Genomic DNA, 57,671 nt, shown 5'->3' with positions numbered 1-57,671 from the left:
CGACCAATTAGAATATGATGAAGATAAAGAAAACGAATAGTCGCTAAAACGTCGAAAATTGCCCTATTTTGTCACTCTTAATACCTTGACATTTATCCAGATTATGAGTAATATTTTTATTGGGCTTTACAATGAAATTAAACTTAGATGCGTTTCCCCTAGCAGATCGGGAAACGCATTTCTTTTTTTACAAGGATACTTTATAGAATTTATTGAATAGAAAATTGAAATAATAATTATGGAGAAAGAGGGTACAACATTGACAAAATATATTTTTGTAACTGGTGGAGTAGTGTCGTCATTAGGAAAAGGGATTACGGCTGCATCTTTAGGGAGACTATTAAAGAACAGAGGATTAACTGTAACATTACAAAAGTTTGATCCATACTTAAACGTTGATCCAGGTACGATGAGCCCATATCAACATGGAGAAGTTTTCGTCACAGAAGATGGCGCTGAAACAGATTTAGACTTAGGGCATTATGAACGTTTTATCGATATTAATTTAAATCGATACAGCAATATTACGACAGGAAAAGTGTACTCAAGCGTAATTGAAAAAGAACGTAGAGGAGATTATAAAGGTGCGACGGTTCAAGTTATTCCACATATTACGAATGTCATTAAAGACCAAGTGTATAAAGCTGGAGATATGACAAATTCGGATGTTGTTATTACAGAGATTGGTGGAACTGTTGGAGACATTGAATCATTACCGTTTTTAGAAGCGATTCGTCAAATTAAAAATGAAGTAGGACGCAAAAATGTTATGTATGTTCATTGTACGCTCGTGCCGTATATTCGAGCTGCTGGTGAATTGAAAACAAAGCCAACACAACATAGTGTGAAGGAATTACGTTCTTTAGGGATTCAACCAGATGCAATCGTCCTTCGTTCAGAACAAGAAATTAGCGAAGAAATGAAAGAGAAGATTGCGTTATTTTGTGACACAGATAAAAAAGCAGTTATTGAAATGTTAGACGCTGACACACTATATCATGTACCAATTGCATTACAACAGCAAAATTTCGATGATCTAGTTTGTGAACATTTAGAATTAGGTGAAGGCGAAGCAGATATGACAGAGTGGATTCAACTCGTAAATAAAGTGCGTAATTTATCTAAAACAATTCATATTGGCTTAGTTGGAAAATATGTCGAGTTACCAGACGCATACATCTCAGCTGTAGAGGCATTAAAACATGCAGGATTTACGTATGGTACAGATGTAGAGGTTCATTGGATTGATTCTGAAAATACATCAGAAGAAGTGATGAAAGAACAATTAAGTGCAGTGGATGGGATTGTTGTTCCGGGTGGATTCGGTACGAGAGGAATCGACGGAAAGATTATCGCTGTTCAATACGCACGTGAACAAGGTGTTCCTTATTTAGGAATTTGCTTAGGGTTACAATTAGCAGCAGTAGAATTTGCGCGAAATGTATTAAAATTAGAAGATGCTCATACGACAGAAGTGGATGAGCAAACAGCAAATCCGGTCGTAAAATTAATCGATGGACAAGATTTAAGTGAGGGAATTGGAAATTCATTACGATTAGGGGCACATGATGTCGTTTTAAAAGATGATACGAAGGCGAAAAAAGCATATGGGCAAGAAGAAATAAGCGAACGTCATCGCCATCGTTATGAAATTAATGACGCATTTATTGCACCATTAGAAGAAGCAGGTTTCATTGTCTCTGGATATGGTACAGATGGAAAATCTGTAAAAGTAATGGAGTTAAAAGATCATCCTTGGTTTGTTGCATGTCAATATCATCCAGAATTTAAATCTAGACCGACAAATGCACATCCGTTAATTGAAGGATTTGTTGATGCAGTTGTAAATAAAAAGTTTAACTAATATTTTTAAGAATAATTACAAAGAGACGACGTAAAACGAGCAGAACATGTTGCAAGCTAAACGTCGTCTTGGTATTCTATTGATAGTATGATTTTTTGAAAAATTATGTTAAGGAGCTGGACGAAATGCCATTAGTATCAATGAAGGAAATGTTAATTACAGCAAAAGAAAACAAATATGCGGTAGGACAGTTTAATATTAATAACTTAGAATATACGCAAGCAATTTTAGAAGCGGCGGAAGAGGAAAAATCTCCAGTTATTTTAGGTGTATCTGAAGGTGCTGCACGTTATATGGGTGGATATAAAGTGGCAGTGGCTATGACAAAGGCAATCATGGAAGAAAGTAATATTACTGTGCCAGTGGCAATCCACTTAGACCATGGTTCTAGTTTTGAAGCTTGTGCAAAAGCAATTCAGGCTGGATTTACTTCTGTTATGATTGACGCTTCAAGTAAACCGTTAGAGGAAAATATTGCAACGACAAGCAAAGTAGTAGAATTAGCACATTTCCACGATGTATCTGTCGAAGCGGAATTAGGAATTGTCGGCGGACAAGAAGATGACGTAATTGCAGATGGTGTTATTTACGCAGACCCAGCTGAATGTGTTCAATTAGTAAATGAAACAAATATTGACTGTTTAGCACCCGCATTAGGTTCTGTTCACGGACCGTATAAAGGCGAACCAAATTTAGGTTTTGAAGAAATGGAAGAGATTTCGAATAAAACAGATGTACCTTTAGTGTTACATGGTGGAACAGGAATTCCTTTAAAAGATATTCAACGTGCAATTTCTTTAGGAACAGCAAAAATTAACGTGAACACGGAAAACCAAATTCAACAAACGGCAAAAATTCGTGAAATTTTAAATAATGATACAGAAGTATATGACCCACGTAAATATATGGGACCTGGACGTGAAGCAATTAAGCAAACAGTCATTGAGAAAATGCGTGAATTCGGTTCATCCGGACAAGTAAAATAATAAAAATAGAGGAGCGATATTAGTGGAATTTTTTATTGATTCGGCAAACATTGACGAAATTCGTCAGGCGAAAGCTTTGGGAATTTTAGGGGGAGTGACAACAAATCCTTCATTAGTTGCAAAAGAGGGAGTGGACTTCCATGATCGCCTTCGTGAAATTACAACAGAAGTAACAGCTGAATCTGTTAGTGCAGAAGTCATCGCAGAAGATGCAGAAGGTATGATTGCGGAAGGAAAAGAACTTGCAGCCATCGCTCCAAACATTACGGTAAAAATCCCAATGACGATGGAAGGTTTAAAAGCAGTAAAAGCATTAAGTGACTTAAATATTACGACAAATGTGACGTTAATTTTTAATGCGAACCAAGCATTACTTGCAGCAAGAGCTGGTGCAACTTACGTATCGCCGTTTTTAGGGCGTTTAGATGATATTGGACATGATGGAATGGATTTAATCGCGACGATTTCAGCGATTTTTAATCAATTTGCGATTGATACGAAAATTATTGCAGCATCGATTCGTCATCCACTACATGTGACAGATGCAGCATTAAATGGGGCACATATTGCAACAGTTCCATTTAAAGTATTAAACGGCTTAGTACAACACCCTTTAACAGATAAAGGAATTGCACAGTTTTTAGCGGATTGGGCAGCAACACAAGAGCAGTAAATTCACAAGGAAAAGAAGTGAGGGACTAGGATGGAAAAGATTATGATCGAAGGCGGTCATCTGTTAGAAGGGAAAGTAAGGATCAATGGTGCAAAAAATAGTGCTGTTGCATTAATCCCGGCCGCCATTTTGGCAGATTCCACTGTAACACTTGATGGATTACCGAATATTTCTGATGTAGATACATTGCAATCGATTTTGGAAGATATTGGCGCAAAGGTAGTACAAGACTCGAAGCAAAAGATACATATAGATCCTTCGTCAGTCGTTTCCATTCCTCTTCCTAATGGAAAAGTACAAAAGCTACGTGCATCGTACTATTTAATGGGCGCTATGTTAGGGAAGTTTAAACGTGCGGCAATTGGTCTTCCAGGTGGATGCTATTTAGGCCCACGTCCGATTGACCAGCATATTAAAGGGTTTGAAGCACTCGGTGCAAAAGTGAAAAATGAAAAAGGCGCTCTTTATTTAGAAGCCGAAGAATTACGTGGTGCACGAATCTATTTAGACGTAGTGAGTGTAGGTGCGACAATTAATATTATGTTAGCAGCAGTGTTAGCGAAGGGGAAAACGACGATCGAAAACGCCGCTAAAGAACCGGAAATTATTGATGTTGCTACATTGTTGACGAATATGGGCGCTAAAATTAAAGGTGTAGGAACAGATATTATTCGTATTGAAGGTGTCGATCGCTTGCACGGCTGTAAACATACAATCATACCTGACAGAATAGAAGCGGGTACATATATTATTGCGGCAGCTGCACAAGGGAAAGAAGTAGTCATTGATAATGTGATTCCAGAACATTTAGAATCATTGTTAGCGAAATTGCGTGAAATGGGCGTAGCGATTGAGCAACATAATGATCAACTACTTATTAAACCTGGTGAAAAGTTGAAAAGTGTAGATATTAAAACATTGGTATACCCAGGATTTCCAACCGATTTACAACAACCTTTCACATCACTATTAACGAAGTCAAAAGGAACAAGTATCGTTACAGATACGATTTATACAGCTAGATTTAAACATATTGATGAATTGCGCCGTATGAATGCAAAAGTGAAGGTAGAAGGTAGTGCTGCCATTGTTACAGGTACGGAAAAGCTAGAAGGTGCCAAAGTAAAAGTAACAGATTTACGTGCGGGAGCAGCATTAGTCATTGCAGGATTAATGGCAGATGGCATTACGGAAATTACTGAAATTGATCATATAGATCGTGGATATGAAGATATTACTGAAAATTTACGTCGTTTAGGTGCGAAAATTTGGCGTGAAAAAGTGATGGAATCGAATGAAACGATTAGTATGAAAGGTTTATAACTCATAAAAAGGGGATTTTTAAACGATGGAAAGAAGTTTATCGATTGAATTAGTTCGCGTTACAGAGGCGGCAGCATTATCATCAGCAAGATGGATGGGTAGAGGCTTAAAAAACGAGGCGGACGATGCAGCAACAACCGCAATGCGTACAGTTTTTGATACGATTCCAATGCGTGGTACAGTTGTTATTGGAGAAGGAGAAATGGATGAAGCTCCAATGCTTTATATTGGCGAAAAACTTGGTACTGGAAGAGGACCTTTAGTAGATGTTGCTGTTGACCCACTTGAAGGAACGAGTATCGTTGCACGTGGTTCTTGGAACGCTTTATCTGTTATTGCTATTTCAGATGGTGGTAACTTATTACATGCTCCAGACATGTACATGCATAAAATTGCTGTCGGTCCAGAAGCGGTTGGAAAGATTGATATTAACGCATCAGTGGAAGAAAACTTACGTGCTGTAGCGGAAGCGAAAAACAAAGATATTGAAGATGTATTAGCTGTCGTATTAAACCGTGATCGCCATCAAGGGTTAATCGAAGAAATTCGTCAAACAGGTGCTAGAATTAAATTAATTCAAGACGGTGATGTTGCAGGGGCAATCAACACTTGTTTTGACCATACAGGAGTAGATATTTTATTCGGTATTGGTGGTGCACCAGAAGGCGTTATTTCAGCAGTTGCTTTAAAGTGTTTAGGCGGAGAAATCCAAGGGAAATTAGCACCATCCAATGAAGAAGAAATTGCCCGTTGTAAAAAAATGGGGATTGCAGACTTGAATAAAGTGTTTTACATGGACGATTTCTGTCCTGGGGATGATGCCATTTTTGCTGCGACAGGTGTGACGGACGGGGAATTACTAAAAGGTGTTCAATTTAAAGGACAAAGAGCGACAACACAATCTGTCGTAATGCGTGCGAAAAGTGGTACGATTCGTTTCATTGACGGTCAACATAGTTTAAAGAAAAAGCCAAATTTAGTATTAGATAATGATTAATATTTTCTTCTACAGATAGAGTTGAATATATGAAGAGAAAGTTGTATGATACAAATAGACAAGAGACGGTCTAGTTTTACAACGAACTCTTCATTCGGCTCCTCTTTTAAACAAGCATTCTTTTTAATCTCCTATATAAATAAACGTGTACATATGAACAACATATAACATGTTATCCTATCAAAAAGAGCAACCAAAATTACTTTAAAAGAGATACGAATAGAAATAAATGAATAGGTGTGATGATGTGTCTGAAATAACGATTTCTCATTTAGAAAGCTTGACGTTGAAAGACATTTATAAATTAGCGAAAGATTATAAAGTTTCCTATTATGCGAAACTAACAAAAAAGGAATTAATTTTTGCGATATTAAAAGCGCAAGCAGAAAAAGACGGGTATTTATTTATGGATGGGATTTTAGAAGTGATCCCTTCAGAAGGTTTTGGTTTTTTACGTCCAATTAACTATTCTCCAAGTGCGGAAGATATTTATATTTCTGCATCCCAAATTCGTCGTTTTGATTTAAGAAATGGGGATAAAGTATCTGGAAAGGTTCGACCACCGAAAGAGAATGAACGTTATTACGGTTTATTACACGTGGATGCTGTCAATGGCGATAATCCTGAAACAGCAAAAGAACGAGTCCATTTTCCAGCTTTAACTGCTTTATATCCTGATCGCTATATGACATTAGAAGATTCTCCACAAAATGTATCGACGAGAATTATAGACTTAATGACACCAGTTGGTTTTGGCCAAAGGGGATTAATCGTTGCTCCACCAAAAGCGGGTAAGACGATGCTTATTAAAGAAATTGCTAATAGTATTTCGAAAAACCACCCAGAGGCAAAACTAATCATTTTATTAGTCGATGAACGTCCAGAGGAAGTGACAGATATTGAACGTTCTGTTGCACCAGATGTTGATGTAGTTAGTTCTACATTTGATGAAGTACCAGAAAGTCATATTAAAGTATCTGAACTCGTATTAGAGCGTGCGATGCGCCTAGTAGAACATAAACGCGATGTTATCGTATTAATGGATAGTATTACACGTTTAGCACGTGCATATAACTTAGTAATTCCGCCAAGTGGACGTACATTATCCGGAGGGATTGATCCAGCAGCATTTCACCGTCCGAAGCGATTTTTTGGTGCGGCAAGAAATATCGAGGAAGGTGGAAGTTTAACGATTTTAGCAACTGCCTTAGTAGATACAGGATCACGGATGGATGATGTCATTTATGAAGAATTTAAAGGTACAGGTAATATGGAGTTACATTTAGACCGTAGCTTAGCGGAAAGAAGAATTTTCCCGGCAATCGATATTTTACGTTCAGGAACTCGAAAAGAAGAGTTACTCGTTTCGAAAGATCATTTAGAAAAAATGTGGATGATTCGAAAATCAATGCAAGATTCTCATGAGTTTACGGAGCGATTTTTAAAGCGTTTGAAAGCAACGAAAACAAACGAACAATTCTTGGATGATATCGGGGAAGAAATTAAAATGAAGCGAAATCAACGCTCATAAAAGTAAAAAAAGACTTGCATTACATACCTAATACTGTTATAATATCAAGATGTGAGGTTAGGTAGGTTTAACTTATAATTGTGAATAATCATTTTTTGTAAAAGAGGTGGAAAAACATGAAAAGCGGAATTCATCCAGAATACCAAAAAGTAATCTTTTTAGATACAAGTTCAGATTATAAATTTTTAAGTGGTTCTACAAGAACATCTGAAGAAACAATGGAATGGGAAGATGGTAACACTTACCCAGTCATTCGTGTTGAAATTAGTTCTGACACACACCCTTTCTACACTGGAAAGCAGAAAGCAGACAGAGCCGGTGGTCGTGTCGATCGATTCAAAAAGAAATACAACATGTAAAACAAATAAGAAACAAAAATACAATCGTAACCTATTACAATCAGGCAAATTTATGCCTGATTTTTATTTACAAAAAATCCGATTTTTGTATAGGAATGACATTCAATAAAGTTGAACCATTTTTACATACCTACTATAAATGAAACGTGAAAATAGTGTATACTAAGTATTGGAACTTGATTTTACGGAAGTATAAAAGAGGTGGAAACACATGTTAGATAAACTACAATCATTAGAGGATCGGTACAATAAATTAAACGAACTTTTAAGTGACCCAGAAGTAATTAGTGATTCGAATAAACTAAGAGAATATTCGAAAGAGCAATCCGATCTTGAACCTGCTGTTACGGCATATCGTAAATATAAAACGAGTGTGGAAGAATTAGACGACGCAAAAGAAATGTTAGCGAGTGAATCAGACAGTGATATGTTAGATATGATTAAAGCGGAGATTTCAGAGTTAACATCCGATATAGAAGCATCAGAGGAAGAGTTAAAGGTATTATTATTACCGAAAGATCCGAATGATGACAAAAACGTTATCGTTGAAATTAGAGCAGCAGCTGGTGGGGATGAAGCTGCATTATTTGCTGGTGATTTATATCGAATGTATGCGCGTTTTGCGGAAGCGAATCGTTGGAAAACAGAAGTTATTGAAGCGAACTCAACGGGAGTTGGTGGATATAAAGAAATTATTTTCATGATTCATGGTAAAGGTGCTTATTCTAAGCTAAAATTCGAAAACGGGGCACACCGTGTACAACGTGTACCTGAAACAGAAGCACAAGGACGTGTTCATACATCTACTGCGACAGTTGCGGTATTACCAGAGGCAGAAGATGTTGACGTAGAAGTTCGTAATGAAGACGTAAAAGTGGATACGTATCGTGCAAGTGGTGCAGGTGGACAGCACGTGAACATGACAGACTCGGCTGTTCGTTTAACCCATTTACCAACAGGGATTGTCGTATCGTGTCAAGATGAGAAATCCCAAATTAAAAACCGCGAAAAAGCTTTTAAAGTGTTGCGTGCCCGTTTATATGACAAATATCAACAAGAAGCTGAAGCGGAATATGCAGAATCAAGAAAATCTGCCGTCGGTACTGGAGATCGTTCGGAACGTATTCGTACGTACAATTATCCACAAAACCGTGTAACAGATCACCGTATCGGTTTAACGATTAAAAAATTAGATCAAATTGTCGAAGGAAAAATCGACGAAATTATTGATGCTTTATTAATTGAAGACCAAACGAGTCGTCTACAGGAAGTTAGTGAATAAAATGAATACGAGAAAAGTATATGAAGTCCTAACATGGGCTTCTTCTTTTTTAGAAAAACATGGACGCGACCCCCATATCGCAAAAATTTTAATCGAACATCATGTACAAGTAGATAGTGATACGTTTCATATGATTTTACGGGATGAAATGGAAGAGAAGCAGTATAGAGCCTTTATGTCCGATGTGAAGGAGCACGTGGATACGGGAATACCTGTGCAACATTTAGTAGGATATGAATATTTTTATGGAAGGCGATTTACTGTAAACGAGCATGTACTTATTCCACGCTTTGAAACAGAAGAATTAGTTTATCATCTTATCCAACTTATCGAATCGAAGTATAAAGACGAAACAGTAACGATTGTTGATATCGGCACTGGATCAGGTGTTATTGCAACGACATTAGCTTTGGAGCTATCGAATGCAGTAGTATATGCGACAGATATATCGGAGGCTGCCCTTCAAGTTGCAACACAAAATGCAACGAATTTGGGGGCGAATGTTACGTTTAGGCAAGGAAGTTTTTTAGAACCGGTAGTAGAAGCAAATATAAACCCGCAAATAATCGTTTCAAATCCTCCCTACATCGATAAGGCGGAAATAGAAGAATTAGAAGATACGGTGAAAAATTATGATCCGCATGTAGCACTTTTTGCGCCGAATAAAGGATTATATGCATATGAATCTATCATGGAACAATCTAAAAAAATTCCTTCTATTGAATGTATCTGTATGGAAATCGGATATGAGCAAGCAAAGGCTATAACAAATATAGTAGAAAAAACATATCCAACAGCACAAACCGAAACAATCGTTGATATTAATGGAAAAGATCGAATCATTTCAGCAACTTTACGTTAAAGAGGTATAACCTTTTTCTTATCTGTCCATAATGTTCCTAAAAGCAGTTGGGGGCAAAAACGATGAGAAAATTCGCATTATTATTTTTAACGATTTGTTTTTTAGGGATGTTTTATCCGATGACTGTACATGGGACAGATTATGCTGTAGAAATGATTCCGGAAGACGCAATCCGTTTACGTATTTTGGCGAATAGTAATGATATGAAAGATCAACAAATGAAATATACTGTTCGCGACGAAGTAAATGCCTATTTATCTACTGAAATATCTCAAGTGACATCGATTGATGAGGCACGCAAGCGAATGGAAGAAATATTACCAAAGGTAGAGGAAATTATTGCAAATACATTAGAGCAAGAAGGGGAACGTTTATCTTTTACGGTGCAGTTTAAAAAAGACGTACCATTTCCGACGAAAAAGTATGGAAAATATGTGTATCCTGCAGGTGATTATGAGGCGCTTCTTATTACGCTTGGCGAAGGAGAAGGGGACAACTGGTGGTGCGTGCTTTTTCCTTCTTTATGTTATTTAGATTTATCCAAAGAAGAAAAAGCTGAAATGGAGCAAGCGAATAAAGAAGAGGAAAAAACAGAGAAGAAAACAGTGAAAATCTTCCTTTTCGAATGGTTTGGGTTAACGTAATAAGCTAACATGGAAGAAATGGGGATGGAATAAAACCGAGTGAACTACAAAAGGGAATTTCAGTAAGTTAATTTGTACTGGAATTCCTTTTTCATTTTATTTGATCAACTTCTTCGCTCCATAAATCTACTTCGCATTCCACGAGCCGGTCTCAACCAATAAAGAAATTCACTTTCATTTTATTCGTTTTTCCTTTGTATCGTTTGTAGCGATGGTTTGTATATTATATTCTAGATTAATCTTTTGTGAAACATCGTTATATCGTCTAAAATATAAGGAGAAGTGAGGGAACGAAATGAAAACAAAAATATTCACAATGAACGGACAAAATGATGAAGCATATATAAAAGAGGCTGCAGCCTTATTACGAGCTGGGGAAGTTGTCGCATTTCCTACTGAAACAGTTTATGGTTTAGGTGCAGATGCAACAAACGAAACGGCTATCGCAAAAATTTTCCAAGCGAAAGGTCGACCGAGTGATAATCCGTTAATTGTTCATGTCGCAACTAAAGGGCAATTAAATGAACTTGTACAAGTTTATCCATCTTATGTAGACACATTAATTACGGCTTTTTCTCCTGGACCAATTACATACGTCTTAAAACGTAAAAACAATGTCGCAACAAATGTTACCGCAAAATTGGACACAGTAGGAATACGGATTCCGAATAATGATGTCGCTTTACGATTATTAAAAGAAGTAGACTTGCCGATTGCAGCGCCAAGTGCAAATATGTCGGGGAGACCAAGTCCAACAAAAGCGTCACATGTATATGATGATTTAAATGGAAAAATTGCAGCCATTGTCGATGCAATGGAAGCAGAGGTTGGCGTGGAATCAACAGTAATAGATTGTACGGGAGATGTTCCACTCATTCTCCGAGTCGGTGCGATTACGAAAGAAGCTATTGAAGCCGTTGTGGGAGAAGTACGTACATTGTCTAAAAAGGAAAAGACGGAAAAACCAAAATCTCCAGGGCTCAAATATAAACATTATGCACCTGAAGTGCCACTCATATTAGTAGAAAACAATGCTCTACTGCAGGAGATTGTTGACCGTTATGAAGCAGAAGGAAACAGAGTCGGTGTCATTGTGACGAAAAAGATGGCCGAGAATATAGAAGCAGCACATAAAATTGTGATTGGAAATAAGGACGTAGAGATAGCACAAATGTTGTATGATACTTTACGTTCGTTAAAGAAAGATCAACTCGATGTCGTCGTTTCGCAATCCTTTTCGGTAGAAGGGGTCGGTTTAGCGATCATGGATCGTTTAACGAGGGCAGCTACAGAAATAGTATACAAGTAAACTTCTAATCTATCCCTATTTTGCATACATTGTACAAGCAAATTAGGGAGGATTAACAATTTGGTATATGATCTTATTTCATGGATGCCTGTTGCACTTGCAATAAGTATGGATTGCTTTTCTGTCGCAATCGCCTTAGGGTTAGTTGAAAAAAGAATAAAACAAAAAGTATCTGTTAGTGTCATGCTCGGCATTTTTCATAGTGCTTTTCCTTTAGCGGGGTTGTTATTTGGTGTATATCTTTTCCCATTTATTCATCATTTAGCAGCCTTTTTAAATACAGTCATCTTTACGACGATTGGTTTGTTTACATTGTTTTCTATATTCGAGGAAAAAAAGCAGACGTTTTTCGCTGGTTGGAAACTGATTTTTGTTTGTATGTTTGTAAGTGTAGATAGTTTTCCAGTCGGTCTTACGTTTGGCTTGGCAGGCACGAAGCATATGTCGATGATATTTTTGTTTGGTGTAACAGCGATGGTTGTGTCATTTATTGGTTTGACCTTTGCACATTTATTACGGGGGAGGGTTGGCATATTTGGAGATGTTTTCAGTGGTATTTTATTTATCTATTTAGGATGGAAACATTTCATGGCTATATTTTAAGTTTAAAGACCTACGGAGTAAATTTAAATATAGTTCAAAAGTTTGTGTTGTTGTGGTATATTAATGAATAAGGAAAGATGAGGAATAAAGATGAATATTTTATTTGTTTGTACAGGTAATACATGTAGAAGTCCGATGGCAGAAGCGATGTTAAAGGAAAAACTGCCACAAATAGAAGTACAGTCTGTTGGAATATTTGCGAATGAAAACGAGACCGCCCATGAACACGCGATGCAAGTTTTAGAAGAAAAGGGTATTTCTTTTACGCACCGTTCAGAAGCAATTCGGTTGGATCATATGCATTCCGCCGATATTGTTTTAACGATGACAGAGGATCATAAACATGTGTTATTACGTCTATTTCCACAGTATAAAGAAAAGATTTTTACATTAATTGAATATGTTTCAACAGAAAAGATTCCGTTATTTCAAGGTGGATATAATATTCCTGACCCGTTTGGGGGAGATGTATTGATTTATCGTGAGACAGCGGAGACATTAGAAACATATATCGATCATCTAGTACGCAAGATTAATTAGTAGGGAAGGATCATGCAAATGAAAAAGGCATATCGATTTGGTTTGCAAAAAAAATTAGTACTATTTACAACGCTATTAGCTTTTATTACGTATACATGTAGTGCTATTTTTATTTATGTTATTTACGATTTCATATCTCCGTATGTACAATTGAAAGAAGAAATCTTTATTATGATGACATTTTTATTAGGGATTATTTGGACAGGTATATTAGCTTTTGTTGCGGCGAGGTTTATAACGAAACCATTGCAGCAATTAGAGGCTGCAGCAACAGAGGGAGCAAAGGGGAATTTAAAACAAGAAATTCATATACCGGAAGCAGATGATGAAATTCGTGCGTTAAGTATTGCGGTTGATATGATGTTTAAAAACATTCAAGGTATGGTACATAATATACATAGTAACTTTACAAACACAGATCGTGCTGTGGAAGAGATGAAACAAGTGGTCGATACAGCAACACAGCATTCAAGAGCGATTACAGATGCAACGAATGAAATATCTGCAGGGGCAGTTAATGCGGCGGAATCAACTCAACAAACCGTTGAGGCGATTGAGGAAGCGACTCTTTTAGCGGAAGAAGTACAACATAAAGCAGAAACATCTACAAATAAAGCGACAGAAATGTTAAGTGTGTTATCAGAGAGTAAACAAGTAGTTCATCAACTAGTTTATGGTATTCAACAGCTGGCAGAGGAACAAGCTTTATCGTTACAAGATGTGGAACATTTAAAAGAAAATGCTTTAGAAGTTGAATCTATTATTACGATGGTCGGCGAAATTGCAGAGCAAACAAATTTACTCGCCTTAAATGCGTCGATTGAAGCGGCAAGGGCAGGAGAGCATGGAAAAGGCTTTGCGGTGGTCGCAGATGAAATACGTATATTAGCAGATGAAAGTGCGAATGCAGTGCAACAAATTTCTACTTTAATTGGCTCGATACAAAACGATGTGACAAATGTAGTGAAAAAGATTAATGAACATGTCGTACATGCACAGGAAAAAGCGGAGGCAGGAGCGTTAACGAATACATCGATTGAACATATGTCTACATCTGTAACAGAAGTGGCAAATGAAGTGACGACTATCCGAGATTTAGTGAATCGTCAATTACAATTTATTCAAATGACAGTACAACAATCACAAGAAGTTGCAGCTATTTCAGAAGAAACATCCGCTGCGACAGAAGAGGTTAGTGCTGCAGTAGCAGATCAAGATAAAACGATTCAAGACGTGGAACAGTTAGCAAAAGCATTATCGGTTCAATCAGAGGAATTAAACAAACAAATTAGCCAATTTAATGTATAATAAGAAGAACAAAGCTTATTTTAGGAGGAGTTCTTTTTGAAAGTTATTATATCAGGCGACCATGCTGGAATGACTTTACGTAATGAAGTGAAAAGCGTATTAGAAGAATTAGGATATGAGTATGAAGATGTTGGAGCAGATTGTACTGCATCTGTTGATTATCCAGATTATGGTATTGGGCCAGCAGAACGAGTTGCTAACGGCGAGTTTGACCGTGGAATTTTAGTTTGTGGGACAGGTATTGGTATTTCCATTTCTGCTAACAAGGTAAAGGGCATTCGTTGTGCTCTCGTTCATGATGTTTTTTCAGCGAAAGCAACGAGGGAACATAATGATTCTAATATGTTAGCGATGGGGGAGCGAGTAATTGGGCCTGGATTAGCAAACGAAATCGTGAAAACATGGTTAACGACAGAATTCGAAGGTGGCCGCCACTTAAATCGAGTGAATAAAATTACAGCATATGAAGAACAATGTGAAGCTTAAATGCATATAAGGAGGTCATTTTATGAACTCTATATTAAATAATGTCCGAGAAGACATGGAAGCAGCTATGATGGATTGGTCCGCACTGCAAGCAATCCGTGCAGGTGAAATCTTCGTTGTCGGCTGTTCAACGAGCGAAGTGATTGGAGAAGCAATCGGAAGTGCGGGGAGTGAAGAGGTAGCAAGAGAAATCTTCACCCATGTACAACGATTTGCACAAAATGCACAAGTGTTTTTAGCTTTTCAATGTTGTGAACATTTAAATCGTGCCTTAGTCGTAGAGCGAAAAATATTAGAGAAGTATCCATTAGAAGAAGTGAGTGTAAAACCAGTTCGAGATGCTGGCGGATCGATGGCTACTTATGCATACGAGCATATGGATGAGCCTATTGTTGTGGAGGCAATTCAAGCACATGCAGGCATCGATATAGGGGACACATTCATTGGCATGCATTTAAAACATGTCGTAGTCCCAGTTCGTTTATCTGTTTCTTCTATAGGGAATGCACATATGACGATTGCCAAAACACGACCGAAGTTAATTGGTGGCGCGAGAGCGGTATATATATAGATGATAAAATCCGAACAGAAGCGGTGTATTAACCGTTAATGTTCGGATTTTCGTCATAAAACATAGAAAAAATGAAGTTTTATGCATTTATTATGTAAAAATGAATTATTTTTTGTTATGATATGTATATATTTCATTTCTAGGAGGAACGAAAAATAAATGGACCATTTAAAAGAATTTGACCGAGAACTATTTGATGCAATGGAAGACGAGAAGAAACGTCAACAAGATAATATTGAGCTAATTGCATCAGAAAACTTTGTATCTGAAGCAGTAATGGAAGCAGCAGGTTCTGTATTAACGAACAAATATGCTGAAGGATATCCAGGTAGACGTTATTACGGTGGATGTGAATATGTAGACGTTGCAGAAGATTTAGCGCGCGATCGTGCAAAAGAACTTTTTGGTGCAGAACATGTTAACGTTCAGCCCCACTCTGGTGCACAAGCGAACATGGCAGTTTATTTCAGTGTATTAGAACCGGGAGATACGGTTTTAGGAATGAATTTAAGCCATGGAGGTCATTTAACACACGGTAGCCCAGTGAACTTCAGTGGAAAGTTATTTAACTTTGTGGAGTATGGAGTAGATAAAGAAACTGAACAACTTGATTATGATGCGATTTTAGCGTTAGCGAAAGAAGTAAAGCCGAAAATGGTTGTTGCTGGTGCGAGTGCATATTCAAGAACCATCGACTTTAAAAAGTTCCGCGAAATTGCGGACGCAGTAGATGCATATTTATTTGTAGATATGGCACATATTGCTGGATTAGTTGCTGCTGGAGAACATCCGAATCCAGTACCTTACTGTGATTTTGTAACGACAACAACACATAAAACATTACGTGGCCCTCGTGGTGGAATGATTTTATGTAAAGAGGAATATGCGAAGGCAATTGATAAACAAGTATTTCCAGGAGTTCAAGGTGGTCCATTAATGCATATTATTGCTGCAAAAGCAGTATCGTTTAAAGAAGCTCTTTCAGATGATTTTAAACAGTATGCAAAACAAATTAGAGCGAACGCTAAAGTATTAGGTGAAACACTTGTGGAAGAAGGAGTTCGTATCGTTTCAGGTGGGACGGACAACCATTTAGTTTTATTAGACGTTTCTAAATTAGGTTTAACTGGAAAAGTTGCGGAGGAAACATTAGATACGATCGGTATTACGACGAACAAAAATACGATTCCTTTTGACCAAGAAGGAGCATTCATTACAAGTGGTGTACGTGTAGGAACTGCAGCAGTAACGACTCGTGGATTTAAAGAAGAAGATATGGTCCAAGTCGGGAAAATTATTGCAAAAACATTGAAAAACATTGATGACGAATCAGTGTTAAATGAGGCTCGTGCAGCAGTTGCGGCGTTAACAAAAAAACATCCATTATACGCATAATATATAGAAATTGATGGGAAATCAGTAAAATAGAAGAAGGCTTTCGGTAGATATTTTTACCGGAAGCCTTTTTTAGCTCCACAATATATGGTATTAGTGGAAAAATCCACTGGCACCTTTTTATGTACATAAATAGAAAACAAGTGAATGTACCTTTAGAATTAAAGTTGTCGAAAACGAGCATGTAAACAGCTATATAAAATGTGGGAAAAGTACGTAGACTCCTGCGTGAAAAGGCCTAGATAAGTCAAGTGAAGGCAAAGCCTGAGCTTGGCTTATTAGCCGCACGCGGAAAGCGGAGTACACTTCCAAGGTGACATATTCCCGCTATTCTTATTGGCTTAACACAATTAAATAGTAAATAACTTTAAGAGGATCACCAACACGACTCAATAAAGAGCCTTTTTTGTGAATGTAAGAAACTGATGACAGTATGTGAAAAAATCCATTTGCCATTTTCATTAATAGAGAAGAGGAAGCTATTTTCAAAATTTACACAAAAATAAATTAGTTTAAGAAATGCGTTTCATCGGTAGACAACCGTGGTAGAAAACTGTAAGATAGTAACGATATACAACAATGGAAAGGGTGGAAAACAATGGGACAAGTTCATATTTTAGATCATCCATTAATCCAGCATAAATTAACATATATTCGTGATAAAAACACAGGAACAAAACAATTTAGAGAATTAGTCGATGAAGTATCGATGTTAATGGGCTTTGAAATTACGCGTAATTTGCCAATGAAAGAGATTGAAGTTGAAACACCGGTAACGTCGAGTAAAGCACAAGTGTTAACAGGGAAAAAGATTGGGTTAATTCCGATTTTACGTGCAGGTTTAGGAATGGTGGACGGAATGCTTAACTTACTACCTGCAGCACGTGTTGGACATGTCGGTTTATATCGTGATCCAGAAACATTACAACCAGAAGAATATTTTATTAAATTACCGTCAGATATTTCAGAGCGTATTTTAATCGTTTTAGACCCAATGTTGGCAACGGGTGGCTCAGCAAATGACGCAATTGAATCATTGAAGAAACGTGGAGCAAAATCCATTAAACTAATGTGTTTAGTTGCAGCACCTGAAGGGGTGGAATTAATTAAACATAATCATCCAGACGTTGATATATATTTAGGGGCGATGGATGAGAAGTTAAACGAAGATGGATATATTGTACCGGGATTAGGAGATGCAGGAGACCGTTTATTTGGTACAAAATAATTGGAAAAGGGGATCATGATGTCAACGAAAATTAAAGTACTTTCTGTATTCGGTACGAGACCAGAAGCAATTAAAATGGCACCACTTGTTAAAGCATTGGAACGTCATGACGAAACGTTTGAATCGGTTGTTTGTGTAACTGCCCAACATCGTGAAATGTTAGATCAAGTGCTGGAAATTTTTGATATTCAACCAGATTATGATTTGAACATGATGAAACCGAACCAAACATTATCCCAGATAACGTCGAGAGCAATACTCGGTTTAGAGGATGTCATTAAAGAGGTGCAACCAAATATTGTGTTAGTACATGGGGATACGAGCACAACTTTTGCAGCATCACTTGCAGCTTTTTATCATCAAGTAGATATCGGTCATGTGGAAGCAGGCCTTCGCACATGGGACAAATATTCTCCATATCCAGAAGAAATGAATCGTCAATTAACTGGTGTGTTAGCTGATTTGCATTTTTCACCGACAGAAAAGGCCGCAAATCATTTGCGTGAAGAGGGGAAAAAGGAACATTCCATATTCGTTACCGGGAACACTGTAATTGATGCATTAGATACAACAGTTGTTGATCATTACAGTCATCCTTTGTTAGATCAATTAACAGATAAACGTATTGTATTGTTAACAGCGCATCGTCGAGAAAATTTAGGTGATAATTTACGTCATATGTTTCGAGCGATAAAACGTCTTGTAGAAACATACGATGATATTCATGTTATATATCCAGTTCATTTAAATCCAGTTGTGCAGCGCACTGCTGATGAAGTGTTAGGAGATGACGATCGTGTGTCACTCATTGAACCATTATCTGTATTAGATTTCCATAATTTTATGGGACGAGCACATCTCATTTTAACGGATTCTGGTGGAATACAAGAAGAAGCCCCGTCTCTAGGAAAACCAGTACTCGTTATGAGGGACACGACAGAACGTCCAGAAGGAATTGAAGCAGGGACATTAAAGTTAGCTGGAACAGATGAAGAGACGATATTTCGCCTAGCGAATGAATTATTATCGGATAAAACGCTTTATATGGAAATGGCGAAAGCCGCAAATCCATATGGGGATGGCAAAGCGTCTGAACGAATTGTTCAAATTATAAAAGAGTATTATACATCTAAATAAAATGGTCATCATTGCCATACATATGTCTCAGTTTATTGAAAACTGGGGCATATTTTTATTTACAGTGGAATTTTCTAAAGTTATAATCAAAAGAAAAGAGTTAAGAGGGGTAAATATGAAGCGAGTCATTTGTTTAGTCGTTATTTTTAGTATATTTGTCTTAACAAGTTGTCAACAGGAAGAGCAAAAAACTATTACCGTATTAGCTGCAGCAAGCTTAAAAGAACCATTAGAGGAAATGAAACAGCTTTACGAGGAAGCGAACAATGTTGACATACAATTACAATTTAGCAGTTCTGGAAAATTAGCCAAACAAATTGAGCAAGGTGCACATGCGGATGTTTTTATTTCGGCCGATGAAAAATGGATGACCCATTTACAAGAGGGAGAGCTTATTGAAAAAGAAACAGTCACACCTTTTTTATATAACTCCTTAGTTCTTATTCAAGGAAACGAAGCTACTATTGCATATGAAGATGTTCAAACATTAGAAGATGACTCCGTTGAGCAAATTGCAATCGGGCATCCGGAAACTGTTCCAGCAGGTACGTATGCACAGCAATTTTTCAAAGGGGTCGAATTATGGGATGACTTGCAAGACAAATTTGTCTATACGAATGATGTGCGACAAGCATTAACGTACGTAGAAACTGGGAATGTAGATGTTGGGGTTGTATATAAAACAGACGCCCTATTATCAGATGATGTGGAAATCATCGAAGAAATAGATGGAGCATTGCATGATGAAGTTGTTTATCCGATCGGTATGACGACGACTGTAGAAAATAAAGAAGCGATAGAGCAATTTATACAATGGTTATTAGATAAAGAGGCAAATGAAATAAAAAAAGCTTACGGATTTGAAGGGATATAAAAAGACATGTTGGAACAAATAAATTTATTCCCATTCTGGTTATCATTAAAAACAGCACTTATCTCGACGGTTTTCGTATTTATCATCGGGATGATGATCGCTTATTTAGTGGCAAAAAAGGACTTCTTCGGAAAAAGTGTCTTAGAAGCAATCATTATGCTACCTTTAGTATTGCCGCCAACAGTCGTTGGATTTGGTTTGTTATATTTATTTGGGAAAAATGGCTTTATCGGGAAGTGGCTCATTGCACAGTTCGATGTACAAATTGTTTTTACTTGGTATGGTGTGTTGCTTGCTGCCATCGTCGTTTCCTTTCCGCTTATGTATCAAAGTGCCGTTGCAGCCTTTCAACAGTATGATCGTAATTTAGAATATGTTGCATATACATTAGGAAAATCACGTTGGAATGTATTTTGGACGATTTCCTTTCCACTAGCGTGGCCGGGTTTGCTTTCTGGAGTTGTATTAGCATTTGCACGAGCGTTAGGTGAATTTGGTGCGACATTGATGATTGCTGGGTACATACCGAATGTAACGGATACCATTCCGATTGCTATTTATTTTGCGGTCGAGTCAGGAGAGATGGACGTTGCGAAGTTTTGGGTAGCGACGATTGTCATTATTGGTTTTATTGCGATTTATTGGTTGAACTGGTGGAGTAGGAAACATATGATGAAACATAAACAATAGGAGAAAATGTATGCTTACAATTGACGTGGAGAAAAGATTGCCTCACAAAACATTACAAATTACATGTACTATTGGCAATGAAATCATTGCTGTTATCGGTCCATCTGGTACTGGAAAAACAACTTTTTTAAATATGATTGCCGGAATTGTGACTCCAGATAATGGGTATATAAAATTTCGAGATCAAATTTTTACACAAGATGGTAAATCGTCTATTCCGACGCAACAAAGAAAAGTTGGCTACGTATTTCAGGATTATGCTTTATTTCCGCATAAAACAGTTTGGGAAAACATAGCATATAGTATGCAAAATGAAAACAGAACACAAGAATGGATTCGTGCATTGCATATGGAACATTTATTAGATAAATACCCACGTGAAATCTCGGGCGGGGAAAAACAGCGTACGGCATTATTACGTGCCTATGCAATGGAGCCACAAATTCTTTTATTAGATGAACCATTCTCTGCATTAGATGAACGAACGAAAGAGACGAGTTATACACAATTGCGTACTTTACACGAACAGTGGAAAATTCCCGTTATATTCGTGACACATAATCCACACGAAGTTAAAAAAATTGCCAATCGTGTATATCGTTTAGAAGACACAACCTTTGTAGAAGAACCGACATAATCGTCGTTTAGCAAAAGGATATGCAAAGTAAATCATGATGTTTTTCGGATAAATGTATAAAAATTGTGAAAAAGGCAACAAACATATTGACGAAAGATTGAAAACATTGTATGATTTTAATATTCATTCATTTACGATGTTTTTTTCTTCAAAGTAAATTTTCTGTTAATTCAGATATTTGTCTTTGAGGATAATTTATAGGGGTATATTATTTCTTATAGCAATTTCGAAATGTTTGAATATTTATGTTAGTTAATTTATAATAACGTATAACGAAATAAGTTATATTATTAACAATTGTAAGATAATTCATACAAATAAATCGATGACAGGAAAAAAGGATTAAGCCCATCGTGTTCCCAGAGATCTAGGGTTGCTGGAAGCCTAGAAACACTACTTATTCCGACATCATCCTTGAGTGTTATGCTGAACGATTATATTTATTAGGCATAGCCAGGTATATGATATATACCTGTTACCAACAATAGACTTTTTAAAAAAGTCTGTAAGATGGCTTTCGTGAGGAATGCTATGAATTTTTGGGTGGTACCGTGAAAAGATACTCTTTTCTCCCCATAATCTTTTAGGAGATTTGTGGAGAAAAGAGTTTTTTATTTTGAAGTGGAGGATGAGGGAGAAAAAGGAAAAAATGTATGACGATTGTTTCAATATAGACTTTGTTTTAAGGAAGATATTTTTAAGGAGGAAATGACATTGAAAGCAGAGGCAAAGCCAAAACAAACACTACCTTCAAAGACAACAAATGAAGTGAGAACAGGTGCAGATTTATTGATGGAGTTATTAGTTGAGGCGGAAGTGGACACAGTTTTCGGGTATCCGGGTGGTGCTGTATTACCAATTTATGACGCACTTTATCGTGCAAATGCATCGTTCAAACATATTTTAACAAGACATGAGCAGGGGGCAATTTTTGCTGCGGAAGGATATGCTCGTGTAACAGGAAAACCAGGAGTTGTAATTGCGACATCAGGTCCAGGGGCTACCAATTTAATTACAGGTATTACTGATGCGATGATGGATTCATTGCCTTTAGTTATATTTACAGGACAAGTAGCAAACCATGTTATTGGAACAGACGCATTCCAAGAGTCAGATGTGTTAGGGATTACGACGCCGATTACGAAGTATAATTATCAAGTGGACGATGTGACAGATTTACCACGTGTTGTAAAAGAAGCATTTCATATTGCGACAACAGGAAGACCGGGCCCAGTTGTTATTGATATTCCGAAAAACATTTCCGAAGCATTGCCGAGCGGAGAGTTTAACACAGATTTCTATTTACCTGGATATCAACCAACAACAAAGCCGAATCCTCTACAAATCGTCAAAGTAGCTGATGCAATTGAAAAGGCGAAGCGTCCAGTTTTATTAGCTGGTGCAGGTGTATTATTTGCGGATGCTGCAAAAGAATTAAAACAGTTTGCAGAAAAATACCGTTTACCGGTTGTAAATACATTATTAGGCTTGGGGAGTTTCCCGGGATCAAATGATCTATCATTAGGAATGGCAGGAATGCACGGTTCATATACAGCAAATATGGCTGTATATGAAAGTGATTTACTCATCAATATCGGTGCACGTTTTGATGACCGTTTAACAGGGAATTTACAACATTTTGCTCCGACGGCAAAAGTAGCACATATTGACATTGATCCAGCTGAAATCGGGAAAAACATTCCAACGGAAATTCCAGTTGTAGCAGATGCGAAATTAGCTTTAGAAGCTTTATTAAAGAAAGATATTAAACAACCGAACCATGAAGCTTGGATGGAAAAAATCGCACAAAACAAAAAAGATTATCCATTATGGCATGATTTATCTGATGAAGCAATCTCGCCACAAAGTTTATTACAGAAAATCCATAAAGCAACAAATGGAGAGGCGATTGTTACGACGGACGTTGGGCAACATCAAATGTGGGCAGCTCAATATTATACATTAGATAAACCACATAATTGGGCATCATCAGGTGGATTAGGATCGATGGGATTCGGATTTCCTGCAGCCATCGGTGCACAGTTTGGTCGACCAAATGAATTAGTCGTTTCCATTAACGGAGATGCAGGATTCCAAATGAATTTACAGGAATTATTACTATTAAAGCAATGGAACTTACCAGTAAAAGTAATAATCATGAATAACTCAGCATTAGGAATGGTTCGCCAATGGCAAGAAACATTTTATGATGAAAGATATTCAGAATCATTACTAGATATAAATCCAGATTTCGTTAAGTTAGCGGAAAGTTATGGATTAAAAGGAATGAAAGTTGAAAAAGAAGAAGATGTTGAAGCCGCATTAAAAGAAATGTTTGAATATGACGGACCAGTTGTAGCTGACTTCAGAATCATTCAGAAGGAAAAAGTTTATCCAATGATTGCTCCTGGAAAAGGAATTCAAGAAATGATAGGGGTGACGAAATGAAACGTATTATAACAGCTACGGTTCAAAATAGAAGTGGAGTACTAAACCGTGTAACAGGCATGTTGCAACGTAGACAGTTTAATATTTCAAGTATTTCTGTTGGAGAAACCGAAACACCAGGTATTTCAAAAATGACATTAGTCGTAGAAGTAAGTGACGATCAAAAAGCAGAACAGTTAACAAAACAATTAAATAAGCAAATTGATGTTATTAAAGTTTCGGATATAACAGATAAATCGATCGTTGCTCGAGAATTAGCACTTATTAAAGTGGCAAGTTCTCCGCAATTAAGTAATGAAATCCAAGGATTGATTACACCTTTCCGTGCAACGGTCATTGATATTAGTAAAGATAGTATTACGATTCAAGTGACAGGAAAACCGGAAAAAATTGATGCATTAATTGCATTATTGAAACCTTATGGTATTAAAGAGTTATCTAAAACAGGTGTGACAGCATTTTTGCGTGGACACCAACCACAGCCAGCTCATATTGCTGAAATTAACCAGTTTACAGTATAGCGAAAATTATTTTGGCGACGGCTTAAAAATCGCCAAAATAATTTTACATAAAAAATGATGATTATTATATGAAAAAGGAGATAGAAGTCATGTCAAAAGTTTTATACGAGAAAGATATTAACAAAGAGGTATTACAAGGGAAGACGGTTGCAGTAATTGGATATGGTTCACAAGGTCACGCACACGCGTTAAACTTACGAGATAGTGGTTTTGATGTTGTGATTGGAATTAGACCAGGAAAGTCACAACAAAAAGCGGAGGAAGACGGCTTTACTGTGAAAAATGTTGCAGAAGCGACAAAAGCAGCAGATGTTGTCATGATTTTATTACCAGATGAGTTACAAGCATCTGTGTATGAAAATGAAATTAAAGATAACTTAAAAGAAGGTGCAGCATTAGCATTTGCACATGGATTTAACGTTCATTATGGACAAGTTGTACCTCCAGCAAATGTAGACGTATTTTTAGTAGCACCAAAAGGACCTGGACATTTAGTTCGTCGTACATTTGAAGAAGGTGCAGGGGTTCCAGCACTATATGGTGTGTACCAAGACTTTACAGGAAAAGCACGTGAGGTTGCATTAGCTTATTCAGTAGGAGTAGGTGGCGCACGTGCAGGTGTTATCGAAACATCATTCCAAGAAGAAACAGAAACAGATTTATTCGGAGAGCAAGCAGTATTATGTGGTGGAGCGACTGCATTAATTAAAGCAGGTTTTGAAACATTAACAGAAGCAGGATACCAGCCTGAAGTTGCTTACTTCGAATGTTTACATGAGCTTAAATTAATCGTTGATTTACTGTACGAAGGTGGATTAGAAAACATGCGTTATTCTATTTCAGATACAGCACAGTGGGGTGATTTCGTATCTGGACCACGCGTGATTAACGAAGAAACAAAAGCACGTATGAAAGAAGTGCTTGATGACGTACAAAGTGGTGCATTTGCAAAAGGTTGGATTTTAGAAAACCAAGCAAACCGCCCGATGTTTAATGCAATTAATAATGCAGAAAACAACCACCCAATTGAAAAGGTTGGAAGAGAATTACGTGACTTAATGCCATTTGTTAAAAATCCATTAAAATAGGCGTAATCGATGGGAGAAAGAGGTAGGATATAATATCCTTCCTCTTTGCTTCTACTCTACTAGAAGTACCCTTCATCGAATGATACTTCGATATTCTCCGCAAGAAGCGTTTCGTCTAATGTGACATACATTACATGATGATAAATAAATGATCTTTACTAGGGAAATGAACATGAATCGTGTAGGAAGGATTGAATCAAATGGTGAAGAAAATAGTTGTACTCCCAGGAGATGGGGTTGGACATGAGGTAACAAGTGAAGCAGTAAAAGTGTTAGAAAAAATTGCTGAAAAACACGGCCATACATTTGAATTTGAACAACATGATATCGGTGGAACATCATATGATAAATATGGAGAACCATTAACAGAAGAAACAGTCAATGTATGTTTACAATCGGATGCTATTTTATTAGGTGCGATTGGTGGTCCTAAATGGGATAACTTGCCACCTGATGTACGACCTGAACAAGGTTTATTAAAAATTCGTAAAGCATTAAATTTATTTGCGAATATACGACCAATAAAAGGATTTGACCCTTTGTTACATGCGTCACCATTAAAAGAAGAGGTTATTAATGGTAGTGATATTTATATTGTTCGTGAACTAACAGGTGGATTATACTTCGGTACGCCACGTGAACGAAGAGAAAATGGAACAGTTGCGGTCGATACATTGCTTTACCGTCGTGATGAAATTGAAAGAATCGTAGAAAAAGGATTCGAAAGTGCGCAATTAAGGAAAAAACATCTTGTTTCAGTAGATAAAGCAAACGTCTTAGAATCTAGCCGTCTTTGGAGAGAGATAGTAGAGGAGAAAAAGAAAGATTATCCAGATGTTCATGTGGAACATATGTTAGTAGACTCTGCGGCAATGCGCCTAATTACAGAACCGACATATTTTGATGTCATCGTGACAGAAAATATGTTTGGAGACATTTTAAGTGATGAAGGGTCAGTTCTAACTGGATCTATTGGGATGTTACCTTCTGCTAGTTTATCAGAAACAATTGGGTTATATGAGCCTGTACACGGTTCTGCTCCCGATATTGCAGGTGAAGGTATCGTAAATCCACTTGGAACCATTTTATCTGCAGCGATGTTATTGCGTTATTCATTTGATATGGATAAAGAAGCGACAGATATCGAAACTGCTGTAGAAAAAGCATTAGAGGAAGGATACCACACGAAAGATTTACAAATCGAAGGTGGAAAAGTTGTTGGAACGAAAGAAATGACAGAAGCGGTTATTCGTCATTTATCATAAGGTGGAGGTGTTCTTATGGCGAAGCCTAAAACAATTATAGAAAAAGTTTGGGAACAAAAGATCGTCCATGAAGAAGAAGGAAAACCAGATTTAGTATATATTGATTTACATCTTATTCACGAAGTAACGTCTCCTCAAGCATTTGAAGGATTACGTTTAACGAATAGAAAGGTTCGTCGACCAGATTTAACATTTGCGACGATGGATCATAACGTACCGACATTAAATCGTGATGAAATTAGCGACCCAATTGCAAAATTACAAATTGATACTTTAGCAAAAAACTGTGAAGAGTTCGGAATTGAACTAGCAGATATGCATCACCCTGATCAAGGAATTGTACACGTCATTGGACCACAATTAGGATTAACACAACCAGGAAAAACTATTGTATGTGGAGATAGTCATACATCGACACATGGAGCGTTTGGAGCTATTGCATTCGGTATTGGAACGAGTGAAGTAGAACATGTTTTTGTGACACAAACATTATGGCAAAATAAGCCAAAAACACTTAACCTAAAAGTGGAAGGCAATCTTGGTCCAGGTGTAACTGCTAAAGACTTAATTTTAGCAATTATCGCAAAATACGGCGTGAAAATGGGAACTGGTTATATTGTAGAATATACAGGAGAAGCCATTCGTAATCTTTCTATGGAAGAGCGTATGACGATTTGTAATATGTCGATCGAAGCCGGAGCAAGAGCAGGATTAATTAGTCCAGATGAAAAAACAATCGAATTTTTACGAGGTCGTCGTCACGTTCCAAAAGGGGAAGCGTTTGATGAAGTGGCAAATGAATGGTTAGCACTAGCGACAGATGAAGGTGCAACATATGATAAAACATTAACAATCAATGCAGAGGAAGTAGAACCACAAGTAACATGGGGAACAAACCCTGGAATGGGTGTACCTGTAAGTGGTGCAACTCCAACCATTGATACTGCGCCAAATAAAGAAGAAGTACGATTAGCGCTGGAATATATGGGCTTAGAAGAAAACCAACCGATGACATCCATTGAAATTGATCACGTGTTTATTGGTTCATGTACGAATTCGCGTTTATCAGATTTAGAAAAGGCAGCCCAAATTGTTGCTGGCAAACGAGTAAAAGACGGTGTGAAAGCAATTGTTGTACCAGGGTCATTTTTAGTAAAAATGGAAGCAGAAGAAAAAGGCATCGATAAAGTATTTAGGGAAGCTGGATTTGAATGGCGTGATGCAGGATGTAGTATGTGTTTAGGAATGAACGAAGATATTGTTCCTTCTGGAGGACGTTGTGCATCTACATCAAACCGTAACTTTGAAGGTAGACAAGGAAATGGTGCTAGAACACATTTAGTAAGTCCAGAAATGGCAGCTGCAGCTGCGATTGAAGGTAAATTTGTCGATGTTCGCACGTATCAATAATTTACGGGAAGGAAAGGATGTTGTACAATGGAACCTATAAAAGAACATCACGGTCTCGTTTATCCATTAAATCGTACGAATGTCGATACTGACCAAATTATTCCGAAACAATTTTTAAAAAGAATTGAAAGAACAGGCTTTGGACAGTTTCTATTTTACCATTGGCGATTTGATGATGATGGTAATAAACGACCGGATTTTAATTTAAATGATGCAAAATATGATGATGCATCTATTTTGGTGACAGGAGAAAACTTCGGGTGTGGGTCATCTAGAGAGCATGCTCCATGGTCATTACTGGATTATGGCTTTAGAATTATCCTTGCTCCGAGTTTTGCAGATATTTTTTACAATAACTCATTTAAAAATGGACTCGTTCCAATTAAAGTAGAAGAAGAGCAAATTAATAAATGGTTAAAAGAAGCAGAAGAAGGTACATTAAAATTGTCTGTGAATCTTGAGAAGAAGGCAATAACAGATCAAGATGGAAATGAATTTGCATTTGATTTACCAGAATACCACCGTCAAAATTTATTGAACGGTTGGGATGAAATTGCTTTAACTTTGCAACTTGAGGATAAAATTTCTGCATATGAAAAGACTAGACTATAAAATAAAGTAAGTGGAACTAGGGAGTGTGTAACCATTGGGGATTTGTTAACGGGAGAAAAAATTTATAAAGCGTTAGAGCGTTTGAAGCCGATTGTACATTCGACGCCATTGATCACATCAGAGACGACGAATCAGATTGTCGGGAAAAAAGTGTATTTTAAAATGGAAAACCAACAGAAGACAGGTGCATTTAAATTTAGAGGTGCTACATTTAAATTGATGCAATTAACGAATGAACAACTTGATAAAGGGGTAATTACAGCGTCTGCTGGAAACCATGCACAAGGAGTTGCATATGCATCAAGAAAATTAGGAGTAAAAGCTACTATTTTTATGCCAGAAAAAACACCGCATAGTAAAGTGGAAGCAACACAAAATTATGGTGCGGAAGTAGTTTTAGTCGGAAGTTCTTTCCAAGAAGCATATGAAGCATCCATGATCCGTCAAAAAGAGACGGGGGCGACATATGTACATCCATTTGATGATTATGACATTATGGCCGGTCAAGGAACAATTGCGATGGAAGCGTTAAGGCAGGAAGATCGAATTGATACGTTTATCGTCCCTATCGGTGGTGGTGGACTTATTAGCGGTATGGCTGTTGCAGCGAAACATGTGAATAAAAACATTCGCATTGTCGGTGTACAGTCTGAAATGATCTGTCCAATGTACCATGACTTCCATCAAACGACACCAAACTCACCTTATCGTGCTGATACAATAGCAGAAGGAATTGCCGTTAAACAACCAGGTGAACTCACTTCTCCGCTTATTCATCAATATGTGGATGATATTGTAACAGTGACAGAAGAAGAAATTGCAAGCGCGATTTTATATATGTTAGAAAGAAACAAAACATTAATGGAAGGTGCTGGTGCAGTAGCTTTAGCAGCATTATTCGCACATAAAGACTATATAAAGTCGAGACATTGTGGAATTGTTGTAAGTGGTGGGAACTTTGATATTGATAAGATTCCACTCATCCAGCAACTGGCAAATCAGCATATCGCATAATAAAATACGAATGATTGGAAAGCACCCTTTAAGATAGCATGAAATCTAACTTAAGGGGTGCTTTTAAGGCTCAAAATATTTGGTGTCGGTGGAAAAAAATCCACTGGCACTTTTTATGCATATAAATAGAAAACAAGTGAATTTCTCTTTTGAATTAAAGTTGTCAAAAACGAGCATGTAAACAGCCATATGAAACGTAGGAAATGAACGTCGACTCCTACGTGAGGAAAAGCCTGAGTTTAGCATAGCAGCCGCACACGGGAAGCGGAGTATATTTCCGAAGTGACATATTCACGCTATTCTTATTGGTTCGACACAATTAAATATTGAATAGGGTCATCAACATGATTTAATAAAGGGCCAAAGTTAAAGGAGTTCCAGTAAAAATTAATTTACTGAAACTCCTTTTTCTGTTTCACTGGATATTATACCAGACTTATTCTTCATCTTCATCGGAATTTTTGTTTTCTGTTGTTTCTATGTCTGTATCTTCCTCTGTATCTGTACCGAGCCATTTATCTTTGAGCTCATCTGGTACTGTAAATTGGTTAATATCATAGAAATAATCATTGGTATCTACCGGTTTCCAATCGTCTGTTGGTGAATAGAACCTTAGTAAATCCCCTTGTAACACTTTGTCGGACATAGCTAACTCATGTTCTACTTTTTCCTTCAATGCTTCCAGTTCTTCTGTCGGTTCAATTTCTTCCCCAGTATGGTTATCGTAAAATATTCCTTTTACCATCGCATAATCTTCTGTAAAGAAGTCACCATTTCTAAATGGAACGAGATCATCATGTTCTTCAGAGAATAAATCTGTACCAAATAAAACATAGTCTTTCGCATCGATTCCTAATAGATGTAATAAAGTAGGCATTGCATCTACTTGACCAGCATATTCAGAAACGGTACCTTTTCCATCTAACCCAGGAACTTTTAATATGAATGGTACACGTTGTAATTCTGCGTATTTATATGGTGTCATTTCTTCACCGAAAATTTCGGATAATGCTCTCGTATGGTTTTCGGAAATACCATAATGGTCTCCGTATATCATAATAATGGAGTCGTCATATAACCCAGCTTCTTTTAAATCATTTACAAATTGTTCTAATGATTCATCTAAATAACGAGCTGTTTGGAAGTATCGATCAACAGAACCATCATTCGTATCTGTTGGATCAATTGTTGCATCTTCTTCATCAATTAAATATGGATGGTGATGTGTTAATGTCATAAAGTGTGCATAAAATGGTTCTTCCATCGCTTCGATAATAGGCATTGATTCTTTGAAGAAAGGCTTATCTTTTAGCCCATATCCGATAACTTGTTCTTCACTCATATCGTAAAAAGCTTCATCAAAGAAATAATCAACACCTAACTCTTTATAAATTTCATCACGGTTCCAGAAAGATTTACTATCCCCGTGTAGTACGGAGCTTTTATACCCTTGCTCTTGCCCTAAAATAGCCGGTAATGCTTGATACGTATTTTTACCTTTCGTAACGAAAGCACTACCTTGTGGTAAGCCGTATAAAGAGTTATCCATAATTAATTCAGCATCTGCTGTTTTACCTTGCTCTGTTTGGTGGAAGAAGTTTTCGAAATACGTATAGTCTTCCTTTTCATCATTTACTAATGAGTTGATGAAAGGTGTTACTTCCTCTCCGTTCACTTCCATATTGATTAAAAACGAATGGAATGATTCTAAGTGAATTTTAATTACATTTTTACCTTCTGCAATTCCGAATAATTCTTCGTTTGGTTCTGCATATTTATTGTTTGTATAATTTTGTACTTCTGTAATATCATTACTATCTGCTAACACACGTTCCGTAGAAGACTTTACGTTTTGGATGGCATCATAAATTGTAAAGTTATATGCACCTAAATATTTAACGATATAGTTTCTATCGAAAGTTCTTTTTAGTAACTGTGGACGATCTGCTTCTGCTAATGCTAAGTTGATAGAGAATACAACAAGCCCAGTAGCGATAATAATTGCAGGACGTTTCAATTTCATACGTTCGCTCGACCAGATTTGACGACTTGATCTGAATAATAAGATCAAAATGATAATGTCTAACGCATAAAATAAGTCTGTCCACTGCATTAAGTTAGCGATACTACTACCTAGACTTCCGAAGTTACCAGTTTGTGTTAATACAGGTAATGTAATGAAATCAGTGTTAAATCGATAAAATACGACATTTGCATACAATAGTAAACTCATAAAACTATGAATGATAATGATAAACCCACCGACCCTACGTCCTTTTGCAAATAAGGCAATTCCTAAAAAGACTAATGTCGAACTTATTGGGTTAATCAATAACAGAAAATGTTGCAACGTATTTTGTACGTCTAAATTAAATTCTGTTAAATAAACAACATATGATTTAATCCAGATCAATACTGCTGCAACTGTAAAAAATCCCATTTTAGAAGAAATAAAATTCTTCATCCTTTTTCACCTCAAATTTTACAATTCTTTTATAGTGATTCCTTGGGCAAATAACAATATTACTACAATTTTTCTATAAAATCAAGTTGTAAACTAATATTATGCCAGAATTTACATAAAATGAACAGGGATGAAAGAACGATTTATGTAAAATTTATTATACTAGATAGTTAATTTACAATTTATTATAAATGCTAGATAAGCAGTTTACAAATAATCTGAATATTTACTTAAGTTATGGTTCATTTTATGTTAAAATGGAAGGCATTACTTCGTTAAAAGAGAGAGGGAGTATATATGCAAGGATTAAAGGATACAAAGAATTGGATTGCTGGCATACAGTGGTTCTTTTTTATTTTTGCCAACATCGTGATCATTCCCATTACAGTGGGGGAAGCATTTGGGATGACGCAAGCAGAAATCGTTCCATTGTTACAGTTTTCATTCATTATTACTGGGCTCGCATGTTTAGGGCAAGTTTTTTTCGGTCATGGACGTCCGATTTTAGATGGACAATCTGGTTTATGGTGGGGAATCTTTTTAACGCTTGTTGCAACCGCCTCTGCCCAAGGAATGCCATTACATGTTTTAGGTGGTAGTCTTGCAATTGGAGTTATCATTTCAGGGGTCATTACGATTTTAATAGGTTTACTAGGCATAGGACCTTACATAGCAAAACTATTTAATCCGGGTGTGATGGGTGTGTTTATGCTTTTGTTAGGTATTACACTCATACAAATATTTTTAAAAGGTATGCTCGGAATTCCGTTCGGTCAAGCTGCAGAAACAGCGACAATTAATTTACCGGTAGCGGGATTAGCCATATTCATCGCATTACTTGTTATCGTCATCAGTATTAAGTCGCCAGCAAGTGTTCGAAGTTACGCGCTGTTGATCGGTATTATTATCGGTTGGATTTTATATGTCATTTTTTTCGGCTCTCCATCAGCTGCGACGTCAGAAAATGTAAGCGCTATTCCATTGTTTCCTTTTGGGAAAATGACATGGGATACAGGGGTTATTTTAACGGCTGTTTTAGCTGGGTTATTGAATACGTCGAATACATTCGGTGCTTTAAAAGGAACAGATGAGATGTTTCGACAAACGACGACGAACGAAGATTATCGTAAGTCATTTACAGTAACAGGAGTTGCGACGGTCGGTGCAGGTTTTTTTGGTCTCGTACCATATGCTCCTTTCGTATCTTCCATCGGGTTTTTAAAACAGACGAATATATACGATAAGTTACCATTTATTATTGGTAGTTTTCTATTTTTCCTTATGGGTGTCATTCCGCCAATTGGAACGTTCTTCTCCACCTTGCCTTTAAGTATCGGTAGTGCGGTCTTATTCGTCGCTTATTTACAATTGTTTAATTCATCTATTGATTTCTTTAAAGGAATGTCATTTAATACATTGAATGTGTACCGTTCGGCAATTCCGCTATTTGCCGGAGTCGTTATTATGACATTTCCAGCATCTTATTTTGAATCCATTCCAACGTTTATTCGTCCGTTTATGAGTAATGGATTATTAGTTGGAATTATTATTGCTTTAATATTAGAAAATATGATGGATTGGGATCGGGTAGGTAAAACATACGAAAAGTCTTAAAAAAAGCTTGTATGCTCTAAATATGGGCATACAAGCTTTTTGACGATAGTGTGAGACTAGTTTTCTAATATGATTTCTAATCCAATCGGGCAGTGATCACTCCCAAAAATATGTGGATATGTTGTTGCGGCGAGTAATTTTTCTTCTAATCTACTAGATGTTAAAAAATAATCAATTCTCCATCCAATATTTCGCTCTCGAACAGTTTTCATATAACTCCACCACGTATATAACCCATCCGTCTTAGGCTCGAAATAGCGTAATGTATCGATAAAACCAGCATCTAATAAACGAGAAAACTTCTCTCTTTCTTCTATTGTAAAACCAGAATTTCCTTCATTTGCCTTATCATTGCGCAAATCAATCGGGTGATGTGCAACATTTAAATCACCACATAGGATGACAGGCTTCTTTTCGTCTAATGTTAATAGATGAGTATAAAATTCATCTTCCCATTGTAAGCGAACATCTAATTTTGCTAATGTACGTTGTGAATTTGGTGTATAAACAGTGACAACGTAATAGTCTTCATATTCTAGTGTAATGATTCTACCTTCTTTTTGTTCATTTTCATCATTTAACCCATATTGTACGGATAAGGGGCTATGCTTTGTGAATATAGCAACACCAGCATATCCTTTACGTTCTGCATAATTCCAATAAGATTCATAACCTTGAAAATCTAAATCTATTTGTCCTGCTTGTAATTTAATTTCTTGTACAGCAAAAAAGTCTGCATCGATCTCTTCAAAAAAGTCAATAAATCCTTTTCTAACGGCGGCACGTAGTCCGTTGACATTCCATGATATAAACTTCATTGTAATCTCCTTTATGAGTAGTATGTGAGCATATTATAACATGTTAGAAATAAATATTGACATCTATACTGTATTACCTCTATAATACACATAGCGTATTAATCGGATAGTACACGTATTTTCTTGGGCGAAGTGTATGAGTCGGTTCATACACTAATTTTTTATGTTGGCTGTATGAAGGGATTCATACAGTATGAAGAAGGGGTGAGTATATTGCGTATGGAATTAAATAGTCGTGAACCAGTGTACATACAAGTGATTCGTTATTTTAAAGAAAGAATTGCAAGTGGCGTATTAGAGCCTGGAACGGAAATACCTTCAAGAAGAGAGTTAGCAAATACATTGAAAATTAATCCGAACACGGTGCAACGTGCATATAAAGAGATGGAGGAATTGGGATTGATCTATACAGAGGGGAATTTACCGAGTAAAGTGACGACGAATGAAAAAATCATTCAAGAAGCAAAAGATGCATTGCTACAAGATGCAGTCGTTTCATTTGTATCGACTATCGAAACATTACAAATACCATTAAAAGATGTTATTCCTATGTTAGAAACACATTATGAAGGGGGCGAAAAAGATGATTGAAGTGAAAAATATAAAAAAGTCGTATGGAAAAAAACAAGTATTAAACGGGGCTAGTTTTACAGCGAATAAAGGTGAAATTACTTGTTTAGTCGGAATTAATGGATCGGGAAAAACGACGATTTTAAACGCCATCATGAATTTGACGCCGATAAAAAGCGGGGAAATTTTAATCGATGGAGCGAAGTTAACGAAAAAAACATATGAGAAGATTGCTTATATTCCAGATACGATCACAATGTTATCTACGATGCGCATAGAGGATGCATTTCTTTTTATGCAAGATTATTATACTGCTTGGAATGAAAAGCGTGCGAAAGAATTGCTGAAATTTTTTAAATTAACTAAAGATGAAAAAATACAGCATTTATCAAAAGGGAATAAAGCAAAGGTAAATATGATTTTAGGGTTAGCTTTAGATGTGGATTATATATTAATGGATGAACCTTTTTCGGGAATTGATATTTTTAGTAGGGAACAAATTGCAGACGTTTTTACAAGCCATTTAATCGAAGACCGTGGGGTTATTATTACGACACATGAAATCCAAGATATTGAACATTTAATTGATCAAGTTGTCTTATTAGATAATGGGATAGTAGTAGAGCAATTTAATGCCGAAACAGTCCGGGAAGAGGAAGGAAAGTCCATTATTGATGTGATGAGGGAGGTTTATCGTCCATGAAATCATTTTTAAAACTATTTAACTTTGAATTTAATCGTTTTTTTAAATTATATATCGGTATATTTGTATGTATGTTCGTTTTCCAAATTGGAGGAGCGATTGTTTCATCTTTATTGTATAAAAAGCAAATTAACGAGTTGGTGAATCAAGGTGCTGGACAAAATGCGATTACGGAACAAATGGAACCGTTCGGTTTATTGGATGTGACATATAATTTATATTTTTTAGGGCCATTATTCATTGGATTAATTAGCATTTTGTTTTATACATTTTTTATTTGGTACCGTGATTGGATTGGGAAAAATACTTTTGTTTATCGTCTGCTCACATTACCAACATCGAGAATGAATGTCTTTTATGCAAAATTAGCGACTATTTTTATAACGGGTTTAGGGTTAATGGCGTTTCAGTTATTTTTAATGGCTATTCAATCAAAAGTTATTGCATTTATTATTCCGAAAATATATCGCTCTGAACTTGATCTTATGTCGGTTGTATATCAATTAGACATTACTTATATGTTATTACCGACAGATTTTACGGAATTTATCTTTTATCAGTTTATCGGTATTGTTGTAACGGTTGTATTTTTTACGAGTATCTTAATCGAAAGAAGTTATCGAATCATCGGGAATGTGTATGCTCTTTTAAATATTGGTATCGCATGTTTGATTATGCTAGCTCCATTATGGAGTGTCACTTTTATCGGATATAATTATTTTTATGGAAAAGAAGTTATCCTACTCGTCCTACTTTCGAGTAGTATCGTATTAATATTATCACTCGTATTAAGTCGTTATTTAATTAATAAGAAAGTAACGGTATAAGGGGGCAATATCATGAAAAAGTATATGAAATTAATTAGTGTAGCAGTGATGATTGTAGTTATATATACCGTTTTCTTTATTTCAGGCAAGGAAATGACTGCAAGCTTTCCACAAATAAAATTTCATCATATAGAAGGTGATGCAAGTTTAGTAGAATCATTAGCCATTTTCGGGTCCATTAATACAGGGAATTATTTTTTTGATGAGACATTTAAATATGACAAAAGTGGTACGACCTATGAAGCGGATCTACCTTGGTTAGAACGATTAGATGGATTTTCTTCAGAACAGATGGAACGATTAAATAAAAAATATCCATCTTTTATGCGTGGGAAGGATAATTATGATTCATATTTTTTTGAGTCAGATGAGATTGTTGCATATGTTGGATTCTCTAGTATGAATTGGGAAATGGCACCAGAAAAATTTGAAGTACATTTATTAGATAGGGCTTCTGAACAAGTGACAAAACTTACTGTTGATATTCCAGATGTTTTAGATTATTGGTATTTAGATATACGAAATGTGTATTATGAAGATGGCAAAATATTTGTTACGACTGTAAATTATAAAGAAGATGCTGTTGTTTCAAGTGAATATGGGAATTATGCCGAAGAAGTAGTGATTTATACATTTGATATGGAAAATGAACAATTAGAAAACACGACATCGATCCATACGGTTAATGCGTTAGAGGACGATCAAGGTTTTGCCTATGCGAATATATTAGTGGCAGATAAAGATAAAGGGTCACTCTATCTAGTAGATTCAAATGAAATTTATTCAGAAGATGGTTCAAGTAGTATGAAATTAAATACAGTCATGCATATAGATGTTGCATCACAAAAGAAAAAGGAAATAAAGGTAGAGAAAGAAGTAAAAGGTGGTGTTCCCGTACAAGCAGATGCCAAGGATCTCTATTTCTTACAAGACAAAGATGGTAAAGCTGCATTAATGAAATATAATGTAGAAAATGGCGAGATGATATCAAAACTTATTTTTGATGAAGGGTTATCATATGATGATGCACAAGGTAGTTATATAGAGGTAATAAATGGGGAGCTATATTACATTCCGACCTTTATGTATAATGATGACACAGCAAAAATAGCTGTTTTGGATACAAATACGTTAGATAAAAAATATGTTGGTGAATTAACGGTGGAAAATCGTCAACAGATGAATGAATTTCTAGAAATATATATTAATGAAGCGTATATAAAGGAGTAAAGTGGTGCGGGCCAAAAGCTACCATTTATTCGTTATGAAATGACAAAGGGAACAAATACAATGAAAAGGGAATTTCAGTACATTGAGTGGTACTGAAATTCCCTTTTTTGTAGTTCACAGATTTTTGTCGTAGTCCTTTTTCGATTAATTCTCATAAAAGTTTTCGTATAATCGCTTCACTTGTGCTTCGAGTTTTGCTGTTTGAACAATCCTTGCTTCTCGAAGATATTCTTTTCCATCAACGAACAATAGTAAAACAGGTGCAGTAAATATTTCGAACCGTCCAGCAATTTCTTGTACTTCCGCTGCATCGACTTGCCTAGTTGCAATGTTGGGAAATTGCTTAAACATCGCTTCAATTTGTGGTAACAACCCGTGGCAAACACTGCAGTTCGGCATCGTAATATAAATAAATGCAAGTTCATTTTCTGTAATGAATGAATCGATCTCCTCCATTGTATGAAGTGCTGCAAATGTGCTCATTTTTCTACCGCCTTTTTATACTTGTTACTACTATCATACAAGGATTATTTCATAATGACTGTTTATCTGCTCACATTATCGAACTGGTGCAGGTGTGATAGGGTCTAAACAAGTAATACCACAGAAACAGCGTAAGTCAACTGTAATACAAACGCCTGTATAGCGGAAATTACGAATCGGACGGTTTCCGAATGTGCCACAAATAGAATGTTTGGAACAACCATCATCGTCTCCTCCTGGCCCCTGTCCTCGTTCATAAATAGGTTCAAGTAGTTCTAAGCGCACGCAATGTTCATTGCCACGTACAAAGCCACGTACTTTAAATACAGGGGAACTAACACAACGGAAATGGTGATCACGGTCACCACGAGTATCTCTACTAGTAAAGCCAGAAGCTACAAACGTGCTACAGTTGTCTTTGCATTGTAACATAAATGGAATTGTCGTATACCTAGTAGGACGATGTGTGTGCGAAGGAGAAAGTAGATCTTCAATGGATTGATCACAACTCGTAATACATCTGCCTGCATCATCTGAAGCCGCCTTCTTTTGTGCATCGATAATTCTTCTAACTGTGTCCTCCACACAACCTCCACTTGTGCTAGGTCTTGTATTTGGTCTTTCCTGCCAACAAGGAAATTCATTTTGGCAACTCATACTCAACACTCCTTTCTATCATTTTCACTACTATCTTATGGAATGTGTGAATTTAAGGTTGTTTTATCGTCTACAAAAGAGTAATTTGAGTAAAATGTGTAAAAATTATACATATTGTTGAATGTTTATAAATTTTTATGTATAATAATTCTAATCAATTGATTGAAGATTTAGACAACACGGGGCACATAGGTGGTGGACAAGCATGAGTCGAGAAGAAACATTAGATTTATTAAAGAGAGTGGCAGATGGAATTGCCATGATGTTTGGGAGTAATTGCGAAACAGTTATTCATGACATTGAAAAGGAAACATCTTCCATCGTATATATTACAAATGGACATGTTACCGAAAGGGAAGTAGGGGATAGTTTAAGTATTTTAGGAAAAAAGGAATTAGCGGAAGTTTATAAAGGTGTAGATTTAGTAAATAAAAAAGGGATTGCGAAAAACAATCATTTTATAAAAGGATCTACATTTCATGCAAAAGGGGATGGGTATCACTTCGCATTAGGTATTAATTATGATTATACAAATATGTTGATGGTGCATAACGTCGTTTCCGAATTAATTAATGTTGGAGATAGTATGGATATCGCTGCTGTTAGTAATGATGAAAATTTAGAGCATAAATTGGAAGAATTATTTTCTGAAGCGATTGAATATATCGGAAAACCTGTTGCTTTCATGAGAAAGAATGACCGTGTAGAGATGATTAAATATTTAAATGAAAAAGGTGCATTCTCGATTCATAAAGGAATTCCAACGATTGCAGAAAAAATGAACATATCAAGATATACCATTTACAACTATTTACGAGAAATAAAAGAATGATATCTTCTTAATGATAGGAGTAAAGTGAGATGGCAAACATCGTAGGTTTATACAATGTTTGCCATCCTTCTTGTAAAAAGGTTATAGAAACATATAATAATAGTTTACAGGTAGCTAAGAATGATGAATTAACTTATCGTTAGTAATAACATGATTCCATTTGATAAACTATGGACGAAAACGGAAGGCCAAATGGAATCTGTTTTTTCATATACATAGGCAAAAACAAATCCAGTAAAGCATGCAACAGGAACGACATTATATGTTGGAATATGTGCAATGGAAAAAATAATGGAACTACATAATGAAGCGGTTATAAAGTTGGTTCGAGTACGGAACCATCGAAATAAAAATCCACGATAAAAAACCTCCTCATATATTGGCGAAATAATTGCGGCAGAAATGAATGCAATTAGAAACGAAGAAACGGAAATATGTTGTTCCAATGCATCTGTTTTTTCATTTTCCCATGTGCCACCGAGTAAACTTGTGACAATAGTTATTATAATAACCCCAATTATGACAGTGAGAGTGCTTAAAAGAATCATTTTCCAGGCTCTTTTCTTGAAAGGTGTGACACCTAGTTCCATCCATGAAAGACTTTTCGGTCGTAAAGCAATGATATAAGTACTTCCTATAAGTACGAAAGCCATTAATACTCCTGTAAATACCCCAGCGTATAATTCGTTTTTAAACAAGTGCATCAATAGAGGAGACAAGACAAATTTTATACAGCCAATGACGACAATAAACTCTATGAGTAAAAGTATCGTCAATTCTTTCATTCCCCATATATTCGTCTCTTCCCAATGAAATGGTTTCTTTTTCATACATCTTCCTTCTTTCTTAAATATGTTATAATTTTAAGATAACAGATGACGTAACGTAACCTGCAAGAACAAATTAGGGGAGATAGAATGAATTTATGGACTACTGGTGAAGTTGCAAAACAAAGGGGCATTTCTGTTCGAACGCTACGATATTATGACCAAATTAAGCTATTGAAACCTAGTTTTCGGGATGAGAATGGAAAGCGGTTTTATGCGGAAGAAGATCTAATCAAATTAGAAAAAATCATTATTTTGAAAAAGTTATCTTTACCGTTGGATGATATTCATGAAGTACTTGAAAAACTTACGTACAAACAAATACTCATGTCACATTATAATTATTTACGAGAGCAACAAGCTAAATTAGAAATGAGTATATCTCATACAACATCGCTTATTCATATGTTAGATTTGAATGAGCAATTATCTTGGGAAAAAATATCAACGATCGTATATCATGCGGAAGAAAATAATAATAAAAAATGGCTCGATTATTTTGAAAAGGATGAACAGGAATTTCTGCAACGGACGATGCCGAAATTGAATAATCATAACGAACAAACACAAGCATATATGTCCTTTTTACATAGAATTGAGTGGTGTATTAAGCGCGACATAGCACCAGAGTCGGAAGAGGCTTTGCAAATCGTCTCAACATTAATGGCGTTTGCACAGGACGATTTTCAAGGCAATACAACTTTGATGGATAAGTTTTGGGAAATAAGAAAATTACCTGTAGAAGATACAGGACTCTTTCCAATCTCTGATGAAGTATTGTCTTTTGTCGAGCGTGCAATGGATCATTTGGAAAGGGAAGAGGAATTATATTGATCGTTGATTTTGTCATATAGAAGGGATATGTAAGAAACTAAATAAAGGAAAGTGTGAGGAAAATGGACCGTTATTCGAGGCAAACATTATTTGCACCAATTGGAGAAAAAGGCCAAAGAACATTACAAAAAAAGCACGTCCTTATTATCGGAGTAGGGACGTTAGGGACATTAAGTTCGGAAAGTTTAGTGCGTGCTGGGGTTGGTAAAGTAACAATTGTCGATCGCGATTATGTAGAATGGAGTAATTTACAAAGACAACATTTATTTACAGAACAGGATGCAACAGAACGCCTTCCAAAAGTAATCGCGGCTGAAAGACGTTTAACTGCAATTAATTCAGAGGTAGAGATTGTTGCTCACATTTTAGATGTTACTCCTGTAGAGCTTGAATGGCTCGTAGATGGAGTCGATCTTATCTTAGACGCAACAGATAATTTTGATATCCGCATGATGATGAACGATATTGCAATGAAATATAATATTCCGTGGATTTATGGTTCGTGTGTCGGAAGTTATGGGGTAAGCTATACGATTCGTCGTCAGCAGACACCTTGTTTGCATTGTATTTTAGGGAAAATTCCGATTGGTGGTCCAACGTGTGATACAGCTGGAATTATTCAACCGGCAGCAAGCCAAGTTGTCATACACCAAACGACAGAAGCATTAAAAATTTTAACGGGAAATGAAGCGGCATTAAGAGGAACATTTATTTCATTTGATGTGTGGCAAAATGAGATGGTTTCAATGAAGGTAGATAAAATGAAAAAGCATGATTGCCCTTCATGTGGAGAAGGAGCAACCTATCCATTTTTAACATTTGATGAACAGACGAAATCAGCCGTATTATGTGGTCGTAACGCTGTTCAAATTAGACCGCCTACATTACAAGAAAGAAATTTACAACGGACTGCGAGTAGTTTAGAAAAGGTGTCAGAAAAAATAGAATTAAATCCATTTTTATTATCATGTACTATTGGAGAAGAACGGCTCGTCCTTTTTAAAGATGGGCGTGCACTTATTCATGGCACGAATGATACAGATTACGCTAAAACATTATATCATCGATATTTAAGTTAAAAAATAAATCGCCTCAGAAACACGCTTCCATTAAAAGCATATCTGAGGCGATTTCATGTAGAGATTTAATTAGTCAATCGTTGTTTTTTTGGTAAACTTTCTTGGATCAAAGTACGTACTTCTGTCGCTTTTTCTTCATGAAAAAGTTGAACGATTTTACTTCCGACGATGACTCCATCCCCGTGGCTACTTAATTCTCTAGCTTGTGTTGCATTAGCCACACCAAACCCGGCTAATACTGGCACATTGCTGAATTTTTTTAATGTTTGTAAATAATCACTTACACGTGCATCATGATTCGCTCGTTCTCCTGTCGTTCCTGTAACAGAAACAGCATATAAAAATCCTTCAGACTGTGCTGCAATCTTTTTTAAACGGTCTTCTGTACTCGTCAATGCGGCTAGACGAATATATGCAATATCATTTGCCGCAAGACTTGGGGCAATTAATTCCTCTTCCTCCATTGGGATGTCAGGCACGATAATCCCATCGACACCGACTCGTTTACAATCTGCTGCAAATTGTTCCACACCATAAGCGAAAATCGGATTAATATAGGTCATTAATACGATAGGCACGTGACGATGTTCTTTTTTTGGCGCGATCGTATCTAATACTTTGCGTAAACTTGTACCATGCTCTAATGCACGAATGCTCGCTTCTTGAATCGTTGGACCATCAGCAACAGGGTCTGAAAATGGGATTCCGAGTTCAATGGCAGCAGCACCACTTTCTTCTAAAAATTGAATCCGATCATTTAATGTTTCTAATCCACCATCACCGGCAACGATATATGGTACAAATAAATTTTCATTACGTTGTTGAATTTCCTGGAAATAATGATCTATTTTTGTTTTACCCATTTATTTCGACTCCAATCTATCTTTCACTTGTTGTACATCTTTATCCCCACGACCTGATAGACAAATGACGATAATGTCTCCTGGATGTACTTCTTTAGCTAATTTTTTTGCATATGCAACAGCATGAGCACTTTCTAAAGCTGGGATGATGCCTTCGGTTTTGGATAATAATTGAAAGGCTTTTAATGCATCTTCGTCGTTAATCGCATCGTATGTTACACGGTTCGTTTCTTTCAGATGACTATGTTCTGGTCCAACGCCCGGGTAATCTAATCCAGCTGATATAGAAAATGCTTCTTGAATTTGTCCGTTATGATCTTGCAGTAGTTTTGTCATTGTACCGTGTAAAATACCCGTTTCTCCAACAGATAAGGTGGCGGCATGTTTCCCTTTTGCAACACCCAATCCACCTGCTTCCACCCCGTACATCTGAACATTTGCCTCATCGATGAACGGATAAAACATCCCCATTGCATTACTTCCACCACCGACTGCCGCAATGACATGATTAGGCATCTGACCGATTTGTTCGGTTATTTGACTTTTCGTTTCGTTTCCGATGACTGATTGAAAGTCTCGAACAATTTTTGGAAATGGATGTGGACCAACGACAGAACCTAATATATAATGTGTATCCTCTACATTCGCAACCCAATAGCGTAACGCTTCATTTACTGCATCTTTTAATGTACTACTTCCTTGTTCCACGCCGACAACCTTAGCGCCGAGTAATTCCATGCGGAAGACATTCAGTGCTTGGCGTTCGACATCTTTGGCACCCATAAAAACGATACATTCTAAATCAAGTAATGCACAAACAGTTGCAGTTGCAACACCATGTTGACCTGCACCAGTTTCGGCTACAATTTTTTTCTTGCCCATTCGTTTTGCGAGTAATGCTTGCCCGAGGGAGTTATTAATTTTATGTGCACCTGTATGGTTTAAATCTTCTCGTTTTAGAAAGACGCGTACATCACCGATTGCTTTGGCGAAGTTTGTTGCTTCATACAATGGTGTTTCACGACCGACATAGTCTTTTAAATAACTGTGAAATTCCTCCATAAAATTCTCATTTTTTATGGCTTCCTCGTATGCTACTTCTAATTCTAATAATGCAGGCATTAATAATTCAGGAACGAACTGTCCGCCGAATGTACCGTACTTTCCATCTTTTGTTGGCATTGAATATGTTGTCATTGTGATCCATCCTTTTTCGCTAAAGTAATAAATTGTTCAATTTTCTTTGCGTCCTTTATTCCGTTCGTTTCGACGCCACTTGATACATCGACAGCATATGGCTGTACTTGTGCTCGTGCTTGTGCAACATTATCGATCGTTAAGCCACCTGCTAAAATGAGTTTGCTTCTATCTATATCGAATTGATTGAGTGTCGACCAATCAAATGTGACACCAGACCCACCTCTAAATTCCTGCGGTGGACTATCGATTAAAATGTAGTCAGCTGGATAATGGTTAATTAATTCATTCGTCACTTTTTCACTTGAGAATGCTTTTATAACAGGATATGGTAGGGACGTTGCAAACGCCGCAGTCTCATCGCCGTGTAGTTGAATATAATCTAATCCGACCTGTTCTGCGATGTGACAAATATTTTCTTTCGTTTCATTCACGAACACGCCGACTTTGTTAATCGTTTTTCCTAAAGTATTGGCAATTTCTGCTGCTTTTTCTGTCGATACTTGTCTTTTGCTCGGTGCAAATACAAATCCGATAAAATTTGCACCGTTTTCTTCCACAACATTTGCCATTTCTATCGATGTGATGCCACATATTTTTACGTTCATTTAACACCCTTCTTTTCTTCAAATGGTAATTGGAATTCCTCCATTTTATTGGCAACATTTGCTGCACGCATGAGTGTCTCCCCAACCAAAATGGCTTCTGCTCCAGCATCTTTCACTATGGCGACATCAGCCCCAGTTTCAATACCACTTTCACTAATAAAAATAATATCATTATTACGTACCATTTTTGCCAAACGATTAGTCGTTTGAAGGTCGACATGGAATGTTTTTAAATCACGATTATTCACACCGACTAATCTTGGGTTAAGCTGTAAAACACGTTCCATTTCTTCTTCATTATGAACTTCACAAAGTACTTCCAAGTTTAAACTTATCGCGTAATCATATAACCGTCTTAAATGTGCATCGTCGAGTGCTGCCGCGATGAGTAAAATAATATTTGCCCCATATGCTTTTGCACGATCAATTTGAATTTCGTCGATGATAAAATCTTTGCAAAGAATCGGAATATTTACTGCTGCACGTACATTTTGTAAATCTTCCATCGTCCCTTTGAAAAAGAGGGTATCAGTTAATACAGAAATGGCGCTAGCCCCATGCTGTTCATATAATTTTGCTTGTTGAACAGGGTCAACATGTTCATTGATCATTCCTTTGGACGGGGAAGCACGTTTAATTTCTGCAATGACACCCATTTTATGATTTACTCGAATCGTTTCGTAAAAAGTTGGTACTTTTTTATACTCATTTGTTGGGAATGTTTCGCGATTTATTTGTTGCACTTCTTTTGCTTTTTTTTGTAAAATTTTCATTAATATTGTCATCATTATCACCTCTTTAAGAAATTATAGAATGAGTTTCATTGTTACTCACATTGATTAAATAATTTAAAGCATGAAGCGCTTTTCCGGATTGAATACTTTCTTTGGCAATGTCAATTCCTTCTATAATCGTCCTTGCCTTTCCGTTTGCAAATAACCCTAATGCAGCATTAAATAAAACTGTATCTAAATATGCACTCGGTTCATTGTTTAGGACACTTCGTAAAATTTCTGCATTTTGTTTTGCATCCCCGCCACGAATAGCTTCGTTATCGTAAACAGGTAAACCGACATCATTCGGGTGTACTGTAAATGATTGGATCTTTCCGTCCTCTAGAAGAACAAGATGGTTCTCACCTGCGAGTGATCCTTCATCCATATTTCCTGCACCGTTCAGGACGAGAGCGCGTTTTCTACCTAATGTTCTTAATGCTTTCGCGATCGTCGTTAATTTTGTGCGGTCATATACCCCCATTAGTTGAGCATCTAATTCTACAGGGTTTGTTAAAGGACCAATTAAATTGAAAATCGTTGGCAATCCTAGTTGTTGTCTCACTTGCATAAATGGTTTTAATTTTGCATGGACATGTGGTGCAAATAAAAAGACGATATTGTTTTCCTTTAATGTCGTCTCGATTTGTTCCTTCGTCATCGTTAAAGATACACCGAGCTGTTCCAACACGTCTGCGCTTCCGGTTGTACTTGATACACTGCGATTGCCATGTTTTGCTACAGGAATACCAGCACCTGCTAATACGAATGCAGATGTCGTACTAATATTGAAACTGTTCGAACGATCTCCACCAGTACCGCAGTTATCCATCACATTTGCTAGTTGGATATCACTCATGACAGATTGTTCTCGAATGACTTGAGCGATTCCTGCGATTTCTTCTGGGGTTTCCCCTTTTATACGAAGTGCCGTTAAAAATGCAGCTATTTGCGTATTTGGGATATCTTCTGTTAAACATAAATTCGTCACATGACCTATTTCATCCATCGTTAAATCATTCGCTTGCATTAATTTTTCAAGATAATCTCTCATGAGAAAACTCCTCCTAATTTTTTAAATTCGTTAATGACTTTGCCTTATGCAAAGTTTCCATATATTCGTTTTCTGCAATAGAATCTTGGACGATTCCTGCTCCAGCTTGCACATATGCTTTTTCATCTTTAATGATGAGTGAACGGATCGCAATCGCAATATTTATATCGTGATTAAACGTAATGTAGCCAATTCCACCAGCGTAAAATCCGCGTCGTTCATCTTCTAATTCATTAATGATTTGCATCGCTCTAATTTTTGGAGAACCTGATACCGTTCCGGCAGGTAAACAAGCGACCAATGCATCAAAACTCGTTAAATGATCTTTTAATATTCCGTGTGTTTCGGAGACGATATGCATGACATGTTCATACTTTACGATATCTTTATATACCGGAACTTGAATACTTCCTTGTTTACAAATAGGGTGCAAATCATCTTTACTTAGTTGGACGAGCATATCGTGTTCAGCAACTTCTTTTGGATCTTGTAACAATTCATAGGCAATCATTGCATCTTCCGCTTCATTTTTGCCTCTTGGCTTTGTTCCTGCTATCGGGTTTGTCACGACCGTTCTTCCCGTAGTTTGAACGAGACTTTCAGGTGATGCACCGATAATGAGATAATCTGCAAAATCAATGTAGAACATATATGGGGAAGGGTTTGCCGTCCGTAATTTTCGATAAATTGAAAATGGGTCGTCTGTAATCGTTGCAACCATTCGCTGTGATAAAACAATTTGTTCACATTCCCCTTTTTCGATATAATGTTTTGCTTTATTTACTCTGTCGATGAAGGCATTTTTTTCAACCGTTGATGTAAATTCGAAAGGAGCAATCGTTGGATCCTCAATCGTCATTTCTTTTTTTAATTGCCTTTCGATGTTTTGAATACGACGATCGATTTCAGGCTCTGTTTCTTCATTCGTATTTAATGCGATAATATGAGCGGCTTCTGTCCGGTGTTCATAAGCGATAATCGTGTCATATACCATGAAATGATAATCAGGCATTTCCAAGTCATTTTCCTTTTCGGCACCGATATTTGTGAAAGGGCGAATGGCATCATAACCGATGTAACCGATAGCCCCACCAGAAAAAGGTAGCGGTAAGTCTGCATTTATTTTTGGGAAATGTTCTTTAAAATATTGCAAAACGTGCATCTCATATGTCGACGTTTCGTTTGTTTCCAAGTTTCGTACAGTCGTTGTCGTACCGTAACCGATTATTTCCTCGTAAGGATTCGCACCAACATAAGAGAACTTCCCTTTCCTTTCATGTTGGAAGGAACTTTCTAATAAAAACTTTTTTGTACCTTCTAATCGTTTAAATATTCCTACAGGTGTTAATGTATCAGCATTTATCTTTAAAGATGTATATGTGTTTTGTTGTTTAATCATTTCTTATTTCCTCCTAAAAATAAAAAAAGTCCTCTACAAACATATATATGTTTGTAGAGGACGATGATAGACCGTGGTGCCACCTCATTTTAAAGGGGGATATAAACTTCCCTTTATCTCGTTTTCAAATACGGAATACATTTGTTTGTATTCGATATTCTATCCGTATAACGTCGGAATAACGGAATCTCCTACTAAAAGCCGTCGTTCAAAGATTCTCTCGTAAGCCCATTCCATCTTTATCCACATACTAGGATCCCACCACCCCTAGCTCTCTTTAATATTTCTTAAAAATGTACTCTTCTTACTTTGCGATTTATAAATATATATGAAGTTATTCTATAGAAATGTGGCATAAAAAAACACCTCCATCCATAAGAAAAGGACGAGGATCGCGGTACCACCTTTATTAGCAATATTATTTGCTCACTTTGGTGAATAGATATATATCTATTCGTCTCATATAACGGGAGACTAAATCGTTAAAGCCTACTGAAGTGAAAACTCGTTCGGTTTAAATGCCAGAAAGTCCATTCATCTATGTGCCACACTAGTTCTCACCAAACCACTAGCTCTCTAAAGTGTTTACGATAGATTACTCTTCTTTCTCGTTGCATATGTATAAGATTTGATTATAATCATAATAAATCTCGAAACATTTGTCAATAGCAAAGATGAAATATTTCAAAAATTTAAACAGATTGCGTACACTGAATGAATTTGTTCAACATATCCTCATCATACTTTTCGTAATTCTAATAAATAGAGTTCCGTCAGTAATGATAGGATTAAAAAGTTGGATATTGTCATACATGTAAGGCTCTACAATATATGGTGTTAGTGGAAAAAATCCTCCTTCCTTAAAGCTTAAGCAACAAAGGAGGAGGAAACTAGCATGTAAACAGCTAGATGAAACGTAGGAAATGTACGTAGATTCCTGCCGTAAAAAAGGACTAGATAAGACAAGGGAAGGCAGCACTTGAGCTTGGTTTATCAGCCACACGCGGAAAGCGGAGTACATTTTCGAAGTGACATATTCATGCTATTTTTATTGGCTATTTATTGGCTCAACACAATTAAATATTACATGACTTTAAGAGGGTCACCAGCACTATTTGACAAAGAACCACCTTTAAGAAGTCGGAGTACCATGTTTAAGTACATATGAAGATTGAATACTTCATATTACATGCTCGAACAAGTATGAATATCCAACTTCACGTTTGATCTTATCCTTTATAAACAGTTAATTTCTCATCGATGTCCGTACGAGGCTTAACTTCTGGTGCTTCATCAAAATATCCTAAATGGATGAAGCCGACAATTTTCTCTGTTTCTGCGACATCTAAAATTTCCTTTACCTTTGGATCGTATATATGAGGGTTCGTTTTCCAACAAACTCCTAACTCTTGTTCCCAAGCTAGTAATGAAAAATTATGAATGAAGCTAGCTATAGCGCCGAAGTTTTCATCCCACTGCTTCTGTTTTTCTGGTTCTTCCATAATAGCTACTAAAATAGCATTTGGTTCATTTAAATAGTTTTCACGATTTTCTTGCATATCTTCTTTATAAGTTAAACTAACTTTTTTCGCAAAAGTTGGTAACATATCTTTATCGATAAAAATAAAGCGCCAAGGTTCGCGCATGCCGTGTGTCGGCGCCCAAATAGATTGGTCTAATAATGCACGTACAGTAACTTCTTCAACCTTTTTATCATTGTATCCTTTCTTAATCGAACGGCGTTCACGAATGATTTTTGCAATTGCAGATTGTTGTAATTCGTTCATTTAAAACTCCTCCTAATCATTGAATAAACCGAAGTTTCCGTCACAAATTATATAGGAAAGGGCTTAAAATAGCAAATGTTGTTGTACTAAGGGTTTCTATTAGAAATGTTTTCATTTATACGTCATAATACTAGTGACAAGACAACTGTAAAGAGGGGTATATGATGAAAAATTACGTAAAGAAAAAAGGTGTCACACTATCACCGAACGACTATTTTATAACGGCTTTAAGCTATATGGCATTAGGATTGTTTTCATCACTTATTATCGGTCTTATGATGAAAACAGTAGGGGAGCAATTAACATTATATAATATCGCAAATATCGGTCCGATGTTCATAGAAATGGGTACGTTTGCGATGGATAATAAAATTATGGGAGGAGCGATTGGTGTTGCAATTGCATATGGTTTACAAGCACCACCATTAGTGTTATTTTCGGCACTTTTTGCAGGAGCGTTTGGGGCAGAGTTAGGTGGACCGGCGGGAAGCTATGTTGCAGCATTAATGGCTACAGAGATGGGGAAATTGGTATATCAAACTACTCGTGTCGATATTATTGTTACTCCATTTACGACAATTTTTATCGGCTATATAACAGGAAAGTTCATCGGAATCCCCATTCAACAAGGAATGCTTTGGTTAGGAGAAATGATTAATTGGTCTACTACACAAAGGCCATTCATTATGGGGATTATCGTAGCTGTTTTAATGGGATGGGCATTGACGGCACCGATTTCCAGTGTTGCGATTGCCTTTATGTTATCTTTAGACGGTTTAGCAGCTGGAGCGGCTGTCATCGGTTGTTCTGCACAAATGGTCGGTTTTGCTGCCGCTAGCTATCGTGAAAATGGGATTGGAGGATTTCTTGCACAAGGAATCGGAACATCGATGTTACAAGTTGCCAACATCATCCAAAACCCAGCAATATTAATTCCACCGACTATGGCGGGAGCGATTCTTGCACCGATAGGGACAGCTATTTTTATGATGGAAAACAATACGGCAGGAGCAGGAATGGGAACGAGTGGTTTCGTTGGACAAATAATGGCATTTGAAACGATGGGCTTTACATGGACAGTGTTCATTCAAGTTTTAATGCTTCATATTCTTGCACCGATTGTTATTAGTGTGCTTTGCACGATGTATTTACGGAAAATTGGCTGGATTAAAGAGGGAGATATGGCTTTGTCATTTGAATAATTAATACATTGTGATACATAAATCTTATATATTATTTGGATGGAAACTGATTGGATTTTGTTATAAGATGAAAGTATGTAAACGCTCTTGGAGGGATACGGATGGGTCAATGTATGGAGCGTGCGGTACAACTAGCAGTAGAAAATGTAGCGCAAGGTGGAAGTTCATTTGGTGCAGTCCTCGTGCAAGAAGGGAAAATTATTGCAGAAGGTATCAATGAGTTACATAGTACATTTGACGGAAGTAGTCATGCGGAGTTAAATGCGATTCGTCATGCACAGAAAACATTACAAACAAATGATTTGTCGAATTGTACGATGTATGCGAGCGGACAACCTTGTCCCATATGCTTAACATCAATGCATTTCGTTGGGGTTACAGATATTTATTATAGTCAATCTGTAGATGAAGCAACGAATATAGGCTTAGGAGCTTCTAAGGCAATGTATCAAGATTTCACAAAGCCAAACGAATCAAGTGGAATCGTGATGCAATATATGTCATTAGAAGAAGGCCAACAAAATCCAATGAGATTGTGGGTACAGAAACATGAAAAATAACGAAATGGAAAAATTAGTTCGAATAGCATTAGAAAATGGTCGTGATTATTCGGAAGTTCAAACGATTAAGAAAATTAAAGGTGGATCGATTAATGAAGCATATTATGTGCAGACAATCGATGCGGAGTTTTTCATGAAATTCCATGCGAACGCACCGAAATTTTTCTTTAAAAGTGAGGCGACAGGGTTACGTCTATTAAAAGAGACGAACACTATTTCCGTGCCGAGCTTTTTATCGTATTCAGACCAACCGGGAAGAGGATTTTTATTATTAGAATGGATTGAAGGAAGAAAAACAGATAAAACAGAAGAAACATTAGGGAGAAAACTAGCAGATCTGCATAAATCGTTTGGCCGTTTGCATGGGTTCGATTCTGATACATATATCGGACTATTGCCACAACCAAATGAATTAAATGCAAACTGGTTAGAATATTACCGTGATAAACGATTAGGTTCTCAATTAGAACAAGGGATTGAAACTGGTAATATTGAAGGGAAACGTCGTAAACAACTAGAAAAGTTACTAGAAACGCTAGATGAATGGATTCCAAGTTTTGTGGAACCGTCTCATTTACACGGGGATTTATATTCAGGTAACTGGATTGTCGGTCCTGGGGGAGAACCATATATTGTCGATCCATCGTTTTTATATGGTGACCGTCATTTTGAGCTTGCATATACAGAATTGTTTGGTGGATTTCCGAGCAAATTTTACGAAGCTTATAATGAAAATTATCCATTAAGAAAAGAATATGAAGATATTAAACCACTTTATCAATTATATTATTTGATGGCTCATTTAAACTTATTTGGGGAAATGTACGGTGAACAAATCGATCAAATTTTAGATAAATATATCGGGGAAAACTTTTAAGAAAACGAAATATATGCATACCTTCATTTGTTGAATTCATACACATTAAGTAGTAAACTTAATGCACAACGATGGAGGTACTTTTTTATGAGTTTATACGATTTGCTCGTTATTATACACGTTTTCGCTGCAATATTAGGACTGGGACCTGGATTTGTAATGATTTATATTGTAACAAATGCAAAAGATATGAGGCAATTAAGACATGCATATCATATTCGAAATAGAATTCACCATTTTGTCATGGTTGGTGGTACATTGCTGTTATTAACAGGATTAGGGATGGGCATCATGAATCCATATTTATTTTCACAATATTGGTTTCTTATTAGTCTAGTTTTATTTTTAGTAGCATTAGCTGCAGGCCCACTTGTTTTATCACCACGTGCAAAGCCGATTAAGGAAATATTAGCGGATGACCGTATTCAAGAAATTCCAGACACGTATGAAGTATTAGCAAAGGAACTATTTTTTTATGAGCGAATGACGAATATCATTTTCCTTATTATTATTTTACTCATGATTACAAAACCATTTTAATCTATGAAAAGACCATACATAATCAAAATAGCTTAGGAAAACATTATCTTGTTCTCCTAAGCTATTTTTCTATTGTTTCGCTTCTAAATATTCTTCTAATGTCATTTCTTTTTCATAAATTTCAGTTGCAGCTTGTTCCCCGACATAACGTAAATGCCACGGTTCATATTGATACTTTGTAATATCTTCTTTTCCTTCAGGGTAGCGAATAATAAAGCCGTATTCATGTGCATTGTCTTTTAACCATTTACCTTCATCTGTTTCACCGAATTCAACGATTAAATCAAAGCCGACCTCATCTGTCGTCACATCCATAACTAAACCCGTTTGGTGTTCACTTTCACCGGGACGTGCACTATATGTATTCGCATGTTCTTCTCCATGTTTTTCGACATTCGCTGCAAATACAGCTACTTGACGATCATATGAACGATACCCTGATTGAGCGAACAGGTTTAAACCCTCTGCTTCACTCGCCTCAAATAGTTCTTCTAAAGCGTCTGCAGCAACTTTTCGTAACTGTTTTTTCGGGTCATCTTCCTCAAAAGGAAAACGAACATCTGGGACCGTTAAATCTTCAGGTTCAAACCCTTCTGGTAGTGCATTGGATTTATTCACTAATGCTAAAACTTCATAAGGGTTGTCAATTGCTAATGAAAGATGATCATTGGAATCAGGGCGGTCAAGTTTTGCTGCTGGTTCTACTGTTGTTTGATCCAATTGTTCTTCTATAACTTGTTTCATTGCTTTATCGTATATCCCAGTCGTAGCAATATCTTCCAATTGTAATTGCATATCTGTTAATGCCCATACAGTATAACTGTCTAATACGCCTGTTTCCTCTACATCATAACCGATGTCGATGAGTGCCTGTTGAATCATTGGAACGGCATCTCCTTCCTCACCTTTTACGATCGTTTCTTCTGTTAATTCGTTTGTAGTTGTTTCGTTATTGTTTTCAGTTGCTTCATTTGTGTTTGCTTGTTTTGTTGCTTCTTCATTATTACTACAAGCACTAAGCAATAATATTGCGCTCACACATAACACAATCCATTTTTTCATTTTTTCTACCTCCATTACCTTATGTATTTTCTCACATAATGAAAACGGAATGCAATCATAAGTGTGTAATTGTGCGCAAAATTTGTGTATATAATATGATAGAATAAGGAATAAACGATTAGAGAACAGAAGGAGAGGGGATTTTCATGCGTTATTTAATGGATGTAGCAACATTAAGAGAAAAATTGTTTGATGAAAATGTCATCATATTGGATGCACGTTCTAATTTAGCAAGACCGGATGATGGTTATTATGCATATATGGAAGAACATATTGTCGGTGCACAATATATTCATTTGGAAAAGGATCTATCAGGAGAAGTACGAACGCATGGCGGCAATCATCCACTACCAGACGTTGAGACGTTTTCAAAAAAATTGCGTCAACTAGGGGTAAACAATGATTCAACAGTTGTCGTCTACGATGAAGGCAACGAGATGTTTGCACCACGTGCTTGGTTTGTCCTACGTTATGTCGGTATAGAAAATGTATACGTTTTACAAGGTGGTTTTCGAGCGTGGAAACATGCGACTTATCCTGTAACGTCTGAAACGAAAGAACGAAGGGAAGGTAATTTTACCCCTAATGTTCAACATGACCTAATTATAACGATGGAAGAGGTTCGCGATCGTAATGTGGATACAGAAGTATTATTAGATGCAAGAGCGAAAAACCGTTATCTTGGTAAAACAGAACCATTATATGATAAAGCAGGACATATTCCAGGGGCTAAAAATTTCTTTTGGGCTGACATACTAGATGAAGACGGTAATTGGAAGTCGAAAGAGGCATTACAAGCACATTTTGCTAACTTAAAGGAATACGATACAATTATCACTTCCTGTGGCTCAGGTATTTCGGCGTGTCCTAATGTGCTTGCATTGCAAATAGCGGGATTTGACGATGTAAAACTATATGTTGGAAGTTTTAGTGATTGGATATCATATGAAGAAAATGATATAGAAACGAAGGAATCATAAATGGAAAAACAGCGGTGTGCGTGGGTAACGAAGGACCCCTTATATGAAATTTATCATGATGAAGAATGGGGCAATATGGAACGCTTTTTTAATGATGCGTATTTGTTTGAGATGATTACGCTAGAAGGAGCACAGGCTGGGCTCAGCTGGATAACGATATTAAAACGAAGAGAAAACTATCGCAAAGCATTTGCGCATTTTGATATTGCAACCGTTGCAACATATACAGAAGAAGATGTGAATAAATTGCTCAAAAATGAAGGGATCATTCGAAATGAGCGAAAAATTCGTGCAACCATTCAAAATGCACAGGCAATTTTATATATCCAAGAGGAGTTCGGTTCCTTCCATCAATACATTTGGACCTTTGTCGGGGAGAAAAGTATCGTAAATGATTGGGAAAACTCTTCAGAAGTACCAGCCTCTTCCACCTTATCGACAAAATTAAGTAAAGATTTGAAAAAACGTGGCTTTTCCTTTGTTGGCCCTGTTATTTGCTATTCCTTTTTACAAGCAGTTGGCATCATTCAAGACCATACAAAACAATGCTTTTTGTATAAAAAACAAGGAGAGAACTAATATGACAATTATTTTATCTGCTGAAAAAGCACAGAAAAAAGTAATGACGCAATCTATTATTCCAGTAGATGTACGTATAAAAGATGAAGTATATGGAACAGGAAAAGAAGCATATAAGCATCAACATCTTCCGGGGGCTGTTTATTTAGATTTCAAAGAAGATATAAGCGGAAAAGATTCCTTCTTTCCTGAGATAGAACAAATAAAAACGACATTAGAAGAAAAAGGAATCAATCGTCAAATGGCTATTCTTCTATATGATGAAGGAAATCATCGTGCAGCATCGAAAGCATATGTATTACTTACTTATTTAGGACATGAAGAAGTATATATTTTAGATGGGGGAGCACGTGCTTGGAAAGAAGCGGGATACGAATGGACTGATGAGGTAATCGAACGTGACAAGACCGTGTTTGATGTACAGTTGCAACAAGATTTGCTCGTTCAAATCGATGAAGTAAAAGCACAGTTAGAAGAGAAAAAGTCTGTGCATATCGATGCTCGTATTTATGAAAAGTATAGTGGAGAAACAGCTTCAGGGTATGGGAAGGACGGCCATATTAAAGGCGCACAAAACTTTCCTGCGAAAAATGTGATGGATGCAAATGGTCGGTGGAGGTCATCTACATCATTGCAAAAACAATTTGCATCGGTTAAAGAAAAACAAGAACATATTGTCTCTTGTGGAACAGGAAATTCCGCATGTATCAATGTCGTCGCATTAAAAGAAGCTGGTTTTAAAAATGTGAAATTATATGCAGGTGGCTTTAAAGAATGGTCACAAGACGATCAAAATGAGATTGAGAAAAAATCATAAGGAAGTATATTACTAAAAGAAGCCATCGCTTTATAAACATATTTCTTTCAATCTAAATGTGAAAAACGTACACTAAATATAGATTGTTTAATTATGAAAAGAATGAGGGTGTTGTTCATGGAAGCAGATATTAATGTAAGAAAAACAGAACATATTCGACTCTGTTTAACAGATGCAGTAGAAGGTGTAAATAAGACGACAGGTTTGGAAGGAATTTCTTTCATCCATAATGCACTTCCAGAAATCAATTTTCATGATATTGATCTTGCGACGTCATTTATCGGTAAAACGTTAAAGGCCCCGTTCTTAGTAAGTTCCATGACAGGTGGTTCGGAATTAGCATCGAAAATTAATATAAATTTAGCGTTAGCTAGTGAAGAAAAAGGGTGGGCAATCGGGCTCGGTTCTACACGTGCATTATTAGAAAGTGATGCACATGAAACTTCTTTTTTAATTCGCAAATATGCTACAACAGTGCCACTTATTGCCAATTTAGGTGCAGTGCAATTTAATTATGGGTACGGTGTAGACCATTGTGAAAGAATTGTCGAAAGAACAGAAGCGGATTCACTTGTTCTTCATTTAAATAGTTTACAAGAAGTCGTACAAGATGGTGGCGATTTAAACTTTGAACATTTATTACCGAAAATTGAAGAAGTGTGTAAAAACTTATCTGTTCCAGTAGGGGTAAAAGAAGTAGGTTTCGGTATTGACGGTACGGTTGCGAAAAAATTATACGATGTAGGTATTTCATATATTGATGTTGCTGGTGCAGGTG

At 36.6% G+C, this 57,671-nt stretch carries 59 protein-coding genes and 2 other annotated features (2 of these 61 cut by a window edge); of the genes, 46 read left to right on the top strand and 13 right to left on the bottom strand.

Annotated elements, in window-relative coordinates; translation table 11 throughout:
• The 30 genes from rpoE to ilvA all read left to right on the top strand — a co-directional run.
• On the top strand, positions 1 to 40 hold the end of the coding sequence (gene rpoE, locus SPD45_RS04545; protein WP_336266521.1) for a DNA-directed RNA polymerase subunit delta. The gene continues 383 nt to the left of window position 1, outside the view; the window shows 40 of its 423 coding nt (coding positions 384–423); its start codon lies beyond the left edge, outside the window; it ends in the stop codon at positions 38 to 40.
• Positions 41 to 259: 219 nt separating this feature from the next.
• A complete protein-coding gene (locus SPD45_RS04540) occupies positions 260 to 1,864 on the top strand; it encodes a CTP synthase (RefSeq protein ID WP_336266520.1) in 1,605 nt (534 codons plus the stop codon).
• Positions 1,865 to 1,989: 125 nt separating this feature from the next.
• Positions 1,990 to 2,850, top strand: coding sequence for a class II fructose-bisphosphate aldolase (locus SPD45_RS04535; protein ID WP_336266519.1), 861 nt, complete (start codon positions 1,990 to 1,992; stop codon positions 2,848 to 2,850).
• A gap of 22 nt (positions 2,851 to 2,872) precedes the next feature.
• Complete coding sequence (gene fsa / locus SPD45_RS04530) at positions 2,873 to 3,523, top strand: fructose-6-phosphate aldolase (protein WP_336266518.1); 651 nt, start codon at positions 2,873 to 2,875, stop codon at positions 3,521 to 3,523.
• Positions 3,524 to 3,553: 30 nt separating this feature from the next.
• Positions 3,554 to 4,846 carry a UDP-N-acetylglucosamine 1-carboxyvinyltransferase gene (locus SPD45_RS04525; protein ID WP_336266517.1) on the top strand — a complete coding sequence of 431 codons (1,293 nt, stop codon included), beginning with the start codon at positions 3,554 to 3,556 and terminating at the stop codon, positions 4,844 to 4,846.
• A 25-nt stretch (positions 4,847 to 4,871) separates the two neighbouring features.
• Positions 4,872 to 5,843 carry a class II fructose-bisphosphatase gene (glpX, locus tag SPD45_RS04520; RefSeq protein WP_336266516.1) on the top strand — a complete coding sequence of 324 codons (972 nt, stop codon included), beginning with the start codon at positions 4,872 to 4,874 and terminating at the stop codon, positions 5,841 to 5,843.
• A gap of 247 nt (positions 5,844 to 6,090) precedes the next feature.
• On the top strand, positions 6,091 to 7,374 hold the full coding sequence (gene rho, locus SPD45_RS04515) for a transcription termination factor Rho (RefSeq protein WP_336266515.1): 1,284 nt from the start codon (positions 6,091 to 6,093) through the stop codon (positions 7,372 to 7,374).
• 116 nt (positions 7,375 to 7,490) lie between these two features.
• Positions 7,491 to 7,733, top strand: coding sequence for a type B 50S ribosomal protein L31 (locus SPD45_RS04510; RefSeq protein WP_336266514.1), 243 nt, complete (start codon positions 7,491 to 7,493; stop codon positions 7,731 to 7,733).
• Positions 7,734 to 7,944: 211 nt separating this feature from the next.
• Positions 7,945 to 9,015 (top strand): peptide chain release factor 1, encoded by a 1,071-nt coding sequence (gene prfA / locus SPD45_RS04505; RefSeq protein WP_336266513.1) that lies wholly within the window; start codon positions 7,945 to 7,947, stop codon positions 9,013 to 9,015.
• A 1-nt stretch (position 9,016) separates the two neighbouring features.
• On the top strand, positions 9,017 to 9,877 hold the full coding sequence (gene prmC / locus SPD45_RS04500) for a peptide chain release factor N(5)-glutamine methyltransferase (RefSeq protein WP_336266512.1): 861 nt from the start codon (positions 9,017 to 9,019) through the stop codon (positions 9,875 to 9,877).
• A gap of 62 nt (positions 9,878 to 9,939) precedes the next feature.
• Positions 9,940 to 10,521: a stage II sporulation protein R gene (gene spoIIR / locus SPD45_RS04495; protein WP_336266511.1), complete on the top strand. Its 582-nt coding sequence runs from the start codon at positions 9,940 to 9,942 to the stop codon at positions 10,519 to 10,521.
• A gap of 295 nt (positions 10,522 to 10,816) precedes the next feature.
• Complete coding sequence (locus SPD45_RS04490) at positions 10,817 to 11,830, top strand: L-threonylcarbamoyladenylate synthase (protein ID WP_336266510.1); 1,014 nt, start codon at positions 10,817 to 10,819, stop codon at positions 11,828 to 11,830.
• Between the two features lie 60 nt (positions 11,831 to 11,890).
• Positions 11,891 to 12,433 (top strand): manganese efflux pump MntP, encoded by a 543-nt coding sequence (locus SPD45_RS04485; RefSeq protein WP_336266509.1) that lies wholly within the window; start codon positions 11,891 to 11,893, stop codon positions 12,431 to 12,433.
• A 90-nt stretch (positions 12,434 to 12,523) separates the two neighbouring features.
• Entirely contained in the window at positions 12,524 to 12,973 is a 450-nt protein-coding gene (locus SPD45_RS04480; RefSeq protein ID WP_336266508.1) for a low molecular weight protein arginine phosphatase, read from the top strand.
• Positions 12,974 to 12,985: 12 nt separating this feature from the next.
• Positions 12,986 to 14,281 (top strand): methyl-accepting chemotaxis protein, encoded by a 1,296-nt coding sequence (locus SPD45_RS04475; RefSeq protein ID WP_336266507.1) that lies wholly within the window; start codon positions 12,986 to 12,988, stop codon positions 14,279 to 14,281.
• A 36-nt stretch (positions 14,282 to 14,317) separates the two neighbouring features.
• Complete coding sequence (rpiB, locus tag SPD45_RS04470) at positions 14,318 to 14,767, top strand: ribose 5-phosphate isomerase B (protein WP_336266506.1); 450 nt, start codon at positions 14,318 to 14,320, stop codon at positions 14,765 to 14,767.
• Between the two features lie 22 nt (positions 14,768 to 14,789).
• Positions 14,790 to 15,338, top strand: coding sequence for a TIGR01440 family protein (locus SPD45_RS04465; RefSeq protein WP_336266505.1), 549 nt, complete (start codon positions 14,790 to 14,792; stop codon positions 15,336 to 15,338).
• Positions 15,339 to 15,497: 159 nt separating this feature from the next.
• The gene (glyA, locus tag SPD45_RS04460; RefSeq protein ID WP_336266504.1) at positions 15,498 to 16,733 is read left to right on the top strand and encodes a serine hydroxymethyltransferase; all 1,236 of its coding nucleotides are present in this window, start codon (positions 15,498 to 15,500) and stop codon (positions 16,731 to 16,733) included.
• A 598-nt stretch (positions 16,734 to 17,331) separates the two neighbouring features.
• Positions 17,332 to 17,961 carry a uracil phosphoribosyltransferase gene (upp, locus tag SPD45_RS04455; protein ID WP_336266503.1) on the top strand — a complete coding sequence of 210 codons (630 nt, stop codon included), beginning with the start codon at positions 17,332 to 17,334 and terminating at the stop codon, positions 17,959 to 17,961.
• 18 nt (positions 17,962 to 17,979) lie between these two features.
• Positions 17,980 to 19,098, top strand: coding sequence for a non-hydrolyzing UDP-N-acetylglucosamine 2-epimerase (wecB, locus tag SPD45_RS04450; protein WP_336266502.1), 1,119 nt, complete (start codon positions 17,980 to 17,982; stop codon positions 19,096 to 19,098).
• A gap of 115 nt (positions 19,099 to 19,213) precedes the next feature.
• Positions 19,214 to 19,972 carry a molybdate ABC transporter substrate-binding protein gene (gene modA, locus SPD45_RS04445; RefSeq protein ID WP_336266501.1) on the top strand — a complete coding sequence of 253 codons (759 nt, stop codon included), beginning with the start codon at positions 19,214 to 19,216 and terminating at the stop codon, positions 19,970 to 19,972.
• Between the two features lie 6 nt (positions 19,973 to 19,978).
• The gene (gene modB, locus SPD45_RS04440) at positions 19,979 to 20,662 is read left to right on the top strand and encodes a molybdate ABC transporter permease subunit (RefSeq protein ID WP_336266500.1); all 684 of its coding nucleotides are present in this window, start codon (positions 19,979 to 19,981) and stop codon (positions 20,660 to 20,662) included.
• Positions 20,663 to 20,672: 10 nt separating this feature from the next.
• Positions 20,673 to 21,299, top strand: coding sequence for a sulfate/molybdate ABC transporter ATP-binding protein (locus SPD45_RS04435; RefSeq protein WP_336266499.1), 627 nt, complete (start codon positions 20,673 to 20,675; stop codon positions 21,297 to 21,299).
• Positions 21,300 to 22,013: 714 nt separating this feature from the next.
• On the top strand, positions 22,014 to 23,747 hold the full coding sequence (ilvB, locus tag SPD45_RS04430; RefSeq protein WP_442961986.1) for a biosynthetic-type acetolactate synthase large subunit: 1,734 nt from the start codon (positions 22,014 to 22,016) through the stop codon (positions 23,745 to 23,747).
• Positions 23,744 to 24,268, top strand: a complete 525-nt coding sequence (gene ilvN, locus SPD45_RS04425) for an acetolactate synthase small subunit (protein WP_336266497.1) — start codon at positions 23,744 to 23,746, stop codon at positions 24,266 to 24,268. The genes ilvB and ilvN overlap by 4 nt, the downstream gene beginning before the upstream one ends.
• 89 nt (positions 24,269 to 24,357) lie before the next feature.
• The gene (gene ilvC, locus SPD45_RS04420; RefSeq protein WP_336266496.1) at positions 24,358 to 25,356 is read left to right on the top strand and encodes a ketol-acid reductoisomerase; all 999 of its coding nucleotides are present in this window, start codon (positions 24,358 to 24,360) and stop codon (positions 25,354 to 25,356) included.
• A 200-nt stretch (positions 25,357 to 25,556) separates the two neighbouring features.
• Positions 25,557 to 26,621 carry a 3-isopropylmalate dehydrogenase gene (gene leuB, locus SPD45_RS04415; RefSeq protein ID WP_336266495.1) on the top strand — a complete coding sequence of 355 codons (1,065 nt, stop codon included), beginning with the start codon at positions 25,557 to 25,559 and terminating at the stop codon, positions 26,619 to 26,621.
• Positions 26,622 to 26,636: 15 nt separating this feature from the next.
• Entirely contained in the window at positions 26,637 to 28,031 is a 1,395-nt protein-coding gene (leuC, locus tag SPD45_RS04410; RefSeq protein ID WP_336266494.1) for a 3-isopropylmalate dehydratase large subunit, read from the top strand.
• Positions 28,032 to 28,058: 27 nt separating this feature from the next.
• Positions 28,059 to 28,643 (top strand): 3-isopropylmalate dehydratase small subunit, encoded by a 585-nt coding sequence (gene leuD / locus SPD45_RS04405; protein ID WP_336266493.1) that lies wholly within the window; start codon positions 28,059 to 28,061, stop codon positions 28,641 to 28,643.
• Positions 28,644 to 28,685: 42 nt separating this feature from the next.
• A complete protein-coding gene (gene ilvA, locus SPD45_RS04400) occupies positions 28,686 to 29,657 on the top strand; it encodes a threonine ammonia-lyase (RefSeq protein WP_336266492.1) in 972 nt (323 codons plus the stop codon).
• Positions 29,658 to 30,093: 436 nt separating this feature from the next.
• On the opposite strand, the gene SPD45_RS04395 is transcribed toward ilvA, so the two are convergent.
• A complete protein-coding gene (locus tag SPD45_RS04395) occupies positions 30,094 to 32,121 on the bottom strand; it encodes an LTA synthase family protein (RefSeq protein WP_336266491.1) in 2,028 nt (675 codons plus the stop codon).
• A 297-nt stretch (positions 32,122 to 32,418) separates the two neighbouring features.
• On the opposite strand from SPD45_RS04395, the gene SPD45_RS04390 reads away from it, so the two are divergent.
• Entirely contained in the window at positions 32,419 to 33,735 is a 1,317-nt protein-coding gene (locus tag SPD45_RS04390) for a uracil/xanthine transporter (RefSeq protein WP_336266490.1), read from the top strand.
• Positions 33,736 to 33,791: 56 nt separating this feature from the next.
• On the opposite strand, the gene SPD45_RS04385 is transcribed toward SPD45_RS04390, so the two are convergent.
• Positions 33,792 to 34,553: an exodeoxyribonuclease III gene (locus SPD45_RS04385; protein ID WP_336266489.1), complete on the bottom strand. Its 762-nt coding sequence runs from the start codon at positions 34,551 to 34,553 to the stop codon at positions 33,792 to 33,794.
• A 219-nt stretch (positions 34,554 to 34,772) separates the two neighbouring features.
• On the opposite strand from SPD45_RS04385, the gene SPD45_RS04380 reads away from it, so the two are divergent.
• Genes SPD45_RS04380 through SPD45_RS04365 form a run of 4 tightly spaced genes read left to right on the top strand, consistent with a single transcriptional unit; the run spans position 34,773 to position 37,883 of the window.
• A complete protein-coding gene (locus SPD45_RS04380; protein WP_336266620.1) occupies positions 34,773 to 35,144 on the top strand; it encodes a GntR family transcriptional regulator in 372 nt (123 codons plus the stop codon).
• On the top strand, positions 35,137 to 35,826 hold the full coding sequence (locus SPD45_RS04375; protein ID WP_336266488.1) for an ABC transporter ATP-binding protein: 690 nt from the start codon (positions 35,137 to 35,139) through the stop codon (positions 35,824 to 35,826). The genes SPD45_RS04380 and SPD45_RS04375 overlap by 8 nt, the downstream gene beginning before the upstream one ends.
• Positions 35,823 to 36,653 carry a hypothetical protein gene (locus SPD45_RS04370; RefSeq protein ID WP_336266487.1) on the top strand — a complete coding sequence of 277 codons (831 nt, stop codon included), beginning with the start codon at positions 35,823 to 35,825 and terminating at the stop codon, positions 36,651 to 36,653. Before SPD45_RS04375 ends, SPD45_RS04370 begins: the two co-directional genes overlap by 4 nt.
• Positions 36,654 to 36,665: 12 nt before the next feature.
• Positions 36,666 to 37,883: a hypothetical protein gene (locus tag SPD45_RS04365; RefSeq protein WP_336266486.1), complete on the top strand. Its 1,218-nt coding sequence runs from the start codon at positions 36,666 to 36,668 to the stop codon at positions 37,881 to 37,883.
• Between the two features lie 144 nt (positions 37,884 to 38,027).
• Here SPD45_RS04365 and SPD45_RS04360 read toward each other — a convergent pair whose 3' ends face one another.
• The gene (locus SPD45_RS04360; protein ID WP_336266485.1) at positions 38,028 to 38,366 is read right to left on the bottom strand and encodes a thioredoxin family protein; all 339 of its coding nucleotides are present in this window, start codon (positions 38,364 to 38,366) and stop codon (positions 38,028 to 38,030) included.
• A 75-nt stretch (positions 38,367 to 38,441) separates the two neighbouring features.
• The gene (locus SPD45_RS04355; protein WP_336266484.1) at positions 38,442 to 39,023 is read right to left on the bottom strand and encodes a CotY/CotZ family spore coat protein; all 582 of its coding nucleotides are present in this window, start codon (positions 39,021 to 39,023) and stop codon (positions 38,442 to 38,444) included.
• 205 nt (positions 39,024 to 39,228) lie between these two features.
• On the opposite strand from SPD45_RS04355, the gene SPD45_RS04350 reads away from it, so the two are divergent.
• Positions 39,229 to 39,855, top strand: a complete 627-nt coding sequence (locus SPD45_RS04350) for a helix-turn-helix transcriptional regulator (RefSeq protein ID WP_336266483.1) — start codon at positions 39,229 to 39,231, stop codon at positions 39,853 to 39,855.
• Between the two features lie 128 nt (positions 39,856 to 39,983).
• On the opposite strand, the gene SPD45_RS04345 is transcribed toward SPD45_RS04350, so the two are convergent.
• Positions 39,984 to 40,685: a CPBP family intramembrane glutamic endopeptidase gene (locus SPD45_RS04345; protein ID WP_336266482.1), complete on the bottom strand. Its 702-nt coding sequence runs from the start codon at positions 40,683 to 40,685 to the stop codon at positions 39,984 to 39,986.
• Between the two features lie 87 nt (positions 40,686 to 40,772).
• Here SPD45_RS04345 and SPD45_RS04340 point away from each other — a divergent pair, with 87 nt between their 5' ends.
• Together SPD45_RS04340 and SPD45_RS04335 are read left to right on the top strand one after the other, a co-directional pair.
• Complete coding sequence (locus tag SPD45_RS04340) at positions 40,773 to 41,516, top strand: MerR family transcriptional regulator (RefSeq protein ID WP_336266481.1); 744 nt, start codon at positions 40,773 to 40,775, stop codon at positions 41,514 to 41,516.
• Positions 41,517 to 41,578: 62 nt separating this feature from the next.
• Complete coding sequence (locus SPD45_RS04335) at positions 41,579 to 42,595, top strand: MoeB/ThiF family adenylyltransferase (RefSeq protein ID WP_336266480.1); 1,017 nt, start codon at positions 41,579 to 41,581, stop codon at positions 42,593 to 42,595.
• 65 nt (positions 42,596 to 42,660) lie between these two features.
• Here the strand turns inward: SPD45_RS04335 and trpA are convergent, their stop codons facing one another.
• The 7 genes from trpA to SPD45_RS04300 all read right to left on the bottom strand — a co-directional run bounded on the left by trpA (position 42,661) and on the right by SPD45_RS04300 (position 50,276).
• Entirely contained in the window at positions 42,661 to 43,458 is a 798-nt protein-coding gene (gene trpA / locus SPD45_RS04330) for a tryptophan synthase subunit alpha (protein WP_336266479.1), read from the bottom strand.
• Complete coding sequence (gene trpB, locus SPD45_RS04325) at positions 43,459 to 44,655, bottom strand: tryptophan synthase subunit beta (protein WP_336266478.1); 1,197 nt, start codon at positions 44,653 to 44,655, stop codon at positions 43,459 to 43,461.
• On the bottom strand, positions 44,652 to 45,263 hold the full coding sequence (locus SPD45_RS04320) for a phosphoribosylanthranilate isomerase (protein ID WP_336266477.1): 612 nt from the start codon (positions 45,261 to 45,263) through the stop codon (positions 44,652 to 44,654). The genes trpB and SPD45_RS04320 overlap by 4 nt, the downstream gene beginning before the upstream one ends.
• Positions 45,260 to 46,048, bottom strand: coding sequence for an indole-3-glycerol phosphate synthase TrpC (gene trpC / locus SPD45_RS04315; RefSeq protein ID WP_336266476.1), 789 nt, complete (start codon positions 46,046 to 46,048; stop codon positions 45,260 to 45,262). The genes SPD45_RS04320 and trpC overlap by 4 nt, the downstream gene beginning before the upstream one ends.
• 13 nt (positions 46,049 to 46,061) lie before the next feature.
• The gene (gene trpD, locus SPD45_RS04310; RefSeq protein ID WP_336266475.1) at positions 46,062 to 47,090 is read right to left on the bottom strand and encodes an anthranilate phosphoribosyltransferase; all 1,029 of its coding nucleotides are present in this window, start codon (positions 47,088 to 47,090) and stop codon (positions 46,062 to 46,064) included.
• A gap of 13 nt (positions 47,091 to 47,103) precedes the next feature.
• The gene (trpE, locus tag SPD45_RS04305; RefSeq protein ID WP_336266474.1) at positions 47,104 to 48,489 is read right to left on the bottom strand and encodes an anthranilate synthase component I; all 1,386 of its coding nucleotides are present in this window, start codon (positions 48,487 to 48,489) and stop codon (positions 47,104 to 47,106) included.
• A gap of 53 nt (positions 48,490 to 48,542) precedes the next feature.
• Positions 48,543 to 48,810: a binding site (T-box leader), on the bottom strand.
• Between the two features lie 57 nt (positions 48,811 to 48,867).
• Positions 48,868 to 49,110 (bottom strand) — a binding site (T-box leader).
• 608 nt (positions 49,111 to 49,718) lie between these two features.
• Positions 49,719 to 50,276, bottom strand: a complete 558-nt coding sequence (locus SPD45_RS04300; RefSeq protein WP_336266473.1) for a nitroreductase family protein — start codon at positions 50,274 to 50,276, stop codon at positions 49,719 to 49,721.
• A gap of 164 nt (positions 50,277 to 50,440) precedes the next feature.
• On the opposite strand from SPD45_RS04300, the gene SPD45_RS04295 reads away from it, so the two are divergent.
• The 4 genes from SPD45_RS04295 (at position 50,441) to SPD45_RS04280 (ending at position 53,455) form a co-directional block, all read left to right on the top strand.
• Positions 50,441 to 51,478 (top strand): PTS transporter subunit IIC, encoded by a 1,038-nt coding sequence (locus SPD45_RS04295; protein ID WP_336266471.1) that lies wholly within the window; start codon positions 50,441 to 50,443, stop codon positions 51,476 to 51,478.
• A 101-nt stretch (positions 51,479 to 51,579) separates the two neighbouring features.
• On the top strand, positions 51,580 to 52,038 hold the full coding sequence (locus tag SPD45_RS04290; RefSeq protein WP_336266470.1) for a nucleoside deaminase: 459 nt from the start codon (positions 51,580 to 51,582) through the stop codon (positions 52,036 to 52,038).
• A complete protein-coding gene (locus SPD45_RS04285) occupies positions 52,028 to 52,915 on the top strand; it encodes a fructosamine kinase family protein (RefSeq protein WP_336266469.1) in 888 nt (295 codons plus the stop codon). The genes SPD45_RS04290 and SPD45_RS04285 overlap by 11 nt, the downstream gene beginning before the upstream one ends.
• An 87-nt stretch (positions 52,916 to 53,002) precedes the next feature.
• Positions 53,003 to 53,455, top strand: a complete 453-nt coding sequence (locus tag SPD45_RS04280; RefSeq protein ID WP_336266468.1) for a DUF2269 family protein — start codon at positions 53,003 to 53,005, stop codon at positions 53,453 to 53,455.
• A gap of 69 nt (positions 53,456 to 53,524) precedes the next feature.
• Here the strand turns inward: SPD45_RS04280 and SPD45_RS04275 are convergent, their stop codons facing one another.
• The gene (locus tag SPD45_RS04275; RefSeq protein WP_336266467.1) at positions 53,525 to 54,517 is read right to left on the bottom strand and encodes a D-alanyl-D-alanine carboxypeptidase family protein; all 993 of its coding nucleotides are present in this window, start codon (positions 54,515 to 54,517) and stop codon (positions 53,525 to 53,527) included.
• A gap of 146 nt (positions 54,518 to 54,663) precedes the next feature.
• Between SPD45_RS04275 and SPD45_RS04270 the strand changes: the two genes are divergently transcribed.
• From SPD45_RS04270 to fni, 4 genes are all read left to right on the top strand, one after another.
• Complete coding sequence (locus tag SPD45_RS04270; protein WP_336266466.1) at positions 54,664 to 55,497, top strand: sulfurtransferase; 834 nt, start codon at positions 54,664 to 54,666, stop codon at positions 55,495 to 55,497.
• Positions 55,498 to 56,076, top strand: coding sequence for a DNA-3-methyladenine glycosylase I (locus SPD45_RS04265; RefSeq protein ID WP_336266465.1), 579 nt, complete (start codon positions 55,498 to 55,500; stop codon positions 56,074 to 56,076).
• 1 nt (position 56,077) lies between these two features.
• A complete protein-coding gene (locus tag SPD45_RS04260) occupies positions 56,078 to 56,893 on the top strand; it encodes a sulfurtransferase (protein WP_336266464.1) in 816 nt (271 codons plus the stop codon).
• Between the two features lie 117 nt (positions 56,894 to 57,010).
• Positions 57,011 to 57,671, top strand: partial view of a type 2 isopentenyl-diphosphate Delta-isomerase gene (fni, locus tag SPD45_RS04255; RefSeq protein ID WP_336266463.1) — the 5' portion only. It continues 386 nt past the right edge of the window; the window shows 661 of its 1,047 coding nt (coding positions 1–661); it begins with the start codon at positions 57,011 to 57,013; its stop codon lies off the right edge, out of view.

The sequence above is a fragment of the Pseudogracilibacillus sp. SO10305 genome (genome assembly GCF_037072005.1).
GTDB classification, from domain to species: domain Bacteria; phylum Bacillota; class Bacilli; order Bacillales; family Amphibacillaceae; genus Pseudogracilibacillus; species Pseudogracilibacillus intestinigallinarum.
This window is presented reverse-complemented; position numbering and strand designations above follow the sequence as displayed.

What these genes read in the sequence shown, in the direction of transcription:
- SPD45_RS04525 (WP_336266517.1), top strand. Translation starts at nt 3,554, where the DNA reads ATGGAAAAGATTATGATCGAAGGCGGTCATCTGTTAGAAGGGAAAGTA.
- trpC (WP_336266476.1), bottom strand. Translation starts at nt 46,048, where the DNA reads ATGACAATATTAATGAAAATTTTACAAAAAAAAGCAAAAGAAGTGCAA.
- SPD45_RS04465 (WP_336266505.1), top strand. Translation starts at nt 14,790, where the DNA reads ATGAACTCTATATTAAATAATGTCCGAGAAGACATGGAAGCAGCTATG.
- SPD45_RS04260 (WP_336266464.1), top strand. Translation starts at nt 56,078, where the DNA reads ATGACAATTATTTTATCTGCTGAAAAAGCACAGAAAAAAGTAATGACG.
- leuD (WP_336266493.1), top strand. Translation starts at nt 28,059, where the DNA reads ATGGAACCTATAAAAGAACATCACGGTCTCGTTTATCCATTAAATCGT.
- SPD45_RS04475 (WP_336266507.1), top strand. Translation starts at nt 12,986, where the DNA reads ATGCAAATGAAAAAGGCATATCGATTTGGTTTGCAAAAAAAATTAGTA.
- trpD (WP_336266475.1), bottom strand. Translation starts at nt 47,090, where the DNA reads ATGAGAGATTATCTTGAAAAATTAATGCAAGCGAATGATTTAACGATG.
- upp (WP_336266503.1), top strand. Translation starts at nt 17,332, where the DNA reads ATGGGACAAGTTCATATTTTAGATCATCCATTAATCCAGCATAAATTA.
- SPD45_RS04265 (WP_336266465.1), top strand. Translation starts at nt 55,498, where the DNA reads ATGGAAAAACAGCGGTGTGCGTGGGTAACGAAGGACCCCTTATATGAA.
- SPD45_RS04385 (WP_336266489.1), bottom strand. Translation starts at nt 34,553, where the DNA reads ATGAAGTTTATATCATGGAATGTCAACGGACTACGTGCCGCCGTTAGA.
- ilvN (WP_336266497.1), top strand. Translation starts at nt 23,744, where the DNA reads ATGAAACGTATTATAACAGCTACGGTTCAAAATAGAAGTGGAGTACTA.
- prmC (WP_336266512.1), top strand. Translation starts at nt 9,017, where the DNA reads ATGAATACGAGAAAAGTATATGAAGTCCTAACATGGGCTTCTTCTTTT.
- SPD45_RS04360 (WP_336266485.1), bottom strand. Translation starts at nt 38,366, where the DNA reads ATGAGCACATTTGCAGCACTTCATACAATGGAGGAGATCGATTCATTC.
- leuB (WP_336266495.1), top strand. Translation starts at nt 25,557, where the DNA reads ATGGTGAAGAAAATAGTTGTACTCCCAGGAGATGGGGTTGGACATGAG.
- SPD45_RS04275 (WP_336266467.1), bottom strand. Translation starts at nt 54,517, where the DNA reads ATGAAAAAATGGATTGTGTTATGTGTGAGCGCAATATTATTGCTTAGT.
- prfA (WP_336266513.1), top strand. Translation starts at nt 7,945, where the DNA reads ATGTTAGATAAACTACAATCATTAGAGGATCGGTACAATAAATTAAAC.
- glpX (WP_336266516.1), top strand. Translation starts at nt 4,872, where the DNA reads ATGGAAAGAAGTTTATCGATTGAATTAGTTCGCGTTACAGAGGCGGCA.
- glyA (WP_336266504.1), top strand. Translation starts at nt 15,498, where the DNA reads ATGGACCATTTAAAAGAATTTGACCGAGAACTATTTGATGCAATGGAA.
- SPD45_RS04320 (WP_336266477.1), bottom strand. Translation starts at nt 45,263, where the DNA reads ATGAACGTAAAAATATGTGGCATCACATCGATAGAAATGGCAAATGTT.
- SPD45_RS04365 (WP_336266486.1), top strand. Translation starts at nt 36,666, where the DNA reads ATGAAAAAGTATATGAAATTAATTAGTGTAGCAGTGATGATTGTAGTT.
- SPD45_RS04510 (WP_336266514.1), top strand. Translation starts at nt 7,491, where the DNA reads ATGAAAAGCGGAATTCATCCAGAATACCAAAAAGTAATCTTTTTAGAT.
- SPD45_RS04370 (WP_336266487.1), top strand. Translation starts at nt 35,823, where the DNA reads ATGAAATCATTTTTAAAACTATTTAACTTTGAATTTAATCGTTTTTTT.
- leuC (WP_336266494.1), top strand. Translation starts at nt 26,637, where the DNA reads ATGGCGAAGCCTAAAACAATTATAGAAAAAGTTTGGGAACAAAAGATC.
- trpE (WP_336266474.1), bottom strand. Translation starts at nt 48,489, where the DNA reads ATGATTAAACAACAAAACACATATACATCTTTAAAGATAAATGCTGAT.
- SPD45_RS04395 (WP_336266491.1), bottom strand. Translation starts at nt 32,121, where the DNA reads ATGAAGAATTTTATTTCTTCTAAAATGGGATTTTTTACAGTTGCAGCA.
- SPD45_RS04335 (WP_336266480.1), top strand. Translation starts at nt 41,579, where the DNA reads ATGGACCGTTATTCGAGGCAAACATTATTTGCACCAATTGGAGAAAAA.
- SPD45_RS04270 (WP_336266466.1), top strand. Translation starts at nt 54,664, where the DNA reads ATGCGTTATTTAATGGATGTAGCAACATTAAGAGAAAAATTGTTTGAT.
- SPD45_RS04300 (WP_336266473.1), bottom strand. Translation starts at nt 50,276, where the DNA reads ATGAACGAATTACAACAATCTGCAATTGCAAAAATCATTCGTGAACGC.
- SPD45_RS04290 (WP_336266470.1), top strand. Translation starts at nt 51,580, where the DNA reads ATGGGTCAATGTATGGAGCGTGCGGTACAACTAGCAGTAGAAAATGTA.
- SPD45_RS04535 (WP_336266519.1), top strand. Translation starts at nt 1,990, where the DNA reads ATGCCATTAGTATCAATGAAGGAAATGTTAATTACAGCAAAAGAAAAC.
- SPD45_RS04435 (WP_336266499.1), top strand. Translation starts at nt 20,673, where the DNA reads ATGCTTACAATTGACGTGGAGAAAAGATTGCCTCACAAAACATTACAA.
- spoIIR (WP_336266511.1), top strand. Translation starts at nt 9,940, where the DNA reads ATGAGAAAATTCGCATTATTATTTTTAACGATTTGTTTTTTAGGGATG.
- trpA (WP_336266479.1), bottom strand. Translation starts at nt 43,458, where the DNA reads ATGGGTAAAACAAAAATAGATCATTATTTCCAGGAAATTCAACAACGT.
- SPD45_RS04490 (WP_336266510.1), top strand. Translation starts at nt 10,817, where the DNA reads ATGAAAACAAAAATATTCACAATGAACGGACAAAATGATGAAGCATAT.
- wecB (WP_336266502.1), top strand. Translation starts at nt 17,980, where the DNA reads ATGTCAACGAAAATTAAAGTACTTTCTGTATTCGGTACGAGACCAGAA.
- SPD45_RS04480 (WP_336266508.1), top strand. Translation starts at nt 12,524, where the DNA reads ATGAATATTTTATTTGTTTGTACAGGTAATACATGTAGAAGTCCGATG.
- SPD45_RS04280 (WP_336266468.1), top strand. Translation starts at nt 53,003, where the DNA reads ATGAGTTTATACGATTTGCTCGTTATTATACACGTTTTCGCTGCAATA.
- SPD45_RS04390 (WP_336266490.1), top strand. Translation starts at nt 32,419, where the DNA reads ATGCAAGGATTAAAGGATACAAAGAATTGGATTGCTGGCATACAGTGG.
- ilvC (WP_336266496.1), top strand. Translation starts at nt 24,358, where the DNA reads ATGTCAAAAGTTTTATACGAGAAAGATATTAACAAAGAGGTATTACAA.
- SPD45_RS04285 (WP_336266469.1), top strand. Translation starts at nt 52,028, where the DNA reads ATGAAAAATAACGAAATGGAAAAATTAGTTCGAATAGCATTAGAAAAT.
- SPD45_RS04355 (WP_336266484.1), bottom strand. Translation starts at nt 39,023, where the DNA reads ATGAGTTGCCAAAATGAATTTCCTTGTTGGCAGGAAAGACCAAATACA.
- SPD45_RS04350 (WP_336266483.1), top strand. Translation starts at nt 39,229, where the DNA reads ATGAGTCGAGAAGAAACATTAGATTTATTAAAGAGAGTGGCAGATGGA.
- SPD45_RS04295 (WP_336266471.1), top strand. Translation starts at nt 50,441, where the DNA reads ATGAAAAATTACGTAAAGAAAAAAGGTGTCACACTATCACCGAACGAC.
- modB (WP_336266500.1), top strand. Translation starts at nt 19,979, where the DNA reads ATGTTGGAACAAATAAATTTATTCCCATTCTGGTTATCATTAAAAACA.
- modA (WP_336266501.1), top strand. Translation starts at nt 19,214, where the DNA reads ATGAAGCGAGTCATTTGTTTAGTCGTTATTTTTAGTATATTTGTCTTA.
- SPD45_RS04345 (WP_336266482.1), bottom strand. Translation starts at nt 40,685, where the DNA reads ATGAAAAAGAAACCATTTCATTGGGAAGAGACGAATATATGGGGAATG.
- trpB (WP_336266478.1), bottom strand. Translation starts at nt 44,655, where the DNA reads ATGACAACATATTCAATGCCAACAAAAGATGGAAAGTACGGTACATTC.
- SPD45_RS04340 (WP_336266481.1), top strand. Translation starts at nt 40,773, where the DNA reads ATGAATTTATGGACTACTGGTGAAGTTGCAAAACAAAGGGGCATTTCT.
- SPD45_RS04375 (WP_336266488.1), top strand. Translation starts at nt 35,137, where the DNA reads ATGATTGAAGTGAAAAATATAAAAAAGTCGTATGGAAAAAAACAAGTA.
- SPD45_RS04380 (WP_336266620.1), top strand. Translation starts at nt 34,773, where the DNA reads ATGGAATTAAATAGTCGTGAACCAGTGTACATACAAGTGATTCGTTAT.